This is a genomic window from Nocardia sp. NPDC059180 (assembly GCF_042754945.1).
GTDB lineage: Bacteria > Actinomycetota > Actinomycetes > Mycobacteriales > Mycobacteriaceae > Nocardia.
Map to the genome: position 1 here is coordinate 624,864 of NZ_JBHZBU010000001.1, position 57,671 is coordinate 682,534.

49 protein-coding genes are annotated in these 57,671 nt (G+C 67.2%); 27 read left to right on the forward strand and 22 right to left on the reverse strand.

All coding sequences use genetic code 11. The features are described 5' to 3' along the window. The first annotated feature begins 462 nt into the window (after nucleotides 1-462). Nucleotides 463-678, forward strand: a complete 216-nt coding sequence (locus tag ACFXNW_RS02925) for an endonuclease domain-containing protein (protein ID WP_379416261.1) — start codon at nucleotides 463-465, stop codon at nucleotides 676-678. A gap of 84 nt (nucleotides 679-762) precedes the next feature. Here the strand turns inward: ACFXNW_RS02925 and ACFXNW_RS02930 are convergent, their stop codons facing one another. The 3 genes from ACFXNW_RS02930 to ACFXNW_RS02940 form a co-directional block, all read right to left on the reverse strand. After that, a complete protein-coding gene (locus ACFXNW_RS02930; RefSeq protein ID WP_379415424.1) occupies nucleotides 763-951 on the reverse strand; it encodes a DUF397 domain-containing protein in 189 nt (62 codons plus the stop codon). After that, nucleotides 948-1,826 carry a helix-turn-helix domain-containing protein gene (locus ACFXNW_RS02935; protein ID WP_379415426.1) on the reverse strand — a complete coding sequence of 293 codons (879 nt, stop codon included), beginning with the start codon at nucleotides 1,824-1,826 and terminating at the stop codon, nucleotides 948-950. Before ACFXNW_RS02935 ends, ACFXNW_RS02930 begins: the two co-directional genes overlap by 4 nt. Before the next feature lie 311 nt (nucleotides 1,827-2,137). Next, on the reverse strand, nucleotides 2,138-3,766 hold the full coding sequence (locus tag ACFXNW_RS02940; protein WP_379415427.1) for a DUF2207 family protein: 1,629 nt from the start codon (nucleotides 3,764-3,766) through the stop codon (nucleotides 2,138-2,140). Between the two features lie 325 nt (nucleotides 3,767-4,091). On the opposite strand from ACFXNW_RS02940, the gene ACFXNW_RS02945 reads away from it, so the two are divergent. Both ACFXNW_RS02945 and ACFXNW_RS02950 read left to right on the forward strand, forming a co-directional pair. Continuing rightward, nucleotides 4,092-5,009, forward strand: coding sequence for a neutral zinc metallopeptidase (locus tag ACFXNW_RS02945; RefSeq protein WP_379415428.1), 918 nt, complete (start codon nucleotides 4,092-4,094; stop codon nucleotides 5,007-5,009). Nucleotides 5,010-5,478: 469 nt separating this feature from the next. Further along, nucleotides 5,479-6,489 (forward strand): neutral zinc metallopeptidase, encoded by a 1,011-nt coding sequence (locus ACFXNW_RS02950; RefSeq protein ID WP_379415429.1) that lies wholly within the window; start codon nucleotides 5,479-5,481, stop codon nucleotides 6,487-6,489. 29 nt (nucleotides 6,490-6,518) lie between these two features. On the opposite strand, the gene ACFXNW_RS02955 is transcribed toward ACFXNW_RS02950, so the two are convergent. The 3 genes from ACFXNW_RS02955 to ACFXNW_RS02965 form a co-directional block, all read right to left on the reverse strand. After that, on the reverse strand, nucleotides 6,519-7,211 hold the full coding sequence (locus ACFXNW_RS02955) for a TetR/AcrR family transcriptional regulator (protein WP_379415431.1): 693 nt from the start codon (nucleotides 7,209-7,211) through the stop codon (nucleotides 6,519-6,521). Beyond that, nucleotides 7,208-9,481, reverse strand: a complete 2,274-nt coding sequence (locus ACFXNW_RS02960) for an MMPL family transporter (RefSeq protein ID WP_379415432.1) — start codon at nucleotides 9,479-9,481, stop codon at nucleotides 7,208-7,210. Before ACFXNW_RS02960 ends, ACFXNW_RS02955 begins: the two co-directional genes overlap by 4 nt. 68 nt (nucleotides 9,482-9,549) lie before the next feature. Next, nucleotides 9,550-10,356, reverse strand: a complete 807-nt coding sequence (locus ACFXNW_RS02965; RefSeq protein WP_379415434.1) for a hypothetical protein — start codon at nucleotides 10,354-10,356, stop codon at nucleotides 9,550-9,552. 232 nt (nucleotides 10,357-10,588) lie between these two features. Here ACFXNW_RS02965 and ACFXNW_RS02970 point away from each other — a divergent pair, with 232 nt between their 5' ends. The 6 genes from ACFXNW_RS02970 (at nucleotide 10,589) to ACFXNW_RS02995 (ending at nucleotide 23,025) form a co-directional block, all read left to right on the forward strand. Next, complete coding sequence (locus tag ACFXNW_RS02970; RefSeq protein WP_379415435.1) at nucleotides 10,589-13,129, forward strand: DNA polymerase III subunit gamma and tau; 2,541 nt, start codon at nucleotides 10,589-10,591, stop codon at nucleotides 13,127-13,129. Nucleotides 13,130-13,542: 413 nt separating this feature from the next. Continuing rightward, nucleotides 13,543-14,754, forward strand: a complete 1,212-nt coding sequence (locus ACFXNW_RS02975) for an acetyl-CoA C-acetyltransferase (RefSeq protein WP_379415437.1) — start codon at nucleotides 13,543-13,545, stop codon at nucleotides 14,752-14,754. A 37-nt stretch (nucleotides 14,755-14,791) separates the two neighbouring features. Continuing rightward, the gene (locus ACFXNW_RS02980) at nucleotides 14,792-16,942 is read left to right on the forward strand and encodes a 3-hydroxyacyl-CoA dehydrogenase NAD-binding domain-containing protein (protein WP_379415439.1); all 2,151 of its coding nucleotides are present in this window, start codon (nucleotides 14,792-14,794) and stop codon (nucleotides 16,940-16,942) included. Nucleotides 16,943-17,095: 153 nt separating this feature from the next. Then, complete coding sequence (locus tag ACFXNW_RS02985; protein WP_379415440.1) at nucleotides 17,096-18,199, forward strand: esterase-like activity of phytase family protein; 1,104 nt, start codon at nucleotides 17,096-17,098, stop codon at nucleotides 18,197-18,199. 102 nt (nucleotides 18,200-18,301) lie between these two features. Beyond that, the gene (locus tag ACFXNW_RS02990) at nucleotides 18,302-19,054 is read left to right on the forward strand and encodes a maleylpyruvate isomerase N-terminal domain-containing protein (RefSeq protein ID WP_379415442.1); all 753 of its coding nucleotides are present in this window, start codon (nucleotides 18,302-18,304) and stop codon (nucleotides 19,052-19,054) included. Between the two features lie 194 nt (nucleotides 19,055-19,248). Then, on the forward strand, nucleotides 19,249-23,025 hold the full coding sequence (locus ACFXNW_RS02995; protein ID WP_379415444.1) for a protein kinase: 3,777 nt from the start codon (nucleotides 19,249-19,251) through the stop codon (nucleotides 23,023-23,025). Between the two features lie 12 nt (nucleotides 23,026-23,037). On the opposite strand, the gene ACFXNW_RS03000 is transcribed toward ACFXNW_RS02995, so the two are convergent. Next, a complete protein-coding gene (locus ACFXNW_RS03000) occupies nucleotides 23,038-24,354 on the reverse strand; it encodes a class I SAM-dependent methyltransferase (protein WP_379415446.1) in 1,317 nt (438 codons plus the stop codon). Next, entirely contained in the window at nucleotides 24,351-25,790 is a 1,440-nt protein-coding gene (locus ACFXNW_RS03005) for an FAD-binding oxidoreductase (protein WP_379416262.1), read from the reverse strand. The genes ACFXNW_RS03000 and ACFXNW_RS03005 overlap by 4 nt, the downstream gene beginning before the upstream one ends. Before the next feature lie 208 nt (nucleotides 25,791-25,998). Here ACFXNW_RS03005 and ACFXNW_RS03010 point away from each other — a divergent pair, with 208 nt between their 5' ends. After that, on the forward strand, nucleotides 25,999-26,433 hold the full coding sequence (locus tag ACFXNW_RS03010; RefSeq protein WP_379415447.1) for an SRPBCC family protein: 435 nt from the start codon (nucleotides 25,999-26,001) through the stop codon (nucleotides 26,431-26,433). Between the two features lie 41 nt (nucleotides 26,434-26,474). On the opposite strand, the gene ACFXNW_RS03015 is transcribed toward ACFXNW_RS03010, so the two are convergent. The 3 genes from ACFXNW_RS03015 to ACFXNW_RS03025 are packed head-to-tail and all read right to left on the reverse strand — an operon-like array spanning nucleotide 26,475 to nucleotide 28,331. Further along, entirely contained in the window at nucleotides 26,475-26,831 is a 357-nt protein-coding gene (locus ACFXNW_RS03015; RefSeq protein WP_379415448.1) for a VOC family protein, read from the reverse strand. 39 nt (nucleotides 26,832-26,870) lie between these two features. Beyond that, nucleotides 26,871-27,692: a MerR family transcriptional regulator gene (locus ACFXNW_RS03020; RefSeq protein WP_379415449.1), complete on the reverse strand. Its 822-nt coding sequence runs from the start codon at nucleotides 27,690-27,692 to the stop codon at nucleotides 26,871-26,873. A gap of 33 nt (nucleotides 27,693-27,725) precedes the next feature. Next, nucleotides 27,726-28,331 (reverse strand): hypothetical protein, encoded by a 606-nt coding sequence (locus ACFXNW_RS03025; protein ID WP_379415450.1) that lies wholly within the window; start codon nucleotides 28,329-28,331, stop codon nucleotides 27,726-27,728. Nucleotides 28,332-28,667: 336 nt separating this feature from the next. Between ACFXNW_RS03025 and ACFXNW_RS03030 the strand changes: the two genes are divergently transcribed. Together ACFXNW_RS03030 and recR are read left to right on the forward strand one after the other, a co-directional pair. Then, nucleotides 28,668-29,000, forward strand: coding sequence for a YbaB/EbfC family nucleoid-associated protein (locus ACFXNW_RS03030; RefSeq protein ID WP_379415452.1), 333 nt, complete (start codon nucleotides 28,668-28,670; stop codon nucleotides 28,998-29,000). A gap of 15 nt (nucleotides 29,001-29,015) precedes the next feature. Further along, complete coding sequence (recR, locus tag ACFXNW_RS03035; protein WP_379415453.1) at nucleotides 29,016-29,624, forward strand: recombination mediator RecR; 609 nt, start codon at nucleotides 29,016-29,018, stop codon at nucleotides 29,622-29,624. 48 nt (nucleotides 29,625-29,672) lie between these two features. On the opposite strand, the gene ACFXNW_RS03040 is transcribed toward recR, so the two are convergent. Both ACFXNW_RS03040 and ACFXNW_RS03045 read right to left on the reverse strand, forming a co-directional pair. Then, nucleotides 29,673-30,314, reverse strand: a complete 642-nt coding sequence (locus tag ACFXNW_RS03040) for a hypothetical protein (RefSeq protein ID WP_379415454.1) — start codon at nucleotides 30,312-30,314, stop codon at nucleotides 29,673-29,675. A gap of 125 nt (nucleotides 30,315-30,439) precedes the next feature. Further along, nucleotides 30,440-30,658: a hypothetical protein gene (locus tag ACFXNW_RS03045; protein ID WP_379415456.1), complete on the reverse strand. Its 219-nt coding sequence runs from the start codon at nucleotides 30,656-30,658 to the stop codon at nucleotides 30,440-30,442. Between the two features lie 213 nt (nucleotides 30,659-30,871). Here ACFXNW_RS03045 and ACFXNW_RS03050 point away from each other — a divergent pair, with 213 nt between their 5' ends. Then, entirely contained in the window at nucleotides 30,872-31,945 is a 1,074-nt protein-coding gene (locus ACFXNW_RS03050) for a putative zinc-binding metallopeptidase (RefSeq protein ID WP_379415457.1), read from the forward strand. A 147-nt stretch (nucleotides 31,946-32,092) separates the two neighbouring features. On the opposite strand, the gene ACFXNW_RS03055 is transcribed toward ACFXNW_RS03050, so the two are convergent. Then, on the reverse strand, nucleotides 32,093-32,518 hold the full coding sequence (locus ACFXNW_RS03055; RefSeq protein WP_379415458.1) for a hypothetical protein: 426 nt from the start codon (nucleotides 32,516-32,518) through the stop codon (nucleotides 32,093-32,095). Between the two features lie 305 nt (nucleotides 32,519-32,823). Here ACFXNW_RS03055 and ACFXNW_RS03060 point away from each other — a divergent pair, with 305 nt between their 5' ends. The 4 genes from ACFXNW_RS03060 (at nucleotide 32,824) to ACFXNW_RS03075 (ending at nucleotide 37,294) form a co-directional block, all read left to right on the forward strand. Then, nucleotides 32,824-34,581 (forward strand): FAD-dependent oxidoreductase, encoded by a 1,758-nt coding sequence (locus tag ACFXNW_RS03060; RefSeq protein WP_379415459.1) that lies wholly within the window; start codon nucleotides 32,824-32,826, stop codon nucleotides 34,579-34,581. 76 nt (nucleotides 34,582-34,657) lie between these two features. Beyond that, nucleotides 34,658-35,302: a pyridoxamine 5'-phosphate oxidase family protein gene (locus tag ACFXNW_RS03065; protein ID WP_379415461.1), complete on the forward strand. Its 645-nt coding sequence runs from the start codon at nucleotides 34,658-34,660 to the stop codon at nucleotides 35,300-35,302. 37 nt (nucleotides 35,303-35,339) lie between these two features. Continuing rightward, a complete protein-coding gene (locus ACFXNW_RS03070; protein ID WP_379415463.1) occupies nucleotides 35,340-36,572 on the forward strand; it encodes a MurT ligase domain-containing protein in 1,233 nt (410 codons plus the stop codon). 11 nt (nucleotides 36,573-36,583) lie between these two features. Further along, the gene (locus tag ACFXNW_RS03075; RefSeq protein ID WP_379415465.1) at nucleotides 36,584-37,294 is read left to right on the forward strand and encodes a type 1 glutamine amidotransferase; all 711 of its coding nucleotides are present in this window, start codon (nucleotides 36,584-36,586) and stop codon (nucleotides 37,292-37,294) included. A 74-nt stretch (nucleotides 37,295-37,368) separates the two neighbouring features. Here the strand turns inward: ACFXNW_RS03075 and ACFXNW_RS03080 are convergent, their stop codons facing one another. After that, nucleotides 37,369-38,313 carry an EamA family transporter gene (locus tag ACFXNW_RS03080; protein WP_379415467.1) on the reverse strand — a complete coding sequence of 315 codons (945 nt, stop codon included), beginning with the start codon at nucleotides 38,311-38,313 and terminating at the stop codon, nucleotides 37,369-37,371. Nucleotides 38,314-38,406: 93 nt separating this feature from the next. On the opposite strand from ACFXNW_RS03080, the gene ACFXNW_RS03085 reads away from it, so the two are divergent. Further along, nucleotides 38,407-39,300 (forward strand): LysR family transcriptional regulator, encoded by an 894-nt coding sequence (locus tag ACFXNW_RS03085; protein WP_379416264.1) that lies wholly within the window; start codon nucleotides 38,407-38,409, stop codon nucleotides 39,298-39,300. 123 nt (nucleotides 39,301-39,423) lie between these two features. Here the strand turns inward: ACFXNW_RS03085 and ACFXNW_RS03090 are convergent, their stop codons facing one another. Both ACFXNW_RS03090 and leuA read right to left on the reverse strand, forming a co-directional pair. Then, complete coding sequence (locus ACFXNW_RS03090) at nucleotides 39,424-41,766, reverse strand: AAA family ATPase (protein WP_379415469.1); 2,343 nt, start codon at nucleotides 41,764-41,766, stop codon at nucleotides 39,424-39,426. 167 nt (nucleotides 41,767-41,933) lie between these two features. After that, nucleotides 41,934-43,727 (reverse strand): 2-isopropylmalate synthase, encoded by a 1,794-nt coding sequence (gene leuA / locus ACFXNW_RS03095; RefSeq protein WP_379415471.1) that lies wholly within the window; start codon nucleotides 43,725-43,727, stop codon nucleotides 41,934-41,936. A gap of 242 nt (nucleotides 43,728-43,969) precedes the next feature. On the opposite strand from leuA, the gene ACFXNW_RS03100 reads away from it, so the two are divergent. The 3 genes from ACFXNW_RS03100 to ACFXNW_RS03110 all read left to right on the forward strand — a co-directional run bounded on the left by ACFXNW_RS03100 (nucleotide 43,970) and on the right by ACFXNW_RS03110 (nucleotide 47,442). Then, nucleotides 43,970-44,731, forward strand: a complete 762-nt coding sequence (locus tag ACFXNW_RS03100; protein WP_379415472.1) for a sulfite exporter TauE/SafE family protein — start codon at nucleotides 43,970-43,972, stop codon at nucleotides 44,729-44,731. Nucleotides 44,732-44,871: 140 nt separating this feature from the next. Beyond that, a complete protein-coding gene (locus ACFXNW_RS03105; RefSeq protein ID WP_379416266.1) occupies nucleotides 44,872-46,506 on the forward strand; it encodes a GMC oxidoreductase in 1,635 nt (544 codons plus the stop codon). A gap of 99 nt (nucleotides 46,507-46,605) precedes the next feature. Next, nucleotides 46,606-47,442: an ion transporter gene (locus ACFXNW_RS03110; protein WP_379415473.1), complete on the forward strand. Its 837-nt coding sequence runs from the start codon at nucleotides 46,606-46,608 to the stop codon at nucleotides 47,440-47,442. A gap of 22 nt (nucleotides 47,443-47,464) precedes the next feature. Here the strand turns inward: ACFXNW_RS03110 and ACFXNW_RS03115 are convergent, their stop codons facing one another. From ACFXNW_RS03115 to ACFXNW_RS03130, 4 genes are all read right to left on the reverse strand, one after another. Next, nucleotides 47,465-48,676 (reverse strand): low temperature requirement protein A, encoded by a 1,212-nt coding sequence (locus ACFXNW_RS03115; RefSeq protein ID WP_379415475.1) that lies wholly within the window; start codon nucleotides 48,674-48,676, stop codon nucleotides 47,465-47,467. 58 nt (nucleotides 48,677-48,734) lie between these two features. Then, nucleotides 48,735-49,193 carry an SRPBCC family protein gene (locus ACFXNW_RS03120; protein ID WP_163828020.1) on the reverse strand — a complete coding sequence of 153 codons (459 nt, stop codon included), beginning with the start codon at nucleotides 49,191-49,193 and terminating at the stop codon, nucleotides 48,735-48,737. 146 nt (nucleotides 49,194-49,339) lie between these two features. Further along, nucleotides 49,340-49,531 (reverse strand): DUF1918 domain-containing protein, encoded by a 192-nt coding sequence (locus ACFXNW_RS03125; RefSeq protein WP_280235033.1) that lies wholly within the window; start codon nucleotides 49,529-49,531, stop codon nucleotides 49,340-49,342. 30 nt (nucleotides 49,532-49,561) lie between these two features. Beyond that, nucleotides 49,562-50,143, reverse strand: coding sequence for a TetR/AcrR family transcriptional regulator (locus ACFXNW_RS03130; RefSeq protein WP_379415477.1), 582 nt, complete (start codon nucleotides 50,141-50,143; stop codon nucleotides 49,562-49,564). 71 nt (nucleotides 50,144-50,214) lie between these two features. Here ACFXNW_RS03130 and ACFXNW_RS03135 point away from each other — a divergent pair, with 71 nt between their 5' ends. From ACFXNW_RS03135 to ACFXNW_RS03150, 4 genes are all read left to right on the forward strand, one after another. Then, nucleotides 50,215-50,778: a dihydrofolate reductase family protein gene (locus tag ACFXNW_RS03135; RefSeq protein WP_379415479.1), complete on the forward strand. Its 564-nt coding sequence runs from the start codon at nucleotides 50,215-50,217 to the stop codon at nucleotides 50,776-50,778. Between the two features lie 40 nt (nucleotides 50,779-50,818). Further along, nucleotides 50,819-51,394, forward strand: coding sequence for a dihydrofolate reductase family protein (locus tag ACFXNW_RS03140; RefSeq protein ID WP_379415480.1), 576 nt, complete (start codon nucleotides 50,819-50,821; stop codon nucleotides 51,392-51,394). Between the two features lie 181 nt (nucleotides 51,395-51,575). Beyond that, a complete protein-coding gene (locus ACFXNW_RS03145; RefSeq protein WP_379415482.1) occupies nucleotides 51,576-52,841 on the forward strand; it encodes an aspartate kinase in 1,266 nt (421 codons plus the stop codon). Nucleotides 52,842-52,844: 3 nt separating this feature from the next. Next, nucleotides 52,845-53,879, forward strand: a complete 1,035-nt coding sequence (locus ACFXNW_RS03150) for an aspartate-semialdehyde dehydrogenase (protein ID WP_379415484.1) — start codon at nucleotides 52,845-52,847, stop codon at nucleotides 53,877-53,879. A 67-nt stretch (nucleotides 53,880-53,946) separates the two neighbouring features. On the opposite strand, the gene ACFXNW_RS03155 is transcribed toward ACFXNW_RS03150, so the two are convergent. Next, complete coding sequence (locus ACFXNW_RS03155) at nucleotides 53,947-55,305, reverse strand: serine hydrolase domain-containing protein (protein ID WP_379415485.1); 1,359 nt, start codon at nucleotides 55,303-55,305, stop codon at nucleotides 53,947-53,949. Nucleotides 55,306-55,646: 341 nt separating this feature from the next. Here ACFXNW_RS03155 and ACFXNW_RS03160 point away from each other — a divergent pair, with 341 nt between their 5' ends. Both ACFXNW_RS03160 and ACFXNW_RS03165 read left to right on the forward strand, forming a co-directional pair. Further along, entirely contained in the window at nucleotides 55,647-56,087 is a 441-nt protein-coding gene (locus tag ACFXNW_RS03160; RefSeq protein ID WP_379415487.1) for a Fur family transcriptional regulator, read from the forward strand. Nucleotides 56,088-56,138: 51 nt separating this feature from the next. Then, nucleotides 56,139-57,608: a catalase gene (locus ACFXNW_RS03165; RefSeq protein WP_379415489.1), complete on the forward strand. Its 1,470-nt coding sequence runs from the start codon at nucleotides 56,139-56,141 to the stop codon at nucleotides 57,606-57,608. Nucleotides 57,609-57,671: the final 63 nt, after the last annotated feature.

The window sequence follows — 57,671 nt, forward strand, 5'->3', positions numbered from 1 at the left end:
GTGGGGTTTTCGGCTGCGGCTTTGCACGGGACTCGTTGGCTGGAGGATCGGCCTGCGGAGATCGCGTTGCCTCGGCGGGCCAGGGCGCAAGCGGGGTTGCGGGTGTATCGGGACGAGATCCCGGATGACGAGGTGTGCCGAATCGACGGATTTCGCTGCACCACCCCCGTGCGCACTGGCTACGATTTGGGCCGCCGCCTCGAATTCGATGATGCAGTCGCAGTTCTCGACGCGCTCTGCCATCGGACGGGCCTCACCCCCGGCCGAGTCGCCACCCTCGCCGAACGACACCACGGTGCCCGAGGCGTCGCCCGCCTGCGCCGAGTCCTCCCATTCGTAGACCCCGGCGCCGAATCCATCCCCGAAACCCGCACCCGCCTACTCCTGGTCCGAGCCGGCTTCCCCACCCCCGAAACCCAGATCCAAATTTACCGAAACGGCCGCCCATTCGCCCGCCTCGACATGGGCTGGCGCCAACACAAGGTAGCCGTCGAATACGACGGCGCCCACCACTGGACCAACCGAGCCCAAAGAGCCTGGGACATAGACCGAGAAGCCCACCTCTCCTCCCTAGGCTGGACCCTGATCCGAGTAAGCGCCACCCAACTAACCACCCGCCCCCAAACCATCCTCACCAGAACCCACCAAGCCCTGGCCAGATCCGCGAGTGGCACATGAGGCAGGCAAAATCGGCGTGTCGCCTGCGTCATGTACCACTCGTCGGAGTTGGTGGTGGTGGCGGACTGGAGGAAGGCGGTTTGGCTACCTGGTTTGGAGGGTGCGGAGGAGAACGTCCCACTGCTGAGGGGTGAGGAGCAGAGGTGGGGTGGTGGGGGTTTTGGAGTCGCGGACGGCTACGGCGCCGCTGAGGAACGCGACTTCGACGCAGTTGCTGTCGGCGCCGCTGTGGGAGCTCTTGAACCAGCGGGCTTCGGTGAGATCCACGTTCACATTGACTCCTTCGCTAAGCGTCGCAGCAGAGCGCGGCTGTCGATCTCGCTCAGCGCAACGTGTTGGAGCGCCGCAAACGCCTGCCGATACCGCTCGATCGTACGGTCCTTCTCCGAGTAGAGCTCACCCGTGTAGTTCTCGGTGAAGACCGTCGTGGGCTCGATCGGCTTACCTCGCCGGTCCTTGCTGAATTCCAGAATTACGAAGGGGCCGATCTGGCCGCCGAGTGGTGCACCGGCTGAGAACGGGACGACCCGCAGGGATACGTTCGGGCCAGTGCTGAGGTCGGCTATGTGCTTGAGCTGGGTGATCATCGCCTTGCGGCTTCCGACCACGCGCCAAAGGACTGCTTCATGCAGGATGACATTCAGCGTCAACGGTTTCCGCCGTCGGCGGCAGAGCGCCTGGCGACGGATCTTGAGTTGCACCCGACGTTCTTGCTCGTCCGGCGTTTCGTTCGGAAATGCGGCCCGGACCAAGGCACGTGCGTAGTCGGCGGTCTGGAGAAGCCCGGGAACGAGGTCGGACTCGTAGGTCATCAGCATCTGTGCTGCGGACTCGAGCCGCACGAAGACGCTGAATCTCGGGCGGATGACGTCCTCGAACTCTCGCAACCAGACTTCGTCCGCAGACTCACAAGCCAATGCGAGCAAGGCGACGGTGAGTCGCTCTTCCAGCCCGTACATCTCGCACAGCTCCCGGACCACAACCAAACTCACCCGGCTGTTCTGCCCCATCTCCAACCGCTGCAACGCACTCGCGCTCATCTCCATCACCCCCGCAGCCTGCTCGATACTCATCCCCATTCCTTCCCTCGCATCCCTGAGCTGACGCCCGAGTTCGCGGAGGGGCAGGGTGCTGTTGCTCTCCTTCATGCTTTCGAATCCCCTGAGCTCTCGTGTCCCTGTCGCGGGACGTTTCGGAAGCAGACGCGGGTCCGGTGCTGGGCTTTTGCCCGGAATCGAACGGATTCCGGGAGCCCCACGCCGTCGACCCGGCCGGTGCTGTTGGCTGTTCGCGCCCTGGGTGGCGGCGAGTAACCCCGAGAACCCCGAATTGCTGTGAAACCCCTTTGACACCATAACTATTCGAATAGATGCAGGTCAAGCGGTCGTGGAGGTGGTGGTTGAAACGCAGCGGAGCCCGGCAGCGTTTGCTGCCGGGCTCCGGGTGCAATGCTGTGCCGTCAATTCCCTTCCGGGAACAACCCTTCCACTGCGGTGATGAAGAACGGGAAGTGTCCCGCGAAGCGGTGGAGGTTACGGTCGCGTTCGAAGCCGCCGAACCAGTAGAGGCCCGGCTGGCGGTCGGCGCTGGGGTTCAGGTCGCGGAAGGTGCGGATCCAGTTGTCGGCGCGGCCGGTGATGATGGTGAAGGGGAGGGCGCGGGAGAAGACCAGTTCCTGGTCGGCGGGCGGGATCGAATCGCGGCGCAGGGCGTCGAGACCGCGTTGCAGGGCGCGCACCTGGCCGGTGAGGGCGCGGCCGTGCGCGGTGCGGGTCGGCAGGAAACGTGGCAGCAGCAGGGCGGCCACACCGGCGAGGGCGATGGCGACGCCGACGAGGGCGTGGCCGGAGGTGAGCGCGAGGCCTATCGTCGCACCGACACCGACCACCAGCAGGCCGATACCCAGCCAGATCGGCAGCTTGCGTCGGGCCTTGTCGATGAAGGCGCCGCGCTCGATCGCGTCGGCCAGCATCGCCTCGCGTACCGGCCCGGCCTGTATCCGGCCGGGGGCGCGCAGTTCGGCGACGGTGACGGCCTCGGCGCCGCCGGGCAGCAGCGCCTCGTACACGGCACGCTCGTACGGACGCAGCTGATCGTCGGCCGGGTTCACCCGGGTGATACGCCAATCCGAATCGCTGATCGGCGCGATCCAGAGGTAGCGGCGCACCGCGAGATCGATGACTGTCGCGGCGATATCGGTCGGATCGGCGCTCTCGTCGAGCAGCACGCCTGCCTCGCCGGGCAGAATGCCGTCCGGGGAAGTGAACTGTGCCTTGTCGCCTTCACGCAGCACGGGGTCGATGGTGCCGGTGCCGGCATCGGCCTGCTGACGGCGAGCGCGGAACACGTACGCCGCCAACGCCGCAAGCGCCAGCAGCAGCACACCGAACGCGGCGAGCACCGGTGCGGTGATATCGAATGCGGTCGAACCGGTCTCGCGGATCTCGGCATTCGCGGGCACGGTCCCCGGCGGGATCTGCAGGGTCAGGTCGATGGCATCGCCCTTGCTGAGGTCGGTCTGTTCCAGGAAGAGCACGCCGTCGGGCTCGATGTGCACATCGGCGCACGGTTTGCTCGCGTTGGCGGGGCCGAGTTTGCAGTCCACGATGCCCATTTCGAAGCTCGGGCTGATCAGTGTCGCGGTAAGCGAGGCGATGTCGGCGTTCATCACACCGACCCAGTGGAACAGCTGGGTGCCCTCCTGCTCGCTGACGGTGTTGTTCACCGAGTAGCTGAAACTCGACTGGCCGGGATCGGCGCGCACGGTGAACAGGTCGCCCTCGACCTTCGCGGTGCCCGCGCCCTCGGCGGTGATGTCGCTGACCTCGAAAACGCGTTCGGCGCCCTCGCCCGCGGGCACCCGCAGCGGCACCGTCATGGTGAACTTGTCGCCCTCGGGTACGGTGATCTGCTCTTTGACCTCGAGCACGCCTTCGCGGCTCAGTTTCAGATCGGCGACAATGGTGATGCCGTCGGCGACAGGCTCCTGCGCATGGGCTACCGGTGTGGTCGCGGGCGTTCCCAACGTAAGCAATCCGACGATGGTGATAAGCAGCGCGCCGACGGCGCCCCCCCGAAGAGTCAGCATGAGTGCCTACTCTAAACAGCTTGCTATTCTGCGTCAGCGGCTGTCGGCGAACATGAGTAGGGGGTACGGGGGAGTGACTCAACCACCGTACGGCTATGGGCAGGTCCCGCCCGGTGGACATCCGATCCCGCCCGGGCACCACCCGAACCCCTACGGACCGCCGCCGGGTTACGGCCCGCCGCCCGGGTATCGCCCGCCGCCGGGTCCGCCGCCCGGCTACGGTCCACCGCCCGGATACGGTGCCCCACCTGGTTACGCTCCGCCGCCGGGATATGGTCAGCGCCCCCCATTTCCGCCGCCGCCCGGTCCCGGCTATCGCCCGCCGATGCCGCCACCGATTCCCTACGGCCGCCCGCCCGGCGCACCACCGCCTCGCTCCGGTGGCGGTGGCAGCAAGGTGATCGCGGTGGTGATCGTGCTGGTGCTGATCGTGGTCGGTGGCCTGGTGCGATCGGCGGTCAAGACCGGTATCGGCGATAACGCCTCGGGTCCGCGTCCGGGAATGACTTACGACAACGGCGAAACCGGGCCCGCGAAAACCGCCGACAACCCGCTGGTCATCGATACCAGCGCCACCCTGATCCCGGCGAGCTGCGATTACGCGCCGTGGGGGACCGGGGTCGAGACGGCGCGTGCGTTCTTCGACAGCGCGGAGAGCTGCCTCGAGTCCGCGTGGAAGCCGGTGCTGGAGAAGGCCGGACTGCCGTTCCAGGCGCCGACGGTCAACGTATCCGCGTCCACTGACGGCATCACCACCCCCTGCACCGGCACCACCAGCAACTTCGCCGCCTTCTACTGCCCGGCGAACAAGTCCATCTACATGCCGATCAGCCAGTTGCAGACCGACCTGTTCGGCGACAACTGGGTGGTGTACCTGTCGGTGTTCGCGCACGAATACGGCCATCACATCCAGAACATGTCCGGCATCCTGCGCGCCGCCAACAGCGAGCGCGTCGATTCCGGTGTGCGCAGCACCCGCGGCCTGGAACTCTCGCGTCGAGTGGAATTGCAGGCCAACTGCTTCGACGGCATGTACCTGTCGTCCTCGTCGCAGGGCGGCTCGCTGACCTCCTCGCAGATGAGTATGGCCCGCGACGACGCCGAACACCGCGGCGATCAGCCCGGCGACATGCGTGATCACGGCAGCACCGCCAACGGCAGCCGCTGGTTCAACACCGGCATCGACGACAACCGCACCGCCGAGTGCAATACCTTCGCCGCACCTGCCGACGCGGTGAGTTGATGAGATCGGTGATCGCTCGGCCGGTGCGGCCGGGTACGGGGAGGACGCGGCGAGGTGTACCACTCGCGTAGCAGGACACATCGTTTCGTGAACGGTCATTCGGGTTTGCCCTGCTGGGCCTGCGGCCTGTGGGCGACCGGGCGAGGTCGGGCCGCTGCGGGTATGGTTCGGCCCGCGACACGGAACCGCGCGGTCGAGACGGACAGGTCGCGACGGTGGAGGGGATGACGATATGACGCAGCCGCCTTACGGCCCGCCGCCCGGATACGGTCCGCACGGCGTTCCGCCCTATGGCCCGCCGCCACACGGTAGACCACCTGGCTACGGTGCTCCGCCGCCGTACGGAGCGCCGCCACCCTACGGAGCGCCACCGCCCTACGGCGCGCCCTTGCCGCCGCCTCCCCCGTACGCGGCTCCGCCGCCGATGCCGTACGGCCCGCCACCGGGAATGCGCCCATACGGTCCGCCGATGCCGTACGGCCGACCGATGCCGCCGCGCCGCTCCGGTGGTGGTGCCGGGGTAGCGGCGGCGTTCACGGTTGTCGGTGTCTTCATCGTCGTCAGCCTGCTCGTCGCGGCGGGATTCGCGTCGAGTTCCTCGGACGGTTCGACCTCGGCTTACACGCCGACGAGCACGCCGAGCTATACCTACAGCTCCTCGCCGTCACCGACCACGACGTATTCATCCAGCCCGACCACCACGCGGTCCAGTTCCACCACGACGCGCACCACCACAACCAGCAGCACCTCGGCCGGCCCGAAACCTGTTGCGGCGCTGGCCACCAACCCGATCTTCGACCACGCCGACACCGGCTTGAACAACATCAACTGCGGGTATCCGGCGTGGGCACCGACGGTATCGGCGGCACGCGCGTTCTTCGAGGCGCAATCGGCCTGCCTCGGCCAGATGTGGAGCGCCCTGCTCGATTACGAGAACCTGCCGTTCTCGCCGCCGGGTTTGAGTGTGACCGCGACCGCGGCCGAAACGACCTCGCCCTGCACCAGCAGCGGCGGCAACTTCGCCGCGTTCTATTGCGGCGCGAACAAGACCATCTACATGCCGCTGGACAGCTTCATGAAGAACGAGGACCCGTACGACACGGTGATCTTCATGGCGGTCTTCGCGCATGAGTACGGCCACCATGTGGAGAACCTGACCGGCATTCTGAAGCAGTCGCACCAGGAGTCATACGACGCGGGCCGCTCCACCGCGGTCGGCCTGGAACACTCGCGGCGGCTGGAACTGGCCGCTCAGTGCTTCGGTGGCATGTTCATCGGCTCGTCGACGTTCGTCGGCACGATCACCGCCGACGACGCGATGGAAACCGTGCGCGACAACTACAACCGCGGTGATTTCGCCGGCGATATGCGTGATCACGGGGCGCCGCAGAACTACGGTGGCTGGTACGAGCACGGGTATCGCAACAACCGGGTCCAGATGTGCAATACCTGGGCGGCATCGTCGGATTCGGTGTCCTGAGGTGGCGGTAGCCAATGCCCCGGCGCCCCTCACGCCCCCCGCTTCTCCTCCCGCAACCGCGCGAACCACCCCGCCGCGTCCTCCGGTGTCGCCTGCTCGCCGATGAGATCCATGACGATGTGCCCGAGGCAGGCCGCGCCGAGTACGCGTTCGGCGACTTCCATCGGATCGCCCCAGGGCAGATAGGGTTTGGCCAGCAGCAGGGAGGCGATGCCATGGGCCGCGGCCCATAGCTCGAGCACAATGGGTGTCGGGTCGCCGGGGTCGACCAGGCCGTCGTCCATCGCTGCCCGCACGGTGTCGGCGAAGTACTGGAATGCGCTGCTGCTGAGGACTTGGTCGACCGCGCCGCGGGTTTCGGCGGGTGCGGTGGCCAGCCGGTACTGCTCGGGATGGTCGAGTGCGAAGCGGACATAGGCCATGCCGAGGTGATGCAGGCGCACGATGGGGTGTGCGGCGGGGTCCTCGTCGACGGCCGTGCGCATGGCGGTGTCGAGATCCTCGAAGACCTGCGCCACCACCGCGTCGATGAGTTCGTCCTTATCGGCGAAATGCCGGTAGATCGACGGTGCGCTCACCCCGACCAGCTTGCCGACCGCGCGGATGGAGACCGCGTCGGCGTTACCGGTTCGGTTGAGCAGATCGGCGGTGGCGGCGAGGATCTCGCTGCGCAGCTGAGAGCCTGCGCCGCGCGGCGAGCGTGGTCTGCGGGCACCGATCATCGATGCCCCGCGGGTTCGGGGACCCGGGCCGTCGGTTCAGGTTCCTCACTGAGCCCGATCTTGGCGTGCAGTCGCGCCAGTGGTTTCGGCGCCCACCAGTTCGCAGGCCCCATCAGCCGCATCAGGGCGGGCGCGAGCAGGGCACGGATGATGGTGGCGTCGGCGAGCACGGTCAAGGTCAGGCCGAGGCCCATGAGCTGGATGAACGACACCTTCGAGGTGACCATCGCGCCGATCACGATCGCCATCAGCAGCGCTGCGGCGGTGAAGATCCGGCCCGTTCTCGCCACGCCGATGGCGACCGCTTCGGTGTTGTCCTCCACCGCGTATTCGTTCCCGGTACGCCGAGCGCGCCGAGCCAGCCATTCCTCGCGGATCCGCGAGAGCAGGAACACCTCGTAGTCCATGGACAGGCCGAACGCCACGCAGAACATCAGGATCGGCATGGTCGGCACCAGATAGCCCACCGGGGTGAAGCCGATCAGATCGGAGAAATGCCCTTCCTGGAAGATCCAGACCATCGCGCCGAAGGCCGCGGTCAGCGACAAGGTGTTCAACACGATCGCCTTCAACGGCAGCACCACACTGCCGGTGAACAGGAACAACACCACGAAGGTCGCCAGCGCGATCAGCAGCCCGGCCAGTGGGAGTTTGGCGCCGAGTGCGGCAAGGGAGTCGGCGTTGACCGCTGCGGCACCGGTGAACAGGGTGGGCGCCGGTGCGGGAACCGCGCGCAACTGGTCCAACTGCGCGGAACCCTCGGGGGAGAACGGGTCCAGATCGGTGGCGACCGTCAGGTACGCACCGGTGTCGTTGGCCATCTCGGGTTGGCCGGGTGCCATCCGCCTGCCCGAGACGTACACACCTGCGCTCGACAGCACCGCGGGCACGTCGTCGACCTTCGACAGTTGCGCGGCGTATTCGCCGATGGCGTTCTGGTCGTGGAAATCGTCGAGCACGATGGTGCCGCTGGCGCCGGAGTCGGCGCGCGGGAACTCCTCGCGCAGGGTGTCACCGACCTGGCGGCTGTTCGCACTGGCCGGCATCACCCGGTCGTCCGGATAGCCGAACTTCACGCCGAGGAACGGCGAGCCGAGCGCGAGCAGCAGCGCGACGATCACCACCGTGACCGGAACGGCGAACCGCATCACCTGCTTGGTGTTGCGGTACCAGAGGGTCTTTTCGGGAACCATCGGCCCGGTCGGGTGCGGCTCGCGGCCGAACATGCGCCGCACCGGAGCCCGCAGATCGAGGGCGTTGACCCGATGCCCGATCAGCACCAGCGCCGCGGGCAGCACGAACAACGCGGCCGCGGCGGCGGCGATCACGACGGCCACACCGGCGTAGGCGAACGATTTCAGGAAGTACAGGTCGAACACGCTCAGCACCGCAAGCGCCAGCGCGACCGTCACCGCGGAGTAGACCACGGTACGCCCGGCGGTCTGCACGGCACGGATGGTGGCAGCGACAGGTTCGAGGCCCTCGTCGAGTTCCTCGCGAAACCGGCTGACGATGAACAGGCTGTAGTCGATGGCGAGCGCGAGACCCATGGCCGTGGTCATGTTCAGCGCGTAGATCGACACATCGGTGAACAGGGTGACCATCCGCAGAATGGCCAGCGTCGCGACGATCGCGAACAGGCCGACCATCACCGGCAATGAGGCGGCCACCACGCTGCCGAACACCAGGATGAGCACGATCAGCGACAGCGGCACCGCAACCGCCTCGGCGACCGCCAGATCATGGGTGATCTGCTCGGTGACGTCGTGGTACACCGCCGCGACACCGCCCTGGCGGACGGTCACGCCGTCGCTGGTGCCGGTGAGTTGCTCGGTGAGCTCGCCTGCGGTCTGCTGGATCTGGGTCTCGTCGCCGTCGAGTTCGGCGATGATCAGGCCGCTGTTTCCGTCGGTGCTGCCGAGCGCGGCGGCCATCGTCGGCGGGCTGGTCCAGAACGATTGGATGCCGCTGACGTCGTCGCGGCCCTCGAGGGCGTCGACGAGTTCGTGTGCGCGAACGACGGTGGCCGGGTCCCGCAGGCCGGCCTCGGAGCTGATCAGCAGCACGAAGTTCGGGGTCGCGCCCTTGAAATTGTCGGCGAGCAGCTCGGCGGCGCGGGTGGATTCGGCGTCGTCGGTGGTGAATCCGCCGGATTTCATATGGGCCGACGCGGTGGCGCCGACGATGCCGAAGAGCACGGCGAGTGCGAACGCCACCGCGAGCACGATGCGCGGGTAGCGAGTGGTCAGGCGCGCTATTCGGATCAGCACAGGAGCCCCCTCCAATAAGTTAGTGGCGTTAGCGTAACGCGGTTAACCTGAGCGCGGAAGGGGTGGTTTTACCGTCGTCGGCGAGCTAGGGTGCGGCGGCCTCGCGGCCCGGGCACAGCCCGGTCGCCGTCGATGGTGATCCAGCCCGCCGTCGTCAGCCAACGCTGTTGCGCGAGGGCGTCGGCGGCGTCATGGAAGATCGGGGCGCCCGCGCTGTCGCGAATCCGCGTCGCCAGCTGCGGCCAGGCCTGGCTGTCGGCCTGGGCGATATGGCGGGCCACCGTCCGGCCGATCAGCGTGATCGGCTGCCCCGACACCCGGTCGCCGTACTGCTCGGAGTGGAAACGGCGTGCCGCGCACAGCGATCCGGGCTCGTCGTCGTAGGCCATCCAGCCGGCCCGCTGCGCCCGCTCGATCAACCACAAGTGCTTCACGGCGTTCGGGGCGATCTCGCCGACGCGACTGTGGATCAATGTCGCCACCGGTGCCGAACCGAGCACGTCGCGGCGGGTCGGGCCGATGCCGTCGGCCAGCCAATGCGCCTCCGAAACTGTGGCGAGCAGCCTGCCGAAATCGTCGATCCAGCGTTGGGCGCGCCTGCCGAGCCGGGCCACGCGCTCTGCTTCCCTGCGCATTTCGTTCTGGGCGGTCAAGGTGCGGATGGCGGCCATGGTCGGCACTTGGCCGCGTTGGAGCAGCTCCAGAATGGTGGACGAGGTGATCGGGTCGGCGGCGGCGGTCACCGGGAGCGATTCGCGCTCGAGGTCGAAATCGCGCGGGCTGATCGCCCGGCTGAGCAGATTCGCGGCGGCGGGATTCCCGGCGAAAGCGGTGCCGGAAAGCCAGGCGGCGGCGATGTCTTCACACGACGACACGGGTGTTCCTCCGGGTCCGGGGCGTGGATTCGTCGAACTCGGTTGTGCCCCGGCCGGGATGGATCCGACCGGGGTCACCAACCTGATGAAGATGTGGCTACCGAAGTTGCCGAAGACAGGTTAGCCAGACAGTTGCGCCGGTATGTGCGCGGTGACGGTTTCGTTATTCGTGTCGCGCCCGGCCGACCAGCGCGGGTGTTCACCTGTCGGTGCTCGCCGGTAACCTCTGGCCGTGGCTCTGTACCGGAAGTACCGACCGGCATCGTTCGCTGAGGTAGTGGGTCAGGAGCACGTCACCGACCCGCTGAGCACCGCGCTCGACACCGGGCGGATCAGTCATGCCTATCTGTTCTCCGGGCCGCGCGGTTGCGGTAAGACGTCCTCGGCGCGGATTCTGGCCCGTTCGCTGAACTGTGCGGAGGGGCCGACCTCGCGCCCATGCGGGGTGTGTTCGTCGTGTGTGGCGCTGGCGCCCGGCGGTGCGGGGAACCTGGACGTCATCGAGCTCGACGCCGCCAGCCACGGCGGTGTCGACGACACCCGTGAGCTGCGCGATCGCGCTTTCTACGCGCCCGCCGAGTCGCGCTACCGGGTGTTCATCGTCGACGAGGCGCATATGGTCACCACGGCCGGGTTCAACGCGCTGCTCAAGATCGTCGAGGAGCCGCCGGCTCACCTGATCTTCATCTTCGCCACCACCGAGCCGGACAAGGTGCTGCCGACCATCCGCTCGCGCACCCACCACTACCCCTTCCGGCTGCTACCGCCTGCCACCATGCGCGGCCTGCTCGGCCGTATTTGCGAGCAGGAGCATGTGCCCGTCGAGGAGGCGGTGTACCCGCTCGTGATCCGCGCGGGTGGCGGTTCGCCGCGTGACAGCCTCAGCGTGCTCGATCAGCTGCTGGCCGGTGCCGGCCCCGAGGGTGTCACCTATCCGCGGGCGGTATCGCTGCTCGGCGTCACCGATGTGGCGCTGATCGACGACGCCATCGAGGCGCTCGGCACCTCCGACGGCGCCGCCCTGTTCGGCACCATCGACCGGGTGATGGAGGCCGGTCACGATCCGCGCCGCTTCTCCGTCGACCTGCTCGAGCGCCTGCGCGATCTGATCCTGCTGCGTGCGGTCTCCGACGCCGCCGAACGCGGCCTCGTCGCCGCCCCCGGCGACGTCCTCGAACGCATGCACGCCCAAGCCGACAGCATCGGCCCCGCCGCCCTCACCCGCTACGCCGAACTCCTGCACGCAGGCCTCGGCGAAATGCGCGGCGCCACCGCCCCCCGCCTCCTGCTCGAAGTGGTCTGTGCCCGCATGCTCTTGCCCGCGGCCACCGACGCCGACGCGGCGGCTTTGCAGCGCCTCGAACATCTCGAGCGTCAATTCGCTACGGGTGCAATCCCTTCCGCACCAGTCGGCGGATCCGGCGCAGCTCCTGCCGCCCGGTCCGAGGGTCCCGTGCGCCCGGAGCCCGCCGACCCCAGCCGCCGTCGCGGCGCCGAAGCTCTTGCCGCCCTGCGCGAATCGCGCTCGACCAAGGGCGAACCCGAATCGCCGACTGCCGCCCCGGGGCCGGCCGCTGCCCAGCCCGGCCGCGAGCAGGCCGCTCCACAGACGCCGCCGCCGCCCGAGCAAGCCGCCCAGGAGCAGCCCGAGGCGCGGTCGGCTCAGCCCACCGCACCGCAGGTTCAGATGACCGACGGGCAGTCGGCAACCGACTCGACAGATCTGGCCGCTGATCAGTCGCCGCCGAGCGCCGAGTCGCACCCACCGGCCGCTGCGGATACCGGTATCGGACAGACAGGTACGCCACCCGAGGACCACCCGGTCGAAGCAATGGGTGGAACCGACCCCGCGCAGGCGGGTGCAGCGGCGACCGGTTCGGATACCGAACCTGCGGATCCGGACCGCGAAACCATCGGTGCAGGCCGAGGGGCAGCGGCAAGTGGGGATGCCGAGGAGACCCGCGCGGAGTCCACTGCGGAACCGTCAACCCCTAGCGGCGACCCGCTGGCCGAAGTCGAAGCAGCGTGGGCCGATATCAAGACGGAGGTGCGCAAGATCGCGGTGGCGGTGCACGCCATGTTGACCGCGGCGGCGCCTGCCCGGGTCGATGGGGACACCGCTGTTTTCGTTCATCCACATGACGCACTGGTGCGGCGGCTGTCGGAACCGCGCGGTGTGGACGCACTCCGTACGGCGATGCGGACCGTGCTCGGGCGCGATTTCGATGTGCGGTTCGAGACCGGCGCCGGGCAGACCGCCCCGCGCGGCGGTGCGGGTGCTCGCGGGCGTGGCGGCCGGGAATCCGGTGGTGGCGGGGCTCGCCGGTCCGGCGATTCCGGTGCCGACGAACCCGGCCCGGCGGGCGGGGCATCCGAGCCGGCCGCGCCGAGGAGCTTCACCCGCCCGAGTTCGGGAGCGGCCGGCGATGGGCAGTCGGCTCAGCCCGCGCCGATCGGCGGCGATGGTGCCGCGCCGACCGTCACCCGCAACGAGCGCGGCCCGAGCACTCCGCCGCGGTTCTCCCGTCCGAGCCAGGCCAAGGCCGCCGCGGTAGCTGACGACGACATCCCGCCCCCCGACTACCCCGATCTGCCCGACGATCCGGGTCCGGAGGAGTTCAGCGGCGCCGCGATCCCGCCTCCCACGCCGGAGGAAGAGCAGGAGATGCTGGCCGAATCGGCGACACCGGTGGCCCCGGGCGACCGGCAGGACCCGGACGAGGTCGCCCTGCAATTGCTCGCCTCTGAACTGGGCGCCGTTCGGCTGGAGTGAGGCGCATCGCACCCGGCCAGATGGTTGACAACCACTGATCACCCGACGTTAAGTTAACCGGAGTTCGCATCCGGCGGTAGTATGTGCGGGTGGCCGCGAGCTCACGCGAGGCGAGGTTCTATCGTATGCCCAGGCGTACGGGCGTCCTTGTCTTGCGTCGGCAGGCCCATGCCATCGTTTGTACAGCGTTAGGCGGTACGGGCGAAGGCGGGGTATCGGCAGCTCGAGTAACCATCGCGGTTGCGTGAGCAGCGCAAATTGAACATGGGCGGTGTGAGCGTGGTTCCACGACCGCACCGGGAGTACCGCGAATTGAATACACACGGTCGGTCTCATGGCCGGTCGGCGAGGTTACCCGCGCCGGTACCGCCTTGTGCGGTCCGGGCGCAACCCTAGGAAGGAAACACTCCGATATGACCACAGAGGCCTACATTTTCGAGGCCATCCGCACCCCGCGCGGCCGCAACAAGAAGGGGTCGCTGCACTCGGTCAAGCCGATCGACCTCACCACGGGTCTGGTTCAGGAGCTGCGCAACCGCTTCCCGAACCTCGACGAAGACCGGATCTCGGATCTGATTCTCGGTGTCGTTTCTCCGGTCGGTGACCAGGGTGCCGATATCGCCCGCACCGCCGTGCTGGCCGCGGGCCTGCCCGACACCGTCGGTGGTTTCCAGCTCAACCGCTTCTGTGCCTCCGGCCTCGAGGCCGTGAACCTGGCCGCGCAGAAGGTCCGCTCCGGCTTCGACGACCTCGTCATCGCAGGTGGCGTCGAATCCATGTCGCGCGTGCCGATGGGCTCCGACGGCGGCGCCTGGGCCATGGACCCGGCCACTGCCTACGACACCTACTTCGTCCCGCAGGGTGTCTCCGCCGACCTGATCGCCACCATCGAGGGCTTCTCCCGCGATGACGTCGACGCCTACGCCGTGCGTTCGCAGGATCTGGCCGCCAAGGCCACCTCCGGCGGCTACTTCGCCAAGTCGATCGTTCCGGTCAAGGACCAGAACGGCCTCGTCGTCCTCGACAACGACGAGCACATGCGTCCCGGCACCACCGTCGAGGACCTCGCCAAGCTCAACCCCTCCTTCGCCGGCCTCGGCGAAATGGGTGGCTTCGACGCGGTGGCGCTGCAGAAGTTCCACTTCGTCGAGAAGATCAACCACGTCCACCACGGCGGTAACAGCTCCGGCATCGTCGACGGCGCCGCGGTGCTGCTGATCGGTACCGAAGAGGCGGGCAAGGCCTCGGGCCTGACCCCCCGCGCCCGCGTCGTGGCCACCGCCACCAGCGGTGCCGACGCCACCATCATGCTGACCGGCCCGACCCCGGCCGCGAAGAAGGCACTGGCCAAGGCCGGCCTGACCATCGACGACATGGACCTGGTCGAGATCAACGAGGCCTTCGCCTCGGTGGTGCTCAAGTTCCAGAAGGACCTGCAGGTCCCGGACGAGAAGCTGAACGTCAACGGCGGCGCGATCGCCATGGGCCACCCGCTGGGTGCCACCGGCGCGATGATCACCGGCACCATGGTCGACGAGCTGGAGCGCCGCAACGGCCGCTACGCGCTGATCACTCTGTGCATCGGCGGCGGCATGGGCGTGGCCACCATCATCGAGCGCGTCTGACGCCCCCCGACCGACTTTCACAAGGAGAACTAACACTGTGAGCGAGACCAACATGATCGGTTGGGAGCAGGATTCGGACGGCATCGTCGTACTGACGATGGACGACCCGAACCAGGGCGCCAACACGATGAACGACCTGTACAAGAAGTCGATGTCCGACACGGTCGCGAAGCTCGAGGCCGAGAAGGACAACATCACCGGTGTGGTGCTGACCTCGGCCAAGAAGACCTTCTTCGCCGGCGGCGACCTGAAGAACATGATGAAGGTCGGCCCGGACGACGCGCAGGCGCTGATGGACCAGCTGGGCGAGATCAAGGGCGCGCTGCGTCGTCTCGAGCTGCTCGGTAAGCCGGTCGTCGCCGCCATCAACGGCGCCGCGCTCGGCGGTGGCCTGGAGATCGCGCTGGCCTGTCACTACCGCATCGCGGCCGACGTCAAGGGCTCGCAGATCGGCCTGCCCGAGGCGACCCTCGGCCTGCTGCCCGCCGGTGGCGGCATCATCCGCACCGTGCGCATGCTCGGTCTGCAGGGCGCCCTGATGGGTGTGCTGCTGCAGGGCCAGCGCAACAAGCCGGCCAAGGCCAAGGAAATCGGCCTGATCAACGAGGTCGTCGGTACCGTCGAGGAGCTGGTCCCGGCCGCCAAGGCGTGGATCAAGGCCAACCCCGAGGGTGGCGTGCAGCCCTGGGACAAGAAGGGCTTCAAGATCCCCGGCGGTACCCCGTCGTCGCCGGCTTTCGCCGCGAACCTGCCTGCCTTCCCGGCCAACCTGCGCAAGCAGATCAAGGGTGCCAACATGCCCGCGCCGCGCGCGATCATGTCCGCCGCGGTCGAGGGTTCGCAGGTCGACATCGACAACGCCTCGCTGATCGAGTCGCGCTACTTCGTGAACCTGCTGACCGGCCCGGTCGCCAAGAACATGATTCAGGCGTTCTTCTTCGACCTGCAGTCGATCAACAACGGCGGCTCCCGTCCGACGGATGTCCCGAAGAAGGACATCAAGAAGATCGGCGTGCTCGGCGCGGGCATGATGGGCGCAGGCATCGCCTACGTCTCGGCCAAGGCCGGCTACCAGGTCGTGCTCAAGGACGTCACCATCGAGGCGGCCGAGCGCGGCAAGAACTACTCGGAGAAGATCGAGGCCAAGGCCCTCTCCCGTGGCAAGACCACCGAGGAGAAGTCCAAGGAGCTGCTGGACCGGATCACCCCGTCCGCGGATGCGGCCGACTTCGCCGGTGTCGACTTCGTCGTCGAGGCCGTCTTCGAGAACACCGAGCTCAAGCACAAGGTGTTCCAGGAGATCGAGGACATCGTCGACGCGGACGCCCTGCTGGGCTCCAACACCTCCACCCTGCCGATCACCGGTCTCGCGGCCGGCGTGAAGCGCCAGGAGGACTTCATCGGCATCCACTTCTTCTCGCCGGTCGACAAGATGCCGCTGGTGGAGATCATCAAGGGTGAGAAGACCTCGCCCGAGGCGCTGGCGCGGGTGTTCGACTACACCCTCGCGATCAAGAAGACCCCGATCGTCGTCAACGACAGCCGTGGCTTCTTCACCTCGCGCGTGATCGGCACCTTCGTCAACGAGGCGATCGCCATGCTCACCGAGGGCATCGAGCCGGCGACCATCGAGCAGGCGGGTCTGCAGGCGGGCTACCCGGCCGCGCCGCTGCAGCTCTCCGATGAGCTGAACATGAAGCTCATGCTGAAGATCGCCAAGGAGACCGAGGAAGCGGCCGCCAAGGGCGACGCGACCATGGGCAAGAAGCGTCACCCCGCGATCGACGTCATCGAGTACCTGGTCACCGAGGGTCGTCCCGGCCGTCTGGAGAAGGCCGGCTTCTACGAGTACGACGAGAACGGCAAGCGCACCGGTCTGTGGCAGGGTCTGCGTGACCACTTCAAGACCACGGCCGACTTCACCGTGCCGATCCAGGATCTGATCGACCGCATGCTGTTCATCGAGGCGATCGAGACCCAGAAGTGCTTCGACGAGGGCGTGCTGGAGACCACCGCGGACGCCAACATCGGCTCCATCTTCGGCATCGGCTACCCGGCCTGGACCGGTGGTGTGCACCAGTTCATCGTCGGCTACCCCGGCGGCCAGGAGGGCTTCGTGGCTCGTGCCGACGAGCTGGCCAAGACCTACGGCGAGCGTTTCGAGGTTCCGGCTTCGCTGCGCAAGTAGTCATCGGTCGCGATCGACCCTGATCGCGAATGGCAAGGCCCGTCACCGTATTTCGCGGTGGCGGGCCTTCGCCGTTGCCGGGCCGGTGCGCCCGGTCACATCCGTACCGGAAGTTCACCCGGCGATTCGGTGCGGCCGATAACGTACAGACCTGTGGCAGCACGTGGACAGATGATTCGGCGACAGGCCGCGGTGGCCGCGACTGTGGCGGCGACGCTCGGGCTGGCGCCGGGCGCGTCGGCGGCTCCGGGGCCCGCGGTTCGGCTGCTCGGCGAGCAGCTCGTGCCCTTCGGCTTGGATTTCCAAGGCACGGTGGTCGGCGGCCTGTCCGGCATCGACTACCGGCCGAGCACCGGCGAATACGTCCTGATCAGCGATGATCGCTCCGATCGCGCGTCCGCCCGGTTCTATACCGCGCGGATCGGGGTGGACGAGCACGGCGTGCATCCGGTGACGTTCACCGCGACGCATTCGCTGCGCACCGCCGACGGCGCCGAATACCCTCGGGAGACCGTGGACCCGGAGGAGATCCGCGTCGACCCGTTGTCGGGCGAGTACTTCTGGTCTCAGGAGGGTTCGGGCACGGTGTACCCCGATCCGTCGGTGCGCATCGCCCGACCCGACGGCACCTTCGCCGGCGAGCTGCCGATCCCGAACAACGAACGGGTACTGCCTGATTCGGGCCCGCGCCCGAATTCGGTGCTCGAGGGCGCAAGCTTCGCCGCAGGTGGCTCGCTGTTCGTCACGGCGGTCGAGGGTCCGTTGCACCAGGATGGACCGGAGGCGACCGTTACCTCCGGCGCGCTGTCCCGGATCACAGTGCAGACCCGATTCGGCCCGGTGCTCGCGCAGTACGCCTATCCGATGGAGCCGGTGTTTGCCGAGTCCAGCCCCGGACCCGGCCGCGGTGGTAATGGCATCGCCTCGATTCTGGCCGTCGACTCGCTGAACCCGGCGAAATTCCTGGTACTGGAGCGGGCCTACGTTGACGGTGCCGGCAATAAGGTCAGGATTTTCGAAGCCGATCTCAGCGGTGCGACCAACATCCTCGACGCCCCGATCGACGAAGCCAGGCCGGTCAGCAAACGCTTGCTCGTCGACCTGGCCGATGTCGGCCTGTCCACCATCGACAATGTCGAGGGCATGACATGGGGCCCGCGTCTGCCATCCGGCGATCGGACGCTGGTGTTGGTGAGCGACAACAACTTCTCCGACCGGCAGATCACGCAGGTCATCGCGCTGGCTGTGCCGGACTGACGCAACGGCCACTGTTTTCCGGCCCTTGACCGCGCCATAGCGAAAGGCCCCGGCTCACCCGCGTCCGCGGTGTGCGGTGAGGTGCCGTCTAACGTCGGGTGCGTGGAATTCGGCGAGCATATCGAGCAGCTCACGGCGCATGCGGTGGCTTTCAGATCCGACGTCACGGCGTGCGGCCCGGACCCGGTCGTGCCTACCTGCCCGGGATGGTCTGTGCGGCAACTGGTTCGGCATTTGGCCAGGGTGTACCAGTGGGTTGAGCGGGCGTTGCGGAGCGTGCCCGCCGATCTGGAGCCGCCGCGTCCGGATGAGCCGCCTGCCGAGTGGCCGGAGCTGCTCGGCTACTGGGATAGCCGCCTCGACGCGTTGATCACCGCGCTGACCGAGATCGGACCGGACATGCCCACGTGGGTGTTCGCCGGTGCCGATACCGAGACCGCGCGATTCTGGGCCCGCAGGCAAGCCCATGAGACCGCCATCCACCGGCTCGACGCTGTGCATGCGCGGATCGGGTCCGTCGACCCCGGCGCCGTCACCCCGGTATTCGGCACCCGGTTCGCCGCCGACGGCATCGACGAAGCGCTGCGTGTGGTCATTCCCCGGCAGCTGCGTAGGCGGCCGCCACAGCGTTCGGGCAGCGTCCTTGTGCACGCGGTCGACACCGATCTCGCCTGGACCGTACGGATATCGGTCGACGGCGAACCGGTGCGCGTCGATGCGGGCGGTCCCGAGGCACCGGCCGACGCCTCCGTCAGCGGCTCCGCGGACCAGGTCTACCGCGCGCTCTGGCAGCGGCCGAGCCGGGCGGTCCGGCGCGGCGATCTGGTGTTGACCACCGCACTCACCCCACCCTGATCCGATCGCTCGCCACGCGGGGCGGGAAACCCACCCACGGGCTGCCGCGCCGAGCTACGTTGGAGTATGCGTAAGGAATACGGGTGCAGATCCGGACACCGAGCGCATGACGGCCGTCGGGCAGATTCGCTCGACCGCCCGAGAACAGGATGTGCTCGTCGGCCGCCGATTCGTCGGGAGTGCGAGGTGGTGACATGGATCCACGGGCGCGTTCGGCCCGCGCAGACCACGAGGCGGGTAGTGCCGTCTCCGATACCGCGCGCTGGCGACCCGAACCCGCCTCGGACTCGGTAGAACCCGGGACCGACTCGGAGGAGGCGGGCACGGAGCCCGCGCAACCCGGCACGGATTCGGCGCAGCCGGGCGGCTCGGCCAGGTCGCCCGGCACCCCGCTCGCTCCCGACACCTCGACCGGTCCCGGCGCCGCTCGGCCGTCGACCTCCGGTGATGGCGCCGCACCGACCGACGAGCGCCCGGAGGACCGAGACACCCAGGAGACCAACCCCATCGCCATCGAAGACGAACTCGAGGAGATGGGGCTCGAGGGTGCGCGCGAGATCGGGCACGGCGGCTTCGGTGTTGTCTACCGGTGTGTACAGCGGGCGCTGGACCGCGTCGTCGCGGTGAAGGTGCTCTCCTCCGATATCGATGCCGAGAGCCGCGAGCGCTTCCTGCGCGAGGAACACGCGATGGGCAGGCTGTCCGGGCATCCGAACATCGTCGACATTCTGCAGGTCGACATGACCGCCACCGGCAGGCCGTTCATCGTGATGCCGTATGCCACGCGTGGCTCGCTCGAGGTCGTCGTCCGTGACAACGGCCCGCTGGGCTGGTCGGACACTCTGCGGGCCGGGGTGAAGCTGGCGGGCGCGATCGAGAGCGCCCATCGTGCGGGCATCCTGCACCGCGACGTGAAACCGGCCAATATCCTGCTCAGCTCCTATGGCGAACCGCAGCTCACCGATTTCGGCATCGCCAGGGTGCCCGGCGGCTTCCGCACTTCGAGCAGCATGATCACCGGGTCGCCCGCGTTCACCGCGCCGGAAGTGCTCAAGGGTGACGAGCCGACGGTCCGCTCGGATGTGTACGGGCTCGGCGCCACTTTGTTCGCGCTGCTCACCGGCCATGCCGCGTTCGAACGTCAGGCAGGGGAGAAGGTGGTGGCCCAGTTCCTGCGGATCACCACCCAGCCCGTTCCGGATCTGCGCGAACAAGACATCCCCGCCGACGTCGCTGCTGCCATCGAGCACGCCATGGCGCAGAATCCGCGCGACCGCCCCGCCTCGGCCTACGAGTTCGGCGAAACGCTGCGCGCGATCCAGCGCACGCACGGGCAGATGGCCGACGAGATGGCATTGCTGGATACCGAGGACGTCGCCGAGGCCGCCGCCGCGCCACCGGGCAACCGCACCGGTCCCGCGGTCACCGCCCGGCGCAGTTGGCCGCTCAACCTGAGTCCACCCACCCCGCGCCCCGGCTACGACCCCTCCCCGACCACCACCTTCCCGCCGACCGCGGCGACGAAGTTCCGGCCGCCCACCCCGGCACGGGAACCGATCCAACGCACTCGCCTGCTGGACATCCTCCGCACCGGTGGACGGCGCAGGCTCGCGGTGATCCACGCTCCCGCCGGATTCGGTAAGAGCACGCTGGCCGCCCAGTGGCGCGGCGAACTCACCGCCGACGGTGTCGCGGTCGCCTGGATCGGCATCGATAGCGACGACGACAACGAGATCTGGTTCCTGGCCCATCTGATCGAGGCGATCCGGCGGGTGCGTCCCGATATCGGCACCGGATTGGATCAGGTGCTCGAAGAACAACCGGCCGACGCCGTCGCCTACGCGATCACCACCCTCATCGATGACGTGCACGCGGGCGGCGCGACCGTCGTGGTCGTCGTCGACGACTGGCACCGCATCACCGATCCTGGCACTCGCCGGGTGATGGATACGCTGCTGGACAACGGCTGCCACCACCTGCGTTTCGTGGTGACCAGCCGGGATCAGTCCGGACTACCGATCAGCCGGATGCGGGTACGCGACGAGCTGGTCGGGATCGGATCGGCCGAGCTGCGCCTGACCCGCGCGGAAACCAAGCAGATCCTGGTGGACCGCAACCGCTTCACCCTCGATGGCGCCCAGATCGACGAGCTGCACCGCGCCACCGACGGCTGGCCCGCCGCGGTGCAGCTGATCAGCCTGGCGCTGCGCGGCAACCCGGATCCGGCGCCGTTGATCCAGCATCTGGCCGAGGGCGGCCACGGCGTGCGCGAATATCTGGCCGAGAACGTCATCGACGCGCTCGAACCGCGCATGGTGGATTTCCTCACCGCCATCTCGATCGCCGAGAAGGTGTCCGGCTCGCTGGCGGCGGCGCTCTCGGATGACCCGGAGGCCGAGCACCTGCTCGAGCAGGCCGAACAGCGCGAACTGTTCGTGCGGCGAGTGGAGTACGACCCGGAGTGGTTCCGGGTGCAGCCGCTGTTCGCCGAACATCTGCGGGCCCGGCTCGAACGCTCCGATCCCGCGCGGGTGAAGGCGCTGCACCGTAAGGCCGCCCGCTGGTACGCCGAACATCAGTTGCTGCGTAAGTCCGTCGACCACGCCGTATCGGCGACCGATCTGAAGATGGCATTGGACCTGCTGGAGAGCGGCGGCATGGACCTGATCGACGGGTCACGGCTGGCGACCTTGCTCGGCACGGTGTCGAAACTGCCGGTGCAGCAGGTGGCTTCGCGGTCGAAGCTGCTGATGGCGGTGGCGCGCGCGAATGTGAATCTGCAGCAGACCGGTGCGGCGCGCAGTGCGCTCGGCCGGCTGTCGAATGTATTGTCGCGCGGCTCGTCCGGTGACGCCGATGTAGTGCGGCAGCGCTGTCAGGCCGCGGTGCTTGCCGCCGCAGACCAGGTCGCCCGCGATCACACCGAGGGCGTGATGGAGCAGATCGGCGACTGTCTGGAACATCCCGACGAACTACCGGCCTGGACGGTGTCGACCGCGGCGAACCTGACCTCGTTCGTGCGACTGTGCGAGTTCGATTTCGACGGCGCCCGCTCGATCCAGGATTGGGCGGCCGACTACCACGAACGGTCCAAGGATCCGCTCGGCAGCGTCTTCGGATTGTGCAGCCGCGGCGCGGTCGCCTTCGAACAGCTCGATATCGCCACCGCCGCACGGTGTTTCCAGCAGGCCTGGGAAACCGCGCGGGCGCGCTCGGGTCAGCGATCGCATGCGGTGCGGGTGGCGGCGGCGCTGCTGGGGGAGCTGCACTATCGGCGCGGCGAGCTCGATGCCGCCGATCGGCTGCTGGACGAGAGCCATCAGCTGGTCGCAAGGGTCGGCCCGATCGACTTCCTGATCTCCACTTTCGTCATCGGCGCCAGGGTGAAGGCGGTGCGCGGTGATATGGCCACCGCGGCCGCTCGGCTGGCCGAGGGCGAGCGCATTGCCGTCGAGCAGGACCTGCCCCGGCTGGCCGCGCAGGTGCACGCGGAACGGGTGCGGCTCGGCCCGGCCGCGGAGATTTCGGGTCCGCAGTCCGCGACCGAACGCTGGAACGGCAACGTCGTCCGCGATACCGGCCGCTCCGGTCATCGCCTGACCGGCACCGCCGCACTGACCGCCGAGGCGGAGGAGATCGCCGCCATCCGGGAGCTGCTGGCCGACGGCGGTATCGAAGATCAGGACCGCGCGGTGCGCCGGGCCAGGGCACTGTACGGGCGCACCTACGAACTGCATCGCCCGCGCGCCCAGCTCGACACGTCGCTGTTGCTTGCCGAATGCCTGGCCGCGGCGGGCTGGGTGGGTGAGGCCGCGGCGCAGCTGGTGCCCGCGGTCACCACCTGCGCCGAGCTCGACTGGACCCGGCCCCTGCTGGATGCGGGGCCGGGTGTGGTCGCGATTCTGCGGGTGTTGCGCAAAGACCTGCCGTCGGAGCTACCCATCCGGTTCGTGGACGAGCTGCTCGCCTGAGCGGTCAGGAGATTACGGCTGCCACCACGGCCGCAGCGGCAGGGTGTTGCGGCCGTCCGCGCCGAGCTTCACACCAAGCACCTGATGCAGCTGGACGACATTGCGCTGGAAGCCCAACCGGCTACCGGCCATGTACAGACCCCACACCTTCGCGGTGCCCTCACCGGCCTCGGCGACGCAGGCATCCCAGTTATCGACCAGGTTCTTGCACCATTCGGCCAGCGTGAGCGCGTAGTGCTCGCGCAGGTTCTCCTCGTGCATCACCTCGAGGCCGATGTTCTGGATCTCGGAGATGATCCGGCCGGAACCGATCAGCTCGCCGTCGGGGAACACATACCGGTCGATGAAATCGCCGGCCTTGGTGGTGCGGGTGTTGTCCGGACGGGTGATGCAGTGGTTGAGGAACAGCCCGCCTTCGCGCAGCTTGCCCTTGATGAAACCGAAATAGGACGGGTAGTTGTGCACGCCGATGTGCTCGGTCAAACCGATCGAGGACAGCGCGTCGAATCCCGATTCCGGGATATCGCGGTAATCGGAATGCCGCACCTCGGCCAGGTCGGACAGGCCTTCTTCGGCGATCTTCTTCTGCGCCCATTCGGCCTGTTCGGCCGACAGGGTAGCCCCGATCACCTTGACGCCGCGCTTGGCGGCATAGCGCACCATTCCGCCCCAGCCGCAGCCGATATCGAGCAGCCGATCGCCTTCCTTCAGGCGCAGCTTCTCGAACACCAGCCGGTACTTGTTCTCCTGCGCCTGTTCGAGCGTCCAGTCTTCGTCGCCGTAACAGGCGCAGGTGTAGGTCATGGACGGGCCGAGCACATGCTCGTAGAAGGCATTGGAGACGTCGTAGTGGTGGTGGATGGCTTCGGCGTCGCGGGTCTTGGAGTGCCGCAGGCCCTCCAGCGCGATCCGGCGCCAGCGTGGCACCGTCTCCTGCGGCGGCGGGGGCACCGGACGCAACCGCTCCCAGCCGAGCGAGCGGGCGATGGTCAGCAGCGCCAGCGCGGATGGGCGGCGGAACTTCAGGCTGTCCATCGCCGACAGGATCGGGTACGGGTCGCCCGGATGCACGCCGGTGGCGGTCATATCGCCGGAAATGTAGGCCCTGGCCATACCGAGATCGCCGGGCGCGGTGGCCAGGTAGTTGATGCCGCGCGGGGTCTCGATATTGAGCGTGAACTCCGAATCGGCTGGTCCGGTGGCGCTCCCGTCGTAGGCCGTGAACCGGATGGGGACCTCGCCGTCGATCAGGGTTTCGAAGATTTCGGCAATGGTGAGCTTGGTGCCGAGGTCCGCGAAAACATCGGATCGATCTTTGAATGTCGTCATTTGCGTTGCACCGCCTTCGAATACAAATCCAGCAGCCGCTGGTCTGGGTCGTAGCGTTTCTTAAGTTCGGTGTAGTCGTCGCCGCCGTAGAGCGCCGCGAACTCATCCTGGTCGTAGTAGGAATCCGAGTACAGCGATTTGTGACCGTCGAACTCGGTGACCGTCTGCTCGATCGCGCGGTTTGCCGCGCCCTCGATCTGGCCGAGCACGGTCGGCACCGCCGACCAGAACCCGACATTGACGTAAGTGCGGTCCGGCTCCAGCGGATACAGCGGCCACGGCCGCGCGGTTGTTCCCGGCACCCTCGGCTCGCGCAATCGCAGCGGGCACAGCCAGATCGGTTCGATCGGGATCTCACGCAGGAACCAGTCCACGAAATCGGCGATCCGCTCCACCGGCACCTCGATGTCCTGCACCACCCGCTCCTGCGGTGGGTTGCCTTTGCGGGCCTCGAGCCGGTCGCCGATGTGGTACCGGCGGTCGAGCGCGACCAGCTTCCAGTAGAAGCTGCTGCGCCGGTACTGCTTCGGCCAGAAGCGGCGGATCCGCGGGTTCTGGGTGCCGAAGGCGCGTGAGCACCAGAACCAGTCGGTGTCCCAGCGCCACAGATAGTCGCCGATGGTGAGGCGGTCGCGCTTGGGTGCGCCGGAATCGTGCTGGATGGACCGGTAGTAGATATCCATGCCGGTGTAATCGCTGACCGGGCCGGGCTCGTCGGTCTGCCTACCGAGGGTCAGATAGCTCTCCTCGGCGGTGAACACCACGCCGTCGAGGTAGTCGACCCGTTCGCCGTCGTAGCTGCGTTCGTCGACGATCCTGGTCAGGGTCGCTTCGAGTTCGCGCACGTCGTGGAAGCGCAGATGGCGCAGTGCCACATAGGGCTGGACGGTTTCCAGTTCGATCTTCAGCCGGGTCGAGTAGCCGAGGGTGCCGTAGGAGTTGGGAAAGCCGCGGAACAGGTCGGCGTTCGGGCCGTCCGGTGTGGCGGTGATGATCTCGCCAGCGCCGGTCAGCACGTCCATCTCCAGCACCGATTCGTGCGGAAGGCCGTTACGGAACGAGGTCGACTCGATGCCGAGACCGGTCACCGCGCCGCCTAGGGTGATCGTCTTCAGTTGCGGCACGACCAGCGGACTCAAGCCGTACGGCAGGGTCGCCGCGACCAGATCCTCATAGGTGGTCATGCCCGCGACATCGGCGGTCTTGGCGACGGGATCGACGGCGATGACCTTGTTCAGCCCGGAAACATCCAGGCCGGGGGCGGTGTTCTTCGCCCTGGCCCGGAATAGGTTGGAGGTCTTCTTGGCCAAGCGCACGTCGGCATCGCGTGGGATGGCGCGATAGCTCGCGAGGAGGCGTTGCACGCCTTCTCGATGCGCTGCGAACCCGGATTCATATGCGGCCGGACCGTGGCCGGCCTTCCCCAACAGACTCACTGCCACCCCTCGACGCTAATACTCGCGATCATGGTCGGCCACTGTGAGGTCCCCGACTCGGATGAAATGTCACGCATATGTTGCATCGTGTTCGAACCGGCGGCGAGTGAAATTCGGTAAACCGGCGGCTGACGGGGCGCGCCGCGCGTGCCGGGACCCGGCAGGGCAGGATGGGGACGAGATACCGCATCCGGACAAGGAGTTCATCGTGGGACAGGTCAGTGCCAGCAGTTCGATCGTGGTGGCAGCGGATCCGCAGCGCACACTGACGGCGATCGCGGACTACGCCGATGTGCGCCCGCGCATCCTCACCTCGCACTACCGCGACTACCAGGTGGTCGAGGGCGGGCAGGGCGCCGGAACGGTGGCCCAGTGGACCCTGCAGGCCACCGAGAGCCGTCAGCGCAATGTGCGTGCCACGGTGTCGGTCTCGGAGTCCGAGGTCGTCGAGCGTGACGCCAACTCGTCGATGGTCAACACCTGGACGGTGACCCCCGACGCCGCCGGTGCGCAGGTCACCCTGTCCACCACCTGGCAGGGCGCGGGCGGCGTCAAGGGCATCTTCGAGGGCATCTTCGCACCCTTGGGGCTGAAGAAGATCCAGGCCGAGGTGCTGACCAACCTGAAGAACGAACTGGGCTGACGCCGCCGCGGTCCCGGCGGTCACTCCACCGGGGCCCCGGTTCAGTCGTGTGCGCCGATATCGAACAGGTTGCCCTCGGGGTCGGCCAGCGTTGCCCAATTGATGCCGTACTCGTCGTAGTCGGCGAGGTGCCTGGCACCGAGCTCGACGGCGCGTTCGACCTCCTCGCGCCATTGCGGGGTCACCAGATCCAGGTGGATGACGTTCTTTCCGGGCGCTTTGTCCGGAACGTGCATGAACATCAGCGGCGGCGTCATCCCGGAGCTGCGGCCAACCGTCGCGTAATGCTCGTTGGCGTCCGGGTCGACGGGGTGGCCGAGCAGCCGTGAATAGAAGCCGGCCAGCTGGTCGGCGGGATTCTGGCAGTCGATGGTCACATTGCCGATGGACAGGGTCATCGGGGATCTCCTTTTCTGCGGGAAATGTGGAAAAGCCGATTACTCGGGGGCAGAGCTGATCGGCCAGCAGAGTTCGGTGCGATATCCGGCCGGATCGCCGACCTCGTCGGGGCCGATCAGGTAGAGCTCGCGGATCGGTTCGGGCAGAGCGAGGTCGTGTTCGGCGACGTGGGAGCCCAGTGCGCCGTAGGCGCGGTCGATATCGCTGAACGGGCCGTCGTGGATGGCGACGGCGAAATCGCGGGCCGGCAGTTCCGTCAGCGACAGGCCGCTCGGGAACTCGCCTGCCACGTTCGCGGCGATCGGGACGAACCCGACCACCTCGCCCACATCGGCGGTGAAGAACTCCGGCGAATAGGCGGCCCCGGCCACGCCCGCCGGCGCGATCCCCGCCGCTGAGAGCGCCTGGTACAGCATCGGGAAGGTGTCCGCGCACCACGCATCGATCTGCTGCTGTGGCACCACCTCGGTGCGGGTCAACGCGGTGAACGCGGGTATTCGGCGATATTCCACCCGCAGCGGTGCGGCCGGAGTCAGCAACCCACGCAATGACGCCACCACCTGCTGGGTGCGCTGCAACTGCTCCTCCATCCGCAGCAGATGTGCGCGCAGGGCAGCATCGCGGTCGGCGACGTCGTCCGCGGCGAGCACAAGGCGGATCTCCGGTAGCGGCATATCCAGCTCGCGCAGTCGCCGGATCAGCTGTGCGTCGGCCACCTGCGTGGTCGAGTAACGCCGATAGCCGGTGCTCGCGTCGATATCGGCAGGAACCAGCAGGTCGATATCGTGATAGTGGTGCAGCGCTTTCACACTCAGATGGCTGAGCCTGGCGAACTCGCCGATCGGGACGATCGCTGTCATGACTGAAGCAAACACCCTCCGGCTACCGGAGGGTCAAGCCAGCACGAACGTCAGCAGCAGGGTGGTCTGGAACGCGCCGCGCCACCAGGAATAGCCGAACCAGACGCCTGGGGTGACCTCACGGATCTCGTCGTACACCTGCGGCGTCGGTGACGGCGCGTAGTTCAACGCCCACGTCGGCGCACCATCGACCAGGGCCGGGGCGGTGTAGACATCGGCGCGCCAGGCTTCGATGCCCGCGCCGGTCACCCGGTTCATCAGGTATCCGCCGTCCGGGCCGGTGTAGAAGGTTTTCCCGATCCATAAGGCGGGTGCCAGTGCCTGCATGACCGGCGGGCGCGTCACCCAGCCGTTGGTGACCCCGGTCGCGATGTTGCCGCGGGGTGAGGCCTTGAAGATGGCGTCCTGCTGTGCAGGGCTGCAACGGAAACGCAGTGCGTCGACGGTGGCTGCGCGGTTGGCCGGGTCGAGGACGCAGCCTCCGCCGTAGTCGGTGGCTACCGGTGCCGGATCTGCCGTCGCCGTCGGTGCGGTCGTGAGCAGCCATGACGCGGCTGCCGCGCACAGCAGGATGCCGAACTTGCGGGCCGCGCCCGGCATCCGTCGGCGGACCTTGCTCATCGTGATCTCGCGTGCCATCCGAGCCTCCTCGGTCTGGGTTGTGCCCCCCGAATCGGCGTCGATGATCGCTGCGTGGTTGCGTGCCAACGCGGTGTCTCGGCGGGGCCCGCCGGGCAACGGGGACCCAGCGCAAATCCTATGCCCGTACCGTGGCGCCGGACCATGGAATCGAAGGAGGTCAGGCACGGTGATTCGGCTGTCGTCGGGCAGGTACAGGTTCCCGCTGAGCCCGCCCTCGGAGATCGGGCGAGGAGTTCGCTTCCGAGATGCCCAGCGGGGCAACGACGAGCCCGGCCCCGTCCACTAGGCTGACCATGACACTTTCCGCAGATTGCTGGAGAAGAGGTAACAGGCGTGCAGCCCGGTGGTCAGTTCGATATGCAGCAGATACTCGCCCAGGCCCAGCAAATGCAAGAGATGATGATGGCGGCGCAGGAGGAGATCGCCGCCGCCGAAGTCGAGGGCCAGGCAGGAAACGGGCTGGTCAAGGTCACGATCAAGGCCACCGGTGAGGTGCAGTCGTTGACCATCGACCCGAAGGCCGTCGACCCCGACGACGTCGAAACCCTGCAGGATCTGGTGATCGGCGCCATCAACGACGCCATGGCCAACGCCCAGGAGCTGGCCTCGCAGAAGCTCGGCCCGCTGGCCGGCGGTGGCGGGCTGCCCGGCCTGCCCGGTATGTGACCTGACGGAGCGCAGGTGTACGAGGGCCCGGTCCAGGATCTGATCGACGAGCTGGGCAAGTTGCCAGGCGTCGGTCCCAAGAGCGCGCAGCGCATCGCCTTTCATCTGCTCCAGGTGGAGCCGCCGGAGATCGACCGGCTGCAAGCCGTACTGCAGAAAATCCGTGACGGTGTGCGCTTCTGTGTCATGTGCGGCACCGTCGCCGACGGCGAACTGTGCCGGATCTGCGCCGACCCACGCCGCGACCGCACCATGATCTGTGTGGTCGAGGAGCCAAAGGACGTCCAGGCCATCGAGCGCACCCGCGAATTCCGCGGCCGCTATCACGTGCTCGGCGGCGCGCTCGACCCGCTCAGCGGCATCGGCCCGGACCAGCTGCGGATCCGGGAACTGCTCACGCGCATCGGCAACCAGGAAGACGGCGTCGACGTCACCGAGGTGATCATCGCGACCGACCCGAACACCGAGGGCGAAGCCACCGCCACCTACCTGGTCCGGATGCTGCGCGATTTCCCCGGGCTCAGCGTCACGCGGCTGGCTTCGGGTCTGCCGATGGGTGGGGATCTGGAATTCGCCGATGAGCTGACGCTCGGTCGCGCGCTGTCGGGTCGCCGCGCACTCTAGCCGGGCACAGCCCTCCGGCTCAGCCCTTCGGCAATGATGCGAGCTCGCTCAGAGCTTCAGCCGGGTCCAGGCGACGTCCTCCAGCGTGGAGTCGTCGCGCGCCGTCCATGCCCAGATCAGCTCCGCCACCCGCGCCGAATCATCGAGCCTGGTGGTGAAATGCCGATCGGGGGCGCCGTCGCGGTATTCCAGGATGTAATCCGGCTCCTCGCGGTAGGTCTGGATGTATTCCTGCTCGCCGCGCGAGACCACCAGGTACGGGTTCGGCGCGGCCAGTTCGGCCACCCAGCGCTGCGCCAGTGGCTCGGTTAGATAGGGGAACTCGCCCGCACCGCCGTGCGACACACTCACCGGCACGTGCCCGGCCGGATCCATCAACCAGGTGAGCTGCGGATCGTAGATCGCGTAGTTCTGCGGCGTCGCCAGCTCGAACAGCAGCTCGCGCACGAAACCGATCGCGTCGTACGGGCTGGAAATCTGCAGTATCGACCCTGTCGCCGCACCGCCGACAGGCCCCGAACCGAGGAATGTGTCTTCTTCGGGCAGCTCCTCGTTGCGCCGGTTCACCTCGGCCGCGATGGCCGCGACGATCTCCGCTTCCGGCTGCCCCTGCTGGGTGGTCAGATAGGCGTCGACCTCGGCCGGGGTCGTGGCCGCACCGGAGGGCAACAGGATGTGGTCATAGCTCACCCGGCCAGGGTACGGGGGAGCGCTTGTCCGCCTCTCCGCGGTTCTTGGCCAGACTCGGGTGCCGCGGTCGTCGCGTTGGCGGCCGGCGGTGAGATGGGTGGGAACGTCAGCCCGTGCCCGGTGAGTTACCCGGCCCTCACGAAATCAGGCATTGCGGGGTGATCAAGACCGCAGCGGCAGCCGCCGGCCAGATCCGTGCAGTCGACGACAAACGCATGTCGGGCGTGATCGAAGTCGATACAGTCGGCTTCGGTGCATTCCGCGATGCGCCCGGCATGGATTACCAGTGTGCCGTGGCAGTGGTCGAGCGCCGCCTCGCAGGACGGACAGATCGTCGTGCGCATATCGCCTCCAACCGTCTGAGTCCGTGGTTCGTGAATAGCACCGGCGCGCTCCGGCCGGTGGGACCCTACCCCTGTGCGTGTCGCCGAACGCTGGTCGCGTGCATGGCGCGTGCGCCGCGTGCGGGGCTCCGGTGTCGCCCGTGCAAGGATGACGGCAGGACCATCGGGTTCGGCGTGTACGTGCTGTTGCCTCATCGCTGGAGGTTTTTCGACGTGCGTGAATTCATCTGCCCCAAGTGCGGTCAGCAGCTGGCGTTCGAGAACTCGGTGTGCCTGTCGTGCGGCAGTCCGCTCGGTTTCAGTGTCACCGAACGGGCGCTGGTGATCATCGGCGAGTCCGCAGGCCACGGCGAGCCCGGCCATCCGCAGGGTGTGGTCGATGCCGACGAGTTCCAGTTGTGCGCCAATCTGCATGTCGCGCGCTGTAATTGGCTGGTGCGGGTGCGCCCGGGGGAGGACGGTAGTTGCGCGCTGTGCGAGTCCTGCCGGCTGACCAGGACCAGACCCAACGATGAGGACACCGAGGGCCTGGCCGGTTTCGCCGACGCCGAAGCGGCCAAGCGGCGCTTGATCTTGCAGCTGGTCGAACTCGGATTGCCGATCATCGGCCGCGACACCGACCCCGGCAGCGGCTTGGCCTTCGACTTGCTGTCCAGCGCCAACAATCACGTCATCACCGGCCACGCCGACGGCCTGATCACCCTCGACCTCGCCGAAGCCCACGACCCGCATCGCGAACAGCTCCGCATCGAAATGGACGAGCCCTACCGCACCCTGCTCGGCCACTTCCGCCACGAGATCGGCCACTACTATTTCCCGATCCTGGTCCCCGACGACCCCGCCCTCGACCGCTTCCGCATCCTCTTCGGCGACCCGCACTCCGACTACCAAACAGCTCTAGACCGCCACTACTCCGACGGCGCCCCACCAGGCTGGGAATCGGACTACGTCTCCTCCTACGCCACCATGCACCCCGCCGAAGACTGGGCCGAAACCTTCGCCCACTACCTGCACATCCGTGACACCCTGGACACCGCCGCCGCCTTCGCTTTCGCCCCCGCAGGCGCCACCATGGACCGTCCCCAAATCGGCCGCGCCGGCTTCGACCGCATCATCGACCTCTGGATCCCCCTGTCCTGGTCCCTCAACATGCTCAATCGCTCCATGGGCCACCCGGATCTTTATCCCTTCGTCCTGGCGGGACCTGTGCTGGAGAAGATGCGATTGGTGCACGAGCTGTGCGGCGTCGCGGCCTCCCACACACTCCGCCGACTCGAATCGACCTGACCACCACCGCCCTCAACTCCGGGGTGCTCCGCGAGTGGTACCTGGCTGTGGCATCTCGCGAGTGGGACCCGCGCTGAGGTACCACTCGCGAGATACCTACAGGCCGACGGCTACCTGCCGTCGGCCTGTAGCCGGCTCGCCCATGGTTCACACTGCAGCGGCCACGCCGGTGGTGTCGAGAGCGACAGTGATCTTGCGAGCCATCTCGGCCGAGGTGGGGCTGACCAGCCCCTTGTGCGCCCGGGCCGCCGCGTCGATGGCGACGAGCACGGCGCTGCGGAAGTTGTCGGCCTCGGCCTGATCCTGCTGTTCGAGCAGGCTTATGGTCGCAGCCAGCGCAGGCAGCACCTGGTCGGCCAGTTCGGCGGTGGTCTTGCCCGTCAGCTTGATGTCGTTCGACTTCGCGGCGAGCACATGCCCGACCAGGCCGGTCGCCGAGTGCAGCGCGTAGCTGCCTCCGGTGGCGGCCTTGTGCGGCTTGCCCGCGACATCGGCAGCGGCCATGAGCGAGACGGCGCCGTACGCGGCGATCCGCAGGGTGGCCTGGTCCTGGGCGGTGAGGGTGACGGTCATGGTGTTCGCTCCTTTATCTCTGTTGCGTCCCGGTCGGCGTTTGTTGTGCCGCGGAACTGATTACGAGAGCAACAATGACCCGGCGTCCTGACACCGCACCGTCACCGCGCTGACGCGTCCCTGACACGGCGCGACTGTCTGGTGCGGTCGGCGTCAGACGTCGTACCGAGTCGGCGACCCAAGCGATCCGCGCCGCGACTTCGAGAAGGCACACGGTTTTGTGTAACCCGGATACCCACCCCATACAGCTGCGCTTAAAGTGGTCGGCAATCAGTGAGGTCCGAGGCTAGGCAGCAGAGCGGCGCATGGCGAAACAACAGTGGACCGTATCGCGGAGGGTGGTTCTTCGCGGGGCGGTCGCGGCGGGGGTCGGTGCGGTATCGGTGGGGGCGTTCGGGGCGGGAGCGGCCAGTGCTGACCCGGGGCGGCGGGTCGCTGTGTTCGGCGGTGGGGTCGCGGGGCTGACGGCGGCGCATGAGCTGGCCGAACGTGGCTTCCAAGTGACGGTCTACGAGCGACGGGCGTTGGGCGGTAAGGCGCGCAGCATTCCGGTGCCGGGGTCGGGCACCGGTGGGCGCCCGGATCTGCCCGGCGAGCACGGGTTTCGCTTTTTTCCCGGCTTCTACCACCATGTTCCCGACACCATGCGCCGAATTCCGTTCGGCGCCAACCCTGATGGGGTGTGGAACAACCTGGTCGCCGCGCCCCAAGCGCGGTTCGCGCGCAGCGACGGTGACGACTTCCGTCTTCCGCTCGGCGCCGCACACTTGGCCACCGCCACCCCGGAGGCCTTCCGGGAGACGATGGGCGCGTCCATCGCGACCGCGCTGAAAATGCCGCCCGCCGAGGGCGCCTTCTTCGCCAACCGGCTGCTGGTCTTCTTCACCAGCTGCGATGCCCGCCGCTTCGGTCAGTGGGAGCACATGTCGTGGCGCGATTTCGTTCGCGGACAACAGCGTTCGCACGAATTCCGTGCGCTGCTCTCTCGCACACTCACCAGCCTGCTGGTGGCGGCCAAGGAAGATATGGCCAGCGCGCGCACCATCGGCAATATGGGCGAGCAGTTCCTCGGTAATCCGCTCGAGATCGGCAACGACGGCGACCTGGATCGGGTGCTGAACGGGCCGACCAACGACGCGTGGATCGATCCGTGGGTGTCGCACCTGCGTGAGCTGGGTGTTCGCTTCGAACTCGGTGCCGAGGTGCGCGGGCTCGATGTGCGGGACCGGCGGATCAGTGGCGCCAGGATCGTCGACGGGACCGGTGCCGCACGCACCGTCGAGGCCGATCACTATGTGGTCGCGCTCCCCGCTGAACGGGCGCGCACGCTCTGGTCACCAGATATTCGCGCGGTCCGCCCCGAACTGGCCGCCATGGACAACCTGCACACCGACTGGATGAACGGCATCCAGTTCTATCTGCGCACTTCACCCGACATCGTCACCGGCCACGCCGCCTACATCGATTCCCCGTGGGCGATCACGTCGATCAGCCAGAACAAGCTCTGGAGTCGCAAACTCCCCGAGTTCGGCGACGGCACGGTCGCCGACTGCCTCTCCGTGGACATCTCCAACTGGAACACCCCCGGCATCCTGTACGGCAAACCGGCCAAGGAATGCACCCACGAGGAGATCGCCCGCGAGACCTGGGCGCAGATCACCGGCCATCTCAACGACCGCGGCGAGGTGCTTCGCGACGCCGACCTGCACTCCTGGTTCCTTGATCCGGGTATCACCTGGCAGGCCGAGCAGCGCCGCAATGTCAACGCCGACCCGCTGCTCATCAATACTGCGGGTTCCTGGGACTCGCGCCCACAGTCTCACGGCGCCCTGGAAAACCTGTTCCTCGCCGGCGACTACGTGCGCACCAATATCGATCTGGCCACGATGGAAGGCGCGTCCGAATCGGCGCGCGGCGCTGTCAACGCCCTGCTCGACGTGACCGGGTCCAGCGCACCGCGCTGCCGGACGTTCACCCTGTACCGCTCGCCCGAACTGGAACCACTGCGTCAGGTCGATGCCGACCGTTACGCCAGGGGCGAATCGAATCTGTTCGATATCTAGAAGGTGAACGATCCCACCCGGCACACGGAAAAAAATGGGTTCACCGGACGCCGCAGTCGATGTTTCAATCGTCGATATGAGCGAGAACATCCCTGAGATCACCGATCCCGCCGAACTCAGGGACTTGCTCGGCGCGGTCATGCCGCGTGCGGTCAGCAAGGAGCGCGTCGCGTTGCATCCGCGCGACCGGGAGTGGATCGCGTGCACCCCGTTTCTCGTGATGTGCACCAGCGACGCCGACGGCAACTGCGATGCCTCGCCGAAGGGCGATCCGGCCGGCTTCGTCAAGGTGCTCGACGACACGACCATCGTCATCCCGGAGCGGCCCGGTAACCGGCGCGCCGACGGTTACCTCAATATTCTGGCCAACCCGCACGTCGGGCTGCTGTTCATGATTCCGGGCCGCCGCGAGACATTGCGTATCAACGGCCGCGCGCGCCTGATCCGTGACGCGCCGTACTTCGAGGACATGACGGTGCGTGGGCACCGGCCGATTCTCGCGGTCGAGGTCAGCATCGAGCAGATCTTCTTCCACTGCGCCAAAGCGTTCATGCGCAGCCACCTCTGGGAGCCGGACCACTGGCCGCTCGACACCCTGCCCAGCCCGGCTCGGCTGATCAAAGAGGTGCAGACCAACATCACCGAAACCGTCGAAGACCTGGAGACCTACTATTCGGCGGCCAACTACGAACGCAAGCTCTACAACGACTCCCCGACCTGATCCGGCCCGCATCGCGCCGCGAACATAGACTCGCGGCGTGGCAGACATATCGGTGCGCGGGCGGATCGCGCTGCGGGCGGCGGCGACGGCGTCGTGGGCCTCGCAGAAGGCCGGTCGCGGCAAGGGGTCGATGATCGGCGGGCTGATCGCCCTGAAAATCGATCCGACGATCATGGATCAACTGGGTCGCGGTCGGCGAACGGTGCTGGTTACCGGTACAAACGGCAAGTCGACCACCACCAGGATGACGACTGCGGCGCTGAGCACCCTCGGCGACGTCGCCACCCAGGCCGACGGCGCCAATATGGATGCGGGCATCGTGGCGGCGCTGAGCGTCAACCGGACCGCCGAGCTGGCCGCCATCGAGGTCGACGAGCTGCACCTGCCGCACGTCACCGATTCGCTGAACCCGGCCGCCGTGGTGCTGCTCAATCTCAGCCGCGACCAACTCGACCGCGTCGGCGAGATCAACATGATCGAACGCAAGCTGCGCGCGGGCCTGGCCCGCCACCCCGACGCCATCGTGATCGCCAACTGCGACGACGTGCTGATCACCTCGATCGCCTACGACCACCCGAACGTGGTGTGGGTGGCCGCGGGCAGCGGCTGGGCGATGGACGCCACCAGCTGTCCGCGCAGTGGTGAGCCGATCGTCTGGGAGGGCGAGCACTGGCGCAGCACCGGCGCCGATTTCCAGCGCCCGCAACCGGAGTGGTGGCTGGACGGCGAAAAGCTGCGCGGCCCGGATGAATTCACCGCCGAACTGCGGCTGGCACTGCCCGGCCGGGCCAATCGCGGTAACGCAGCGCAGGCGGTCGCGGCCGCGGTGGCGCTCGGCGCGAACGCCACTCAGGCAACCGCCGCGGCGGGCACTGTCCGCGAGATCGCGGGCCGCTACCGGACCGTTCAGGTCGGCGAGCATTCGGCGCGGCTGCTGCTGGCGAAGAATCCGGCGGGCTGGCAGGAAGCGCTGTCCATGATCGATCACGACGCGGCCGGACTGGTGATCGCAGTCAACGGGCAGGTGCCCGACGGCGAGGACCTGTCCTGGTTGTGGGATGTGCGGTTCGAGCATTTCGAGGGTGTCCAGGTGGTCGCCGCCGGTGAGCGCGCCACCGACCTCGCGGTCCGGCTCACCTACGCCGGTGTGGAGCACACCACGATCGCGGATCCCTTGCGCGCCATCGCTTCCTGCCCCGCCGGGCGGGTCGAGGTGCTGGCGAACTACACCGCCTTCCGCGATCTGAACCGCGACCTCGACGCCCGGTGAAAGGCACCCCGATGAGTGAATCGACCGTACGGATCGGGCTGGTCCTGCCGGATGTGATGGGCACCTACGGCGACGGCGGCAACGCCCTCGTGCTGCGGCAGCGGCTGCGTATGCGCGGCTACGACGCCGAGATCGTGGAGATCACCTTGTCCGACCCGGTGCCGGATTCCCTGGACATCTACACACTCGGCGGTGCGGAGGATTCCGCGCAGCGCCTCGCGACCCGCCACCTCCAGCGTTATCCCGGCCTGCAGCAGGCAGCCGCGAAAGGCGCACCGGTACTGGCGATCTGCGCCGCCATCCAGGTGCTCGGCCAGTGGTATGAAACCTCAACTGGTGAACGCGTGGAAGGCGTCGCCCTCCTCGACGCCACCACCTCGCCCCAGGACAAACGAGCCATCGGCGAAGTCACCACCAACCCGCTCATTCCCGGCCTGAGCGCACCCCTCAGCGGCTTCGAAAACCACCGGGGCGGAACCTCGCTCGGCCCCGACGCCACCGGCCTGGCCCGAGTGACCCGCGGCGTCGGCAACGGCGTCGGCGACGGTCTCGAGGGCGTCGTCCAGGGCTCGGTCATCGGCACCTACATGCACGGCCCCGCCCTCGCCCGCAACCCGGAGCTGGCGGACTTCATCCTCACCCGCGCACTGGGCGCCGACTCCCTCGAACCGCTGGACCTCCCAGAAGTCGACCAACTCCGCCGCGAACGCCTGCGCGCCTAGTCGCGGGGCGCGAGTGGCACCTCAGCGCGGGGCCTTCTCGCGAAATGCCGCAGCCAAGTGCCACTCGCGGGTTCCTATGCACGGGCTGGGGCTTTGTGAAGTTGGTGCTCGAGCTTGTGGGGCTCGGCGGGTGTCGTGTGTGTGGGGCGGGCCGACGTCGCCGCGAATGCTCCCACGATGACGATCGCCCCGCCGACGAGACTCGCGTTGGTGGGTGTCTCGTCGAGGAAGATCCAGGCTGCTGCAATGCCGACAATCGGGACCAGCAGGGAGAAAGGCGCGACGGCTCCTGCCGGATAACGGCTCATGAGGTAGGTCCAGAGGCCGGAACCTACGACGGTAGCGAAGACAGCGATGTAGGCGAGCGCTGCGAGGGCGGGCCAGCCGGTGGGGGAGAAGGTGGCGGTGAGGGCGTGGAAGCCGGTGGTGGGGCCTTCGAGGGCGGTGGACAGGGCGAACAGGGGCAGGACTGGGACGACGGCGATCCACAGGGTGAGGTGCAGTGGGTTGACGCCCGGCGATTCGGAACCGGCGCGGCGGGCGCCGATATTTCCCAGTGCCCAGCCGAATCCGCCGGCCAGGGTCAGTAGTACGGGGATCACGCTGGCGTGGGCGAAGCGGTCCCAGCCGATCACTGCCATTCCGGCCACCGCGGTGACCAGTCCGGCGACCTGAACCGGGCGAATCCGTTCCGACAGCAACAGCGCGCCGAGGACGACGGTGAACGGCGCCGACGATTGCAGCACCAGCGAAGCCAGACCGGTCGGCATACCCACCCGCATGGCGGTGAACAGGAACGCGAACTGCAACATGCCGAAACCGAGCCCGTACAACAGGATCCAGCGCCACCGCACGTCCGGTCGTGGGATGAACAGCAGCACCGGAACCGCGATGACGGCGAAGCGCAGCGAGGCGAAGAAGAACGGCGGGAGGTGGTCGAGGCCGACGCGGATGGCGAGGAAGTTCAGTCCCCACAGCAGGACGACGGTCAGTCCGAGCATGCGGTCACGGGTGGTCACGCACTCCAGGATGGGGGCGGCAAATGATCAGAACAATCGAATTCATATGCACTATTTGTGTAGCATTGCTTAATGGATTCCGTGGGTTCGCCGATGTCGCTGGAGCGTTTGCGCGTACTGCGTGAATTCGCCGACCGCGGCACCGTCGCCGCCACCGCGTCCGCCCTGTCCATGACGCCCTCGGCGGTCTCCCAGCAATTGAAGGTCCTGGCACGTGAGGCGGGCGTGGCCCTACTGGAGCCCGATGGCCGCCGGGTGCGGCTCACCGATGCCGGTCACGCGCTGGTGGTGCGCGCCGACGAGGTGCTGGCGGCGATGGATCGTGCGGTCGCGGAGATGGCGCACTACCGTGGCTCGCCACGGGGCCGGGTGCGGGTGGCGGTGTTCCCCTCCGGGGGGGCGTTGCTGCTGCCGCGGGTGCTGCCCGCGCTCGCCGGCAGCGGTGTCGAGGTCATCGCTCGCGACGAGGACGTCCCGCCATCGGAAACCCACCGCCTGCTGGCCGATTACGACGTCGTCCTGACCCATCGCGACGAACGCGCCGCGCCCTTGACCGGCCCGCGCATTGCGGCACGCGTGCTGATGCGCGAACCCATCGACGTGGTCGTCGCGCCGACCCATCGGCTGGCAGGACATTCGGCCGTCACCCCGGCCGAATTGGCCGACGAAAGCTGGCTGAGCGTCCGCGGCGGGTTCCCCGTCGACGACGTGCTGCGCTCCATCGCGACGGTCACGGGAGTAGAGCCGCGAATAGCTCAGCGCCTCAACGAATTCCGCATGATCGAAACGCTGGTGGCGACCGGCTACGGCGTGGCGTTGATGCCGCGCCACGCCGTCACCCATCCGGAGCTTTCGGTACTGCGCCTGTCCGGCGTCCGCGCCGCGCGGCTGTATGAACTCGCCACCCGGCCCCGTGCGGAGGACCGCCCCGCGATCGCGACGGTCCTCGACGCGTTCGTCACCGCCGCCGCAGAAATCCCGAGCTAGCCGGGCTGCGCGCCGGCTGGTCGGTCCGGTCGCGGCCACCGAATGCCGCGCTCGCGACGGGCGGCGCCGCAGCCCCTTCCACAGGTCGGCGACCCGACTCGGGCGAGCGCCGAACGGCAGCGGTCAGCGCCCGTACTGCTGTTGTTGCCCCGGCGCATACCCGAAGTCGTCGGCCACCATCGCCGCCAATTCCAGCAACGCACGCCGCGTCGGCTTGCTCACCAGCTCCAGATCGATCTCCGCGCCCTCGGCGAGGTGGTCGTCGAAGGGCACTACCTGCACCGCGCGGGTGCGGTCGAGGAACAGCTTGCGCAGCTGATCGATATCGACCGAGGAGGCGCCGCGCCGGGATGCGTTGACCACCACAACGGTCCGCTCCACCAGCTTGCTGTAGCCGTGGTGATCGAGCCAGTCGAGGGTGGCCGAGGCGCTGCGCGCGCCGTCGATCGCGGGCGAGGTCACCAGGACCAGCGAGCTGGCCATATCGAGCACGCCGGACATGGCCGAGTGCATCAGGCCGGTACCGCAGTCGGTCAGGATGATGTTGTAGAACGACTGCAGGATGCCGATCGCCTTGCGGTAATCGGCCTCGCTGAAGGCTTCCGAGACGGCCGGATCCTGTTCACTGGCAAGCACTTCGAGTCGGCTCGGTGCCTGCGAGGTGTGCGCGCGGACATCGGAGTACCTGGTGATGTGCTGGTCTTCGAGCAGGTTGCGGACCGTCGAGCGGGTCTGGCGAGGCACCCGATGCGCGAGGGTGCCGAGGTCGGGGTTGGCGTCGATCGCGATGACGCGGTCACCGCGTGCCGAAGCGAACGTCGAGCCGATGCCAACGGTGGTGGTGGTCTTACCGACACCACCCTTCAGCGAAAGGATCGCGATCCGATAGTCGCCGCGCACCGGCTGATTGACCCGCTCGAGCAGGTCGGCGTGGACGACGTCGGCGGCGGATTCACCCGGATTGATGATGCCGCGCGAGGCCTTGTGCACGGCCCGGCGCCAACCGCTGCGTGGAGCCTTGCGGGCCCGCTTCAGCAGGTTCAGGTCGTTGACCGAATGGCCGGGCTGTCCTGGCTGCGGCATGTGCTGGGGCACGAACGGCGTCTGCTGCGGCTGTCCCTGCTGCTGTGCCTGCGGCTGACCACCCTGCCAGTCCGGAGTCTGATACTGCCCGGTCGAGGGGCCGTTCATTCCGGTCGGTGCGGACTGCTGCTGATAGTTCTGTTGCTGGGGTGGCGCGGCCGGCGGCGGGGCCCAGCTGTTGATGGCGCCACCGTGCTGGTCGCCACCACCATCGGGCGACTGGTGATGGTTCGACTGCGCGGGCGTCTGCGGCGGAGCCTGGAATTGTTCGCCCGGCGGCGCATACCCGCCCTGGGCGAACTGTCCCTGATTCTGTGGCTGCTCGAACTGCCCGGGAACCGGTGGCTGCATGAACTGCCCGGGAGCCTGCTGCTGTTCGAACTGGACTGCCTGCTGGTCGAACTGGCCGGGCGCCTGCTGCTCGAACTGCCCTGGCATCTGGGCCTGCTCGAATTGTCCCGAGTTGTGCGGCTGCTGGTCGAACTGACCGGGCGCGGGCTGCTCGAACTGGCCGGGGGCCGACTGCTCCGGGAACTGGCCGGGGCCTGCCTGCGAGAACTGGCCTTGGCTCGACGACTGATCGAACGGTCCCGACGGTGCGAATTGGCCGGGAGGGGCGAACGAGCCCTGCTCGGGGAACTGGCCGGGAGGGGCGAATGAGCCGCCCTGGTCGGGGAACTGACCGGGAGGGGCGAACGAGCCCTGCTCGGGGAACTGGCCGGGAGGAGCGAATGAGCCGCCCTGGTCGGGGAACTGACCGGGAGGGGCGAACGAGCCCTGCTCGGGGAACTGGCCGGGGGGAGCGAATGAGCCGCCCTGGTCGGGGAACTGGCCGGGGGGAGCGAATGAACCGCCCTGGTCGGGGAATTGACCGGGGGGAGCGAACGAGCCGCCCTGGTCGGGGAACTGGCCCGGAGGAGCAAAGGAGCCCTGCTCGGGGAACTGGCCCGGACCCTGCTCAGGGAACTGACCCGGCTGCGCGAATTGACCACTGCTGTGTGGCGCGAACTGTCCGGAACCCTGTTCAGGGGACTGATCCGGCAGTGCGAACTGCCCACTGCTGTGCGGCGCGAACTGCTCGGGCGCCTGCTCGAACTGCCCGGACCCTCCGTCGGCGGGCTCAGCGCCTGCGAACTGGTCCGCACCGAACGACGGTTCGTTCACCGAATACACCGACGTCGCGTCGGCAGGCCCGGCACCATTGCCCGACTCGGGTTCCGGCGTATCGCCCGCCGGGCTCGAATCGGCGGCCGCGGACTGCTCGGGTTCACCGGCGTCGTTCTGCGGCTGCTGGGGTGCGTCGGATTCGGTGGCGACCGCGGCCTCGTCCGCCGGATGACTCTGCAGCCAGGGCGGAGAAGTCGGGTTGTCGTTGTCTGTCACAGTTCCCCCATCTGCTCGGGCATTTCGAGCAGAGAGCTCGGTGGCTGAAGTGCGGCTTCACGCTAGCAGGTGACTCAACGCCCGTGCATGCCGTGGCTTCCCGGGCCAGGAACACAACAGCGCGGTCCGTACCGGCACAGAGCCGGCCGGACCGCGCCGGTGAATGCTCAGCTCGCCCGGTTGACCGCGGAAACCACGGCGCGCAGCGAGGCGGTGGTGATGGAGGTGGCGATGCCGACACCCCAGACGATCTTGTCGCCGATCGCACATTCCACATAGGCCGCGGCCTGCGCGTCGTCACCGGCGGACATGGCGTGCTCGGAGTAGTCGAGGACCCGCACGTCGAACCCGACCGTCGCGATCGCGTCCACGAAGGCCGCCAGCGGGCCGTTGCCGGTACCGGTGACCTCCTGCTCGACGCCGTCGACCTTCACCGTCGCGGTGATGGCATCGGTGCCGCCGTCGGTCTCGGACGCGGTGACCTTCTGCTTGATCCGCTCCAGCGGACGGATCGGGTTCAGGTACTCGGTGGAGAAGACGTCCCACATCTCCTTGGGCGTCACCTCGCCGCCCTCACCGTCGGTGATCTGCTGGATCGCCTGGGAGAACTCGATCTGCAGCCGCCGCGGCAGCGCCAGCCCATGATCGGTCTTCATGATGTAGGCGACGCCGCCCTTGCCGGACTGCGAGTTGACCCGGATGACGGCCTCGTAGGTGCGCCCGACGTCCTTGGGGTCGATCGGCAGGTACGGCACCTCCCAGGTGATGTCGTCGACGTCGGAGTCGGCCGAATCCGCGGCCACCTTCATCGCGTCCAGGCCCTTGTTGATGGCGTCCTGGTGGCTGCCGGAGAAGGCGGTGTAGACCAGGTCACCGCCGTAGGGGTGGCGCTCGTGCACGGGCAGCTGGTTGCAGTATTCGACCGTGCGGCGGATCTCGTCGATATCGGAGAAGTTGATCTGCGGGTCGACGCCGCGGGAGAACAGGTTCATACCCAGGGTGACCAGGCAGACGTTGCCGGTGCGCTCACCGTTACCGAACAGGCAGCCCTCGATGCGGTCGGCGCCGGCTTGGTAGCCCAGCTCGGCGGCCGCGACGGCGGTACCGCGATCGTTGTGCGGGTGCAGCGACAGCACGATCGAATCGCGGCGGGCCAGGTTGCGGTGCATCCACTCGATGGAATCGGCGTAGACGTTGGGCGTGGCCATCTCGACAGTGGCGGGCAGGTTGATGATCAGCGGCCGATCCGGGGTGGGCGCGATGATCTCCGAGACCGCGTCGCAGACCTCTTTGGCGTACTCCAGCTCGGTGCCGGTGTAGGACTCCGGGCTGTACTCGTAGCGCCAGGCGGTATCGGGGTGCTTCTTCTCGGTTTCCAGGCACAGCTTCGCCGCGTCGGTGGCGATCTTCTTCACGGCCTCGCGGTCGGCGCGGAACACCACGCGCCGCTGCAGGATGGAGGTGGAGTTGTAGAAGTGCACGATGACGTTGGGCGCGCCCGAGCAGGCCTCGAAGGTGCGCTCGATCAGTTCGGGGCGGCACTGGGTCAGCACCTGGATGGTGACGTCGTCGGGGATGGCGCCGTCGGTGATGATCTCGCGGACGAAGTCGAAATCGGTCTGGCTGGCCGAGGGGAAACCGACCTCGATCTCCTTGTAACCCATCCGCACCAGCAGGTCGAACATGCGGCGCTTGCGGGCGGGACTCATCGGGTCGATCAGGGCCTGGTTGCCGTCGCGCAGGTCGACCGCGCACCAGGAGGGCGCACGATCGATGATCTTGTCCGGCCAGGTGCGGTCGGGCAGCGTGATCGGCTCGACCTCCTCGGCGAACGGGCGGTACCGGAAGGTCGCCATGGAGGAGTTCTTCTGCTGGTTCCACACAGGCTGATCGGCGGGCGCGGGCTTGGTCGGCGCGGTGATGGTGGGCGTGCCGGATACGAAGGCGTCAGCGGGTGACATGCGATTCTCCGTGGGTGTGGGGGTGTGTTCCCGATTGCGGGTCGACCGGCGCGGCAGAACCCCGCGACGGGAGGCCGGTCCGATCAGACCCCGTCGCGGCGGCCGAGAAGAAGCGCCCGCTGCATGATGCCGGCCAGTTTACCGCGCCCGGATTCTGCGGCCAAAGGCCGGTACCTATACCGTCCACGACCGAGTGCGCTTGTACGGACCACCGCGGTCCGACGGGACGTGAGGGATAAACGATGACTTGGCTCGAACAGCTGGCCGTCTTCGGGGCCGGTGTGGCCGCGGGCGGAATCAATACCATTGTCGGCTCCGGAACCCTGATCACCTTTCCGGTGCTGCTTGCCATCGGCTACCCGCCGGTCACGGCGAATGTGTCGAACACCGTCGGGTTGGTGCCGGGCTCGGTGAGCGGGGTGATCGGGTATCGGCGTGAGCTCGTCGGCCAGGGCCCTAGGCTGCTGCGGCTCGGGGTGGCCTCGCTGCTGGGCGCGATCACCGGCGCCATCGCCCTGCTGACCATGCCGGAACAGGCATTCAAGGCCATCGTTCCGGTCTTGATCATCCTCGCGCTGGTGCTGGTCGTGGTGCAGCCACGGCTGGCGGCGTGGGTGAAGAGCCGCCGCGATGCCGATACCGCGCCCGAACACGGCGGGCCGGTGCTGTTCGGCTCGATCTACGCGACCGGTGTCTACGGCGGCTACTTCGGCGCCGCGCAGGGAGTGCTGCTGATCGGGCTGCTCGGTGTGTTCGTGCACGACGAGCTGCAGCGGCTCAATGCGGTCAAGAACATGCTCGCGCTGTTGGTGAACGCGGTGTCGGCCGCCATCTTCATCGTCGTCGCCGATATCGCGTGGGAAGCCGTGGTGCTGATCGCGGCGGGCTCCATCATCGGCGGGCAGCTCGGCGCCCGGGTCGGACGCAAGCTCTCACCGACGGTGCTGCGCGCGGTGATCGTCGTGGTCGGCACCATCGCCGTGGTCCGGCTGCTCACTTCTTGACCGATCGGTAATGACACGCCCGGTTTCGAAGATCTTTATAGAAGGAAGACGACCGATCCCTCTCCCCGCTGGCGGGGGTGAAGGACATCTGTTCAACATTGGCGAATGCCGGTAGTCTTCCTCCGGCCGCGCGCGTGAAAATGGAGGTGGCGGAAGTGGATAGGCGTGCCTTCCTCGAGGCGGTGGGTGCGGCGACATTGCTTGGAGCCCTCGGATCGACGGCCGGTGCGGCCACGGCGGGTGCCGATCCGATCTGGGATGAGCTGTTCCGCGACTGGGTCCCGGAGATCTTCGCGCCGCTACCGGATCCGGCCGAGCATTCGCCTGCGATCGTCATCGGGTCCGGATTCGGCGCGGCCGTCACGGCCCTGCGGCTGGCCCAGGCCGGAATCGGCACGACGGTGCTGGAGCGCGGTTCGCGCTGGCCCCATGATCCGTGGCGGGAGATCTTCACCGGCGACGATCTGCCCGACGGCCGAGGTTTCTGGCATCGCACCTCCTTTACCGGCGTGACGAAGGTGCCCATGCAGTTCGCGAGCTTCGGCGGCGTCCTCGATGTCACCGAATATCCGGGCATCGACGTATGGCGCGCGGCCGCGGTCGGTGGTGGGTCGGTCGTTTTCACCGGCGCGATGATCGCACCGGAACGCAGCCTGTTCGATCACGTATTCGGCGGCGTCGTCGACTACGGCGAACTCGATAGCGTCTACTACCCGCGGGTGCGGCAGATGCTGCGCCTGGACGCGATGCCCGCCGATATCTATCAGTCGGCTCCGTTCACCCATTCGCGCGCCTGGGACGACCAGGTTCGCAAGGCCGGATATCAGCCGCTGCCCAACGATTCGATCTTCAACTGGAACGTCCTGCGCGACGAGCTGGCCGGGCGCAGCAGGCCATCGGCCACCGTCGCCCGCAGCAATCTGGGCAACTCCAACGGTGCGAAGTTCGATCTCAACCAGAACTATCTGCGCTACGCAGAGGAGACCGGCCGCTGCGGAATCTTCCCCGGCCATCGGGTCGACGCCATCGCGCAGGAGCCCGGCGGACGGTATTCGGTCACGGTGACGAAACTGTCTCCGACCGGGGATGTTTTGCGTAGCCGCACCCTGACCTGCGATCAGCTCTTCCTCGGCGCAGGCTCGATCGGCAGCAACGAACTGCTGGTCCGCGCCCAGGGCACCGGTGCCCTGCCCAACCTCAACGAACATGTCGGCGCGGGCTGGGGCACCAACGGCGATGTGGTGCTGGCCCGTGGCGCGAGTTCGGTCGCTGGCTTCGGCCAGGGCGTGCCGAGCGCCAGCCGGATCTTCGACGATTCGACGGTGCCGCTCACCTTGGAGAACTGGTACATCCCCGGCATTCCGTTCGAGACCGGGGCGCTGGCGTCGCTGGGCATGGTGCTCGATCCGACCCGCACCCGGATGGGCTACGACCGCGGTTCCGATTCGGTCGGGCTCACCTGGTCGACGCGCAACCGCGACGAGACGGTGGCCACCGCCCGCGCCGTCGACCAGAAGATCGCCGAACGGGCCGGCGCGCTGGTCGAATACAGCGCCCTCGGCTACGACGCGAACGCGCTGTTCACCGCGCACCCACTCGGCGGTGCAGTGCTTGGCCGGGCCACCGACGGCTACGGCCGCGTGCACGGCCATCCCGGCCTGTACGTCATGGACGGCGCGGCGATTCCGGGCAGCACCGCCACGGTGAACCCCTCGCTCACCATTACCGCCCTCGCCGAACGCAATATCGAGGCCATCATTCGCGCCGGACGGTGACCCGCCGGGGCGGCGCACCGGAACGAACCGAAAACCAGCACCGAGTGCCCGCGCGGTATTACCGTCGGCTGGGTCGTTCGGCATCGAAGGGATCCTCACGTGGCAGTAGCGTCGCCCACCGGTTATGGACTGGACGAGGTGCCCGAGCCGGATGATTTCCCGCGCAAGCCGCCCACGCTGTGGACCGATTTCGTAATGCTCGGGTTGGCCATCATCTCGGTGGTGCTGGTCTGCTGGGTCACCTTCTTCGAGGTGTCCGCGCAGACCTACCGGACCATCGTGATCGCCGACTTCACCATCTGCGGGGTCTTCGCGATCGAATTCCTCTACCGGTGGCGCCGGGCGGGTTGGCCATGGACCTTCCCGTTCATCTACTGGTACGAAGTGCTCGGCATGATCCCGGTGACCACGCCTTGGCTGCGCGGGTTCCGGCTGCTGCGGATCGTGGTCATTCTGGTGCGGCTGGCCCGGGTGGCCGACCGAGTGTTCGGGGACCGGGTCACCGCCGCGGTGATCAACCGTTCGGTCGGCACCATCGTGGAGACGATCAAGCAGCCGGTGACGATGGCCGTGCTCGACGAGGTCGCCCACGCGCTACGGGCCGGCCACTACGCCCAGAACATCGCCGCGGCGCTGGAGGAGAACCGCAAGGAACTCGACGACATGATCGTGGAGTTGATCAAGAACGATCCGAAGGCGGGGCGGGTGCGCTATCTGCCCTTCCATGACGACATCATTCGCCTGGTCGCCGACACCGTCTTCCGCATCCTGTTCCAGTTCCTCGACGATCCGCGCACCGATGAACTCGTCTCGGATCTGTTGCGGGAGAACATCGATCAGATCCGGGATGCGCTGCGCAACGGTGTGAAGGTGCCGCCGTCTGCCTACGGCCCGACGCCACTGGAACACACCGTGCGCCACCACTTCCCGCTCTGAGTGAGCCGGCGTCAGGTCCGTTTCATTCGGCGATAGCGTGCCGGATCTCGTCCCGCGCGCCTGCATGCCGGACGGTTTCCCAGCCGATCAGTGCTGCGAGTACGACGAACAGCATCGTCAGCGCGGCCAGGGCCGGCAGCGCGGCGGCCAGCGGAGCCAGCGCGATCAGCAGGACCACTGTGACGATCCGGGCGACGGACAGGGTGCCGGTCGCATATTGCTTGAATCCGACCAGCCCGACGAGATAGATCGCCACACCGCCGTACAGCGCGCCGAGTGGTATCCCGTACAGGGCGTCGCCGAGGCTGTGGTCGGATTCGTCGCCGACGTAGTACAGCACCTTCTTCAGCCCGAGCGACAGGCCGATGATCCCGGCGATCATCGGGAAATGCCAGTACATATAGCACATTTGGGCGATCTTGATCTGCCGTGCGCCGGCGGCTCGCTGTAGCGCGTGTTCCACGGTGAGCGCCGCGACATCGAAGTAGGCCCACCACAGCAGCCCGGAGATGGCAAGGCCGAGCATCGAGGCGAGCGTGATCGGCCAGGAGATGGGCAGCCCGGAGACCCCGATGCCGATGGAGACGATGGATTCGCCGAGCGCCACGATGATGATCAGCCCGTAACGCTCGGAATAGTGGCTGGCGGAGGCGAGCCGCCATCCTGTCCCTGCGAACCGCGTCCACAGCCAGTCGCCCGCGATCGCGGCGATCCACAGCGCGATCTGGACTCGGCCTTCGGTGAGCGCGGCGACAACGAGCAACGTGGCGCCGAGAGTGATCGAGCCGACCGCCCAGCGCAGGATCTGCCCGCGCAACTGGGTGTCACCCGCACTCGCCAGCCACATCATGACCAGATGGACGAGTCGAACGACCATGTAGGCGATGGCGAACACCAACGGTCCGAACCAGCCGCCCTCCAGGTCGTCGAAGGCCTCGGGAATGGTGAGCGCGGCGATGAATGCGCCGCCCATCGCGACGAACATGGCGACCCTGGCGATGCCCTCGTCCGCACGGACCAGATTGCCGAGCCACGAGTAGGCGATCCACAGCCACCACATCAGGGCAAGGCAGAGCAGCGCGCGCAGCAGGTTCTTCGCCGTGGTTTCCTCGGCCGCGAGGTCGGTGACCATCGTGAACGCGAAGACCAGGACCAGGTCGAAGAACAGTTCGAGCTGTGTCACCGAGGAGCCCTCGGCCATCGGCTGCAACCGAGCTCGTTTGGATCCGATCATGGATGACATCGTGGCAGCTCAGCGCCTGCCATGCCCGCCGGACAGGCGGGCTCAGTCCTCACGCGGTTTGAAACGACTCCGTTTCGGGAAATCGTTCGGCGAACTCGATGAACGTCTGCACCATCGCCTCGTTCGCGCGGCGCACGGTGCGCTTGAGCAGGAAGCCGGGAACGGGGATGGGCAGGTACAGCTCGGTGTGGTACCAGATGTGGGTGCCCTCGTCGGTCTCGGTCACCTCGAAGAAGCCGCCGCCTTTGACCCCGCGGGTGCTGTCGACGACCTCCCAGGAGGAGCGGTCGACGTCCCAGTCGTATTCGAGGACCTGCAGATCGTTGCTGCCCATCATCTCGGCCTTGACGAAAACCCGGCGCGGTCTGCCCTCGTCGTCGCGGGTGGCGACGCGTGCGTCGGTGTAGGCCGACGACCAATCCGGGAGCATTTCTACCGCCGCTAATGCATCCATGACCTGCGCGGGGTCTGTGTCGACGACGAATCGGATATCGGTCTTCGTACGCATGTCTTACCTCCGCACCCCCGCATTACCAACGCGCCGATTCTCCCCAGCGGCACAGTGATCGTCAACACTGCGCCTACGGTTCCGTAGGTAGCTATACGGTTGGCCGGCGGTCGATGCGGGCCTGCGTGATGACCGAAATGTGAGGGTCAGTTCGAGCCCGGCGGCTCCACTGTCGCGTCGGGTCCCGGGTACACCAGCGACTCGTGTCCGTCCTCGAAACGCACGATATACGGGGGTGAACCGTCGGGGCCGCGCACCTCGACGATCTCGCCGAGATGATCATGGTCGCCCACGATGTGACCGTGCACATGGAGCCGATCTCCGACGTTCGCCATCATGGCTCCCATTATCGGGGACCGTGGTGCACATCACAACCCGTCACGGTCGGCTATGGCGCGGGAAACCGCGGTCGCGATCAGTCGGCGGCTCTGCTCTTCGGTGAAGATGCCGGGCAGGGTGAGCCGATCCACGATCAGCCAGTTCAGCGCCAGGTAGAGCAGCAATACCGTCTCCTCGTCGCCGGGCATGCCCGAATCGATGTGGTTGCGGACGTTGTATTCGATATCGGCGCGGACCCGTTCGGTGAGGACTTTTCGCAGTTCCGGCCTGCGGGTGGCCTCGAGGCGCAGTTCCAGCAGCGCCAGATACCCGGTGCGGAATGTTTCCAGCCGATCGACCACGTCGGTCATCAGTTCGATGACCGTTTCCTCGGTCTTGGGGCCGCCGAGCTTGGCCATCATCGCCGGGCTGGGTTCCAGGCGCTCGTAGAACCGGCTGCCGGTCTGGGTCATCAGGTCGTCGCGGTTGGCGAAATAGTTCGACGCCGTCCCCGCGGGCACGCCTGCTTCCTTGTCTACGGCGCGAAAGGTCAGCCCACGTGCGCCCTCGTTGGCGAGCACTTCGATTGCCGCGTCGACCAACGCCTGTCGACGTTCGGGGTTTGTCCGCACTTGACACCACTCCATTCGTAGTACTACGTTGAAATCACTACGAACAGAGTACAACACATCAGGTGGTGCAGATGCGAAAGCTTGTTTACTACGTCGCCGTCTCGCTGGACGGATACATCGCGGGCCCCGGCGACGAATTCGACTTCTACCCGGGCACCGAGGACTACACCGAATGGATGTGCGCAGAGTTCCCGGACTCGATACCGAGCAGTGCCCGGCCGCATATCGGGATGGCGGTGGATGCGCCGAACAGGGATTGGGACACGGTGCTGATGGGCCGCGGCACATACGAAGTCGGTGAGGCCAACCCCTTTGCGCATATGAAGCAATACGTCATCTCCGGCACCCTCGATCCGAGCGTCGATCCGGCCGTCGAGGTGGTGGCCGGCGACCCTGTCGCCCTGGTGCGGGAGTTGAAGCGCGGCGACGGCCTCGACATCTGGCTCTGCGGCGGCGGCAAGCTCGCCGGTGCTCTGCTCGACGAACTCGACGAGTTGATCATCAAGAGCTACCCCGTCGTCGCGGGCGCAGGCATCGCCGCCTTCACCGACGCGTTCAACCCGACGCTGTTCACCCCGATCCAGCGCAAGAACTTCGACAGCGGAAACCAGGTCAACTGGTACTCCCGCGCCTGAATCGCCCCGACCTCACCCTCCTATAGAAAGCAGGACACCCGTGCGAAAGCTCGTCTACTACGTCGGCATGACCCTCGACGGCTACATCGCAGGCCCGGACGGCGGCATCGAGTTCTTCCCGATCGCGCCCGACTTCGCCGCATGGATCGCCTCCGACTACCCGGAGACCCTGCCGACCCATGCTCAGCCGCATTTCGGCGTCCCAGAAGGCACACCGAACAAGAACTTCGACACCCTGGTGATGGGCCGCGGCACCTACGACCCCGGTCTCGCCGTCGGCATCACCAGCCCGTACGGGCATATGCGCCAGTACGTCGTGTCCAGCACCCTCCGCCAGATCGATGACCCCGGCGTCGTGCTGGTGGAATCCGATCCGGTGGGCCTGGTGCGCCGGTTGAAGCAGGAGGACGGCATGGACATCTGGCTGGCGGGTGGCGGCAAGCTCGCGGGTGCGCTGATCGACGAGATCGACGAACTCGTCATCAAGAGCTATCCGGTATCGGCGGGCGCCGGTATCCGCGCGTTCGACGGCCCGTTCCGGCCCACGCTGTTCACTCCGAGCAAGCGTCGGGAGTTCAGCAACGGCACGCAGGTCACCTGGCTCACCCGGTCCTGACCGTGCTCCCGGAGGAGGCCGGTCACCGGCGGCAATAGCCCGTCGGCATCGATCTCAAACGAGATCCGGTGCCGTTGTGTCCTTTTACACAGGCGCGGAGGTAGCCCCGAAATGCCTGGATCCGGGCCGGTACGCTGAAGCACTGGAATCAGCTTGTTTGTCGATCTGGGAGGAGCCTGACGTGGCTCTTGTTGTTCAGAAGTACGGAGGATCGTCGGTCTCCTCGGCCGAGCGTATCCGGCGCGTCGCTGAACGGATCGTCGAAACGAAGAAGCAGGGCCACGAGGTGGTCGTGGTCTGCTCGGCAATGGGCGATACGACCGACGAGCTATTGGATCTGGCCCAGCAGGTCGCACCGGAGCCCCCGGCCCGTGAGATGGACATGCTGCTCACCTCTGGCGAGCGCATCTCCAACGCACTGGTCGCGATGGCGATCCACACTCTGGGCGAACAGGCGCGCTCGTTCACCGGCTCCCAGGCCGGGGTCATCACCACCGGTGCGCACGGCAAGGCCAAGATCATCGACGTCACCCCCGGCCGGCTCCGGGAAGCACTCGACGAGGGTCTCATCGTGCTCGTCGCCGGCTTTCAGGGCGTCAGCCAGGACAGCAAGGACGTCACCACGCTCGGCCGCGGCGGCTCCGACACCACTGCTGTCGCGCTGGCCGCGGCGCTGAAGGCCGACGTCTGCGAGATCTACACCGACGTCGACGGCGTTTTCACCGCCGACCCGCGGATCGTCTCGGACGCGCAGAAACTCGAGCAGGTCTCCTACGAGGAGATGCTGGAGATGGCCGCGTGCGGGTCGAAAGTCTTGATGCTGCGTTGTGTGGAGTACGCGCGGCGCTACAACGTGCCCGTGCATGTGCGCTCGTCGTACACCGACAAGGTGGGCACTACCGTTTACGGATCGATGGAGGACATCCCGATGGAGCAGGCAATCCTGACCGGCGTTGCGCACGATCGCAGCGAGGCCAAGGTGACTGTCGTCGGCCTGCCGGACGAACCGGGTTACGCCGCGAAGGTGTTCCGGGCGGTCGCCGACGCGGAAATCAATATCGACATGGTGCTGCAGAACGTCTCCGAGGTGGAGACCGGCAAGACCGACATCACCTTCACCCTGCCCAAGAGCGAACTCGTCCGCGCGGTGCAGATCCTCGCCGAGCGTAAGGCCGAGATCGGTTTCTCGGAGGTGCGCTTCGATGAGAACATCGGCAAGGTCTCCCTTGTCGGTGCCGGGATGAAGAGTCACCCTGGTGTCACCGCGACGTTCTGTGAGTCGCTGGCCGACGCCGGAGTGAACATTGATCTGATCTCGACCTCCGAGATCCGCATTTCCGTGCTGGTCGCGGAATCCCAGCTCGATGAAGCGGTCAAGGTGCTGCACCGTGCCTTCGACCTCGGCGGCGACGAGGTCGCCGTCGTACACGCCGGAACGGGGCGATAAGTCATGGGAGTACGGGTAGGAGTCGTCGGCGCGACCGGTCAGGTCGGCGCCGTCATGCGCGCGCTGCTGGAACAGCGGAACTTCCCGGCCGACGAAGTGCGTTTCTTCGCCTCGGCCAGGTCCGCGGGCAAGAAGCTGCCCTGGCGCGGTGGTGAGATCGTGGTGGAAGACACCGAGACCGCCGATCCGTCCGGGCTCGATATCGCGTTGTTCTCCGCGGGCGCCACGATGTCGCGGGTGCAGGCGCCGCGCTTCGCCGCCGCCGGAGTGACCGTGATCGACAACTCCTCGGCCTGGCGCAAGGATCCCGAGGTGCCGCTGGTGGTCAGCGAGGTGAACCCGGAGCAGACCCGCAATCTGGTCAAGGGCATCATCGCCAACCCCAACTGCACAACCATGGCCGCGATGCCGGTGCTCAAGCCGCTGCACGAGATCGCCGGGCTGCGCAGGCTCATCGTCTCCAGCTACCAGGCGGTATCCGGTAGTGGTCTTTCCGGTGTCGAGGAGCTGGCCTCGCAGGCCCGCGCCGTGATCGATGACGCCGAGAAGCTCACCCACGACGGCAGCGCGGTCGAGTTCCCCGCGCCGAACAATTACGTCGCGCCGATCGCGTTCAACGTGCTGCCGCTGGCCGGCTCGCTCGTCGACGACGGCTCCGGCGAGACCGACGAAGATCAGAAGCTGCGCAACGAGAGCCGCAAGATCCTCGGCATCCCCGACCTCGCGGTGAGCGGCACCTGTGTGCGCGTTCCGGTGTTCACCGGGCACTCGCTGTCGGTGAACGCCGAGTTCGCCGAACCGCTGTCGGTGGTGCGGGCGCAGGAGATCCTGGCCAAGGCACCCGGCGTCAAGCTGGTGGATGTTCCCACCCCGTTGCAGGCGGCGGGCAGCGACGAGTCGCTCGTCGGCCGGATCCGGCAGGATCCCGGCGTGCCGGACGGTCGCGGGCTCGCGCTGTTCATCTCGGGTGACAACCTGCGTAAAGGCGCTGCGCTCAACACCATCCAGATCGCGGAAGTCCTGCTCGCCGACCGCTGAGCCGGCGCGCACCGGACCACAGAGCCCGGCCCACTGCTGACGAGGCAGCGGGGCCGGGCTCTCGTCGTCAGTGGATGCCCGGTGTGCGCGGGTCGGGCCCGAGGCAGGCCAGGATCGCGCATCCCGGCGGCGCGTCGCTGAACGGGAGACGCAGCGGCTGGTTCAGGCACGCGAAGACATTGCAGCCCGGATACGCCGAGGGCCCGACGCCGACGATGGCGAGCAGGATGTCGGTGTCGATGAAGGCATTCGGGTCCAGCGTCAACGGCGGCTCCACGTACGGACCGGGGTCGGCCACCGGTGGCTCGTCGAAGGCGGCGAACAGCCTGCGGAAGAACTCGTACGGCAGTTCGGCCATATTCTGGATGACGCCGGACGGCCCGTGCGCGCTGACGTTTCCGAACATCCCGGTCCACATCACCGTCAGATCCTGGCTGGGGAACACGAACACGTTCTGCATGCCCATACCCGCCATGGAGTACATATCCGACGGCAGGAAGCTCGCGTTCTCCGCGCAGGAGGGCCCGAGCCAGAACAGGTAGCCGTAGCAATGATTGGTGGCCGATGGGGTGCGGGCCTTGTCCAGATAGCTCTTCGACACGAGCTGCGTTGTGCCCCAGCGTCCGTCGTTGGCGACGAGCAGCCCGAGCTTGGCCAGGTCATTGGGCGGAATCATCAGATGCGCGTAGCCGTAGGTGTGGCCGACCCGGTCGCGAGCCCAGTAGTAGTCGCCGCGCTCGATCCCGAGCGGATCGAACAGCTCGCGCTGGGCGAACTGCTGTAGCGGTTCACCGACGGCGAGTTCGATCACATACGACAGCAGATCGACATTGCGCTGGCTGTAGCTGAACACGGTGCCGGGTTCATGGTCGAGCGGTACACCGAGCGCCTGCACCGCACTGTTCGGATCGAGCGGGATCACGCCGGTGATGCCTTCGGTGACCACACCCACGCGCATCCCCGACGTTTCCGTCAGCAGATTCTCCACCGTGATCGCACGCCGCTGCTGGTCGCCGAGTTCCGGTGGCAGGTAACGCCCGATCTGTGCGGAGATATCGAGTTTTCCCTGGTCCGAGGCGATTCCGGCGAGCAGTGAGACGACGCTCTTGGTGACGCTCCATACGTTCCAGGCGACATTGCCGGTCTGGTCGTTGGTCGGGCCCTCGCCGATGAGGCAGTTGTGCCGGAAGACCTGAACGTTCAACCGATTCCGGGTGCTCGCGAAGGTCAGTGCGTCGGCGAGCCGCTGCGAATCCAGCCCGACCGCTTCGGGTGCGGCCCGTTCCGGTTCCCGTCCGGACTGCACGGAGCATTCCGTCGATGTCGCGGCGGCGGCCGGTGCCGCTCCCGCGGACGCGGCGAATAGATGCCCCGCTACCAGTGCAACCGCTGTGACCCCTGCGAGGAGTCCACCCAAACGCCCCATGCGAATCAGATTAACGCTCGCGATCGGACCAGGTCGGTATATGAGAAACGCCGCCAGGTCGGGGGGAACCTGGCGGCGTCGAGTCGCCCGACATCACGCCGACGTCACGACTCTCGCGTCGACATCCGGCAAGCGCCTCTCGGCGAGTGGTCGCTCGTAGCGACAGATGGGGTGAGGCCCGGGGCTGCTCAGACATCGACAGCGGGTATCAACGAGCCTCGATCCGGAACTATTCCGCTCCCCAGTTGTAACGGGCGTCACTACACTGGGCGGCGCGTCATCGCTCGGCAATCCACCAGTTATTTTCTTGACTAATTCCAGAAAAGGTGGAAACTCGAAGTATGCACACCGACAGCACCGATCCCCGCGAGCAGTTGCGCGCGGCCGGTCTGCGGGTCACCGCCCCGCGGGTGGCGGTGCTCGACGCGGTCGCGGCTCGCCCGCATTCCGACGCCGACACCGTCGCTGTCACCGTCCGTGAACATCTGGGCTCGGTCTCCACCCAGGCCGTCTACGACGTGCTGCACGCCTGCGTCCGCGCCGGCATCCTGCGGCGCATCGAGCCGGCCGGGTCGGCGGCGCTCTACGAGGCCAGAACCGGGGACAACCATCACCACCTGGTGTGCAGACACTGCGGCACGGTCGTGGACGTGGACTGTGTCGTGGGCAGCGCCCCCTGCCTGCAACCCGACGACGAACACGGTTTCGCCCTCGATGAGGCGGAGGTCGTTTTCTGGGGCCTGTGCCCGAACTGCCGTCCGGACCGACGGCCGACACCCTGACAGTCCCGGGTCAGCCCATCCCGGGTCCGTTGACCAGCCGAGGAGGCTTATATGACCAAGCCGACAACCACCAACACCGGCATTCCCGTCGAAAGCGACAACGAATCGCTGACCGCGGGTACCCAAGGCCCCGTCCTGCTGCACGACCACTACCTGATCGAGAAGCTCGCGCAGTTCAACCGGGAGCGGGTGCCGGAGCGCATCGTGCACGCCAAGGGCTCGGGCGCGTACGGCGAGCTGGTGGTGACCAACCCGGAGATCGCGAAGTACACCAAGGCCAAGCTGTTCCAGCCCGGCGCGCGCACCGAATCGCTGGTGCGCTTCTCCACCGTCGCCGGTGAGCAGGGCAGCCCCGACACCTGGCGTGACCCACGGGGTTTCGCGATCAAGTTCTACACCGAGGACGGAAATTACGACCTCGTCGGTAACAACACCCCGGTCTTCTTCATCAAGGACTCCATCAAGTTCCCCGACTTCATCCGCTCGCAGAAGCGGCTGCCCGGCTCCGGCCTGCGCGACCACAACATGCAGTGGGACTTCTGGACCCTGCGCCCGGAGTCGGCGCATCAGGTCACCTGGCTGATGGGTGATCGCGGCCTGCCCAAGAGCTACCGCCATATGAACGGCTACGGCTCGCACACCTATCAGTGGATCAATGCCGAGGGTGAACGGGTCTGGGTGAAGTACCACTTCCGCACCGATCAGGGCCAGGAATTCCTGACCCAGGCCGAGGCCGATCGGCTCGCGGGCACCGACCCGGACCTGCACCGCCAGGATCTCTGGGACGCCATCGAGCGCGGTGAATTCCCGAGCTGGACCGTGTATGTGCAGATCATGCCGGTCGCCGAGGCCGAGACCTACCGGTTCAACCCGTTCGACCTCACCAAGGTCTGGTCCAAGAAGGACTACCCGCTGATCGAGGTCGGCAAGTGGACGCTCAACCGCAATCCGCGCAACTTCTTCGTCGAGATCGAGCAGGCCGCGTTCGAGCCGTCCAACATCGTTCCCGGCATCGGCTACTCGCCGGACAAGATGCTGCTCGGGCGAGTGTTCGCCTACGCCGACGCCCATCGCTACCGCATCGGCACCAACTACGCCCAACTGCCGCCGAACGCGCCGCGCGCCGCGGAGGTCAACACCTATTCCAAGGAAGGCGCGATGCGGTACGACTTCAACGCGCCAGAGGTGCCGGTGTACGCGCCGAACTCCTACGGCGGCCCGCACGCCGATCCGGAGCTCGCCGGTGACGGTGGCCTGTGGGAGTTCGACGGTAAGGCGGTGCGCGCGGGCTACGTCCAGCACGCCGAGGACGGCGATTTCACCCAGCCGGGCACCCTCGTCCGTGAGGTGCTCAATGACGAACAGCGTGATCGTCTGGTGAGCAATATCGTCGGCCATGTGCTCGGCGGTGTGCAGGAGCCGGTGCTGAGCCGGGTCTTCGAGTACTGGAAGAACGTCGATACCGATCTGGGTAAGCGCGTCGAGGAAGGCGTGCGCGCCGGTCTCAACGGCAACGCCTGATCCGTCGAAAAGGGATGCCCCCGAGCCTCAATGGCCGGGGGCATCGCCCGTTTCCGGGTTCTG

What these genes read in the sequence shown, in the direction of transcription:
- ACFXNW_RS02925 (WP_379416261.1), top strand. Translation starts at nt 463, where the DNA reads ATGGGCTGGCGCCAACACAAGGTAGCCGTCGAATACGACGGCGCCCAC.
- ACFXNW_RS02935 (WP_379415426.1), bottom strand. Translation starts at nt 1,826, where the DNA reads ATGAAGGAGAGCAACAGCACCCTGCCCCTCCGCGAACTCGGGCGTCAG.
- ACFXNW_RS02940 (WP_379415427.1), bottom strand. Translation starts at nt 3,766, where the DNA reads ATGCTGACTCTTCGGGGGGGCGCCGTCGGCGCGCTGCTTATCACCATC.
- ACFXNW_RS02945 (WP_379415428.1), top strand. Translation starts at nt 4,092, where the DNA reads ATGCCGCCACCGATTCCCTACGGCCGCCCGCCCGGCGCACCACCGCCT.
- ACFXNW_RS02950 (WP_379415429.1), top strand. Translation starts at nt 5,479, where the DNA reads ATGCCGTACGGCCGACCGATGCCGCCGCGCCGCTCCGGTGGTGGTGCC.
- ACFXNW_RS02955 (WP_379415431.1), bottom strand. Translation starts at nt 7,211, where the DNA reads ATGATCGGTGCCCGCAGACCACGCTCGCCGCGCGGCGCAGGCTCTCAG.
- ACFXNW_RS02975 (WP_379415437.1), top strand. Translation starts at nt 13,543, where the DNA reads ATGACCACAGAGGCCTACATTTTCGAGGCCATCCGCACCCCGCGCGGC.
- ACFXNW_RS02995 (WP_379415444.1), top strand. Translation starts at nt 19,249, where the DNA reads ATGGATCCACGGGCGCGTTCGGCCCGCGCAGACCACGAGGCGGGTAGT.
- ACFXNW_RS03000 (WP_379415446.1), bottom strand. Translation starts at nt 24,354, where the DNA reads ATGACGACATTCAAAGATCGATCCGATGTTTTCGCGGACCTCGGCACC.
- ACFXNW_RS03015 (WP_379415448.1), bottom strand. Translation starts at nt 26,831, where the DNA reads ATGACCCTGTCCATCGGCAATGTGACCATCGACTGCCAGAATCCCGCC.
- ACFXNW_RS03020 (WP_379415449.1), bottom strand. Translation starts at nt 27,692, where the DNA reads ATGACAGCGATCGTCCCGATCGGCGAGTTCGCCAGGCTCAGCCATCTG.
- ACFXNW_RS03025 (WP_379415450.1), bottom strand. Translation starts at nt 28,331, where the DNA reads ATGGCACGCGAGATCACGATGAGCAAGGTCCGCCGACGGATGCCGGGC.
- ACFXNW_RS03045 (WP_379415456.1), bottom strand. Translation starts at nt 30,658, where the DNA reads ATGCGCACGACGATCTGTCCGTCCTGCGAGGCGGCGCTCGACCACTGC.
- ACFXNW_RS03055 (WP_379415458.1), bottom strand. Translation starts at nt 32,518, where the DNA reads ATGACCGTCACCCTCACCGCCCAGGACCAGGCCACCCTGCGGATCGCC.
- ACFXNW_RS03060 (WP_379415459.1), top strand. Translation starts at nt 32,824, where the DNA reads ATGGCGAAACAACAGTGGACCGTATCGCGGAGGGTGGTTCTTCGCGGG.
- ACFXNW_RS03065 (WP_379415461.1), top strand. Translation starts at nt 34,658, where the DNA reads ATGAGCGAGAACATCCCTGAGATCACCGATCCCGCCGAACTCAGGGAC.
- ACFXNW_RS03075 (WP_379415465.1), top strand. Translation starts at nt 36,584, where the DNA reads ATGAGTGAATCGACCGTACGGATCGGGCTGGTCCTGCCGGATGTGATG.
- ACFXNW_RS03085 (WP_379416264.1), top strand. Translation starts at nt 38,407, where the DNA reads ATGTCGCTGGAGCGTTTGCGCGTACTGCGTGAATTCGCCGACCGCGGC.
- leuA (WP_379415471.1), bottom strand. Translation starts at nt 43,727, where the DNA reads ATGTCACCCGCTGACGCCTTCGTATCCGGCACGCCCACCATCACCGCG.
- ACFXNW_RS03100 (WP_379415472.1), top strand. Translation starts at nt 43,970, where the DNA reads ATGACTTGGCTCGAACAGCTGGCCGTCTTCGGGGCCGGTGTGGCCGCG.
- ACFXNW_RS03105 (WP_379416266.1), top strand. Translation starts at nt 44,872, where the DNA reads ATGGAGGTGGCGGAAGTGGATAGGCGTGCCTTCCTCGAGGCGGTGGGT.
- ACFXNW_RS03115 (WP_379415475.1), bottom strand. Translation starts at nt 48,676, where the DNA reads ATGATCGGATCCAAACGAGCTCGGTTGCAGCCGATGGCCGAGGGCTCC.
- ACFXNW_RS03120 (WP_163828020.1), bottom strand. Translation starts at nt 49,193, where the DNA reads ATGCGTACGAAGACCGATATCCGATTCGTCGTCGACACAGACCCCGCG.
- ACFXNW_RS03125 (WP_280235033.1), bottom strand. Translation starts at nt 49,531, where the DNA reads ATGATGGCGAACGTCGGAGATCGGCTCCATGTGCACGGTCACATCGTG.
- ACFXNW_RS03135 (WP_379415479.1), top strand. Translation starts at nt 50,215, where the DNA reads ATGCGAAAGCTTGTTTACTACGTCGCCGTCTCGCTGGACGGATACATC.
- ACFXNW_RS03150 (WP_379415484.1), top strand. Translation starts at nt 52,845, where the DNA reads ATGGGAGTACGGGTAGGAGTCGTCGGCGCGACCGGTCAGGTCGGCGCC.
- ACFXNW_RS03155 (WP_379415485.1), bottom strand. Translation starts at nt 55,305, where the DNA reads ATGGGGCGTTTGGGTGGACTCCTCGCAGGGGTCACAGCGGTTGCACTG.
- ACFXNW_RS03160 (WP_379415487.1), top strand. Translation starts at nt 55,647, where the DNA reads ATGCACACCGACAGCACCGATCCCCGCGAGCAGTTGCGCGCGGCCGGT.
- ACFXNW_RS03165 (WP_379415489.1), top strand. Translation starts at nt 56,139, where the DNA reads ATGACCAAGCCGACAACCACCAACACCGGCATTCCCGTCGAAAGCGAC.